The sequence below is a fragment of the Lentzea sp. NPDC020367 genome (genome assembly GCF_044387305.1).
Classification (GTDB): Bacteria; Actinomycetota; Actinomycetes; order Mycobacteriales; family Pseudonocardiaceae; genus Lentzea.
In genome coordinates this window covers 1-57671 of sequence record NZ_JBIRVV010000011.1, presented here as the reverse complement: position 1 = coordinate 57671, position 57671 = coordinate 1, and the positions used below count along the sequence as shown (strand labels likewise).

The following is a 57671-nucleotide window of genomic DNA, read 5'->3' as shown; positions in this document are numbered from 1 at the left end:
TGTTGTGGTCGAGGATGCAGAGGATCTCGGCCGGGCCGCGGTCGCTACGGATGGCGTGCGGGGTCATGGTCGAGAACGAGGCGGCCTGACCGGCCTCGACGCGGATGACGCGTTCGCCGAGGTAGAGGACGACGGTGCCGGACAGCACCGTGAACCAGTCCCGGCCGGGGTGGACGCCGAGGTCGTCCGGGGTGATGCCGCCCGCCTGGTCGGTGATCCGCATCTTGGCGACGGTCAGGCCCGGTGGGCCGTTGTCCTTGCTCAGCAGCCAGGTGGTCAGGCCGCGGCTGTCGTCGCGGTCGGGGCGGATGACCACGTCGGAGTCGTCGGGGGACTCGACGAGCTCGTCGAGGGACTTGCCCAGCGCGGAGGAGATGGCGGTGAGCTGGTCGAGGCTCAGCCGGCGGTGCCCGGTCTCGATGCGGCTGAGCTGGGACGGACTGACGCCCGCGCGTTCGGCGAGGTTGTCCAGCGACCAGCCTCGTGCCTTGCGCAGGGACCTGATTCGCATCCGAACGGTGACGTCCAACGTTGATTCTTGCTCCACCGGCAAGAGTGTATGACGTGGTGGCAATGATCGATCTACCGTCGAAGCATGAACACACGCCACGACGTCCACGGTCACATCGAGCACGAGCGCGCAGGCGGCTCCGACATCGCGCTGGCGCGGCTGCTGGAACTGGACGCCGAGGTCCTGGCCTCCTACCTGGCGGAACTGACCGGCCGGCTCGCCGCTCTCGCCCACCCCGCCCCGGCGCGGATCCTGGACCTGGGCAGCGGCCCCGGCACGGGCAGTCTCGCTCTCGCCCGTCAGTTCGGTTCGGCGGCGGTGACGGCGGTGGACATCTCCCCGCAGATGCTGCACCGCCTGCGCAAGCAGGCCGCCGCGCACGGGGTCGCCGAGCGGATCAGCACGCTGGAGGTGAATCTCGACGAGCCCTGGACCGAGATCGGTGAGGGCGCTCCGTACGACCTGATCTGGGCCGCGGCATTCCTGCACCACGTGGCCGACCCCGGCCGCACCCTCGCGCGGGCGTTCGAGAACCTGCGGCCGGGCGGGCTGCTGGCCGTCACCGAGATGGACTTCTTCCCCCGGTTCCTGCCTGAGGACACCGGCGTCGGCCAGCTGGAGGCCCGCCTGCACGCCGCCACGAACACCCAGCCGCCCCACGAGTGGACCGGCCAGCTCCAGGACGCCGGATTCACGATCGAGGAACGGCGCCCGTTCGAGATCCGCCTCGACGGCACGCAGGCCGGGTCGTTGCTGAACGACTACGCCCAGATCTGCCTGGCGAAGCTGCGTTCGCACGCCACCGGCCTCCTCGACGCGGACGACCTGGCCTCCCTGGACGCCCTGCTGGACGACATCGCCCGTCGCGACGACCTGAGCGTGCGCACCACGCGCACCACCTGGATCGCCCGCCGCCCGTGAACCGCCGCAACGAACTGGAGTTCGCCATGAGCACCGCCGCGGTCCTCGAAACCGATGGTGTGACCGCGCCCCGTCGCGGGCACGTCCTCGCCGTGCTGGGCCTGGCCCAGCTGATGGTGGTGCTGGACACCACCATCGTGAACATCGCCCTGCCGTCGGCCCAGGCCGACCTCGGGTTCTCCGACGGCTCGCGGCAGTGGGTCATCACCGCCTACGCGCTGGCCTTCGCCGCACTGCTCCTGCCGGGAGGACGGCTCGCCGACCTCTTCGGCCGCAAACCGGCCTTCCTCATCGGCGGGGCCGGATTCGCCATCGCCTCCGCGATCGGCGGCATCGCGCCCTCGTTCGCCGTCCTGGTCACCGCCCGCGCGCTGCAGGGCGTGTTCGCCGCTCTGCTCGCTCCGGCCGTCCTGTCGCTGTTGAACACCACCTTCACCGGGACGAAGGATCGCGCCAGGGCGTTCGGCGTCTTCGGCGCGATCGGGGCCTCGGGCACGGTGCTCGGCCTGCTGATCGGCGGCTCGCTGACCCAGTTCCTGGACTGGCGCTGGACCATGTTCATCAACGTCGTCTTCGCCGCTGCCGTCGTCGCCGGAGGAACGCGGCTGCTGGTCCACACCAGGGACAAGGCCGGTTCCCGGCTGGACCTGCCCGGTACCGCGATGATCTCGGCGGGCCTGTTCGCCGTGGTCTACGGCTTCGCCAACGCCGAGTCGCACTCCTGGAGCTCGCCCCTGACCTGGGGATTCCTCGCCGCCGGAGTCATGCTGATCGTGGCGTTCATGCTCTGGCAGCGTCACTCGGAGGACCCGCTGCTGCCCCTGAGCGTGCTGCGGGACCGCGACCGGGCCGCGTCGTTCGCCGCTCTGCTGGTCACCGGCGCGGGCCTGTTCGGCGTCCTGTTGTTCCTGACCTACTACCTGCAGGTCGACCGCGGCTTCACCCCTGTCACCACTGGTCTGGCCTACCTGCCGATGATCCTGGCGATGATGGCCGTCGCCCAGGTCTCCACCACGAAGCTCGTTCCCGCCCTCGGCGCGGGGAAGGTGCTGCCGGCCGGTTTCGTCCTGTCCGGCTCCGGCCTGCTCTGGCTCACCGCCCTCGACCTCACCTCCGGCTACTGGGTCAGCGTGCTGCCGCCGCTGATCGTCATCGGTGCCGGCCTGGGCGGCATCGTCCCGCCCGCGATGTCGTTGGCCACCCACGGCGTGCCCGCCCAGGACGCCGGTATCGCCTCGGCGACCGTCAACGTCATGCAGCAGGTCGGCGGCTCCATCGGCACGGCCCTGCTCAACACTCTCGCGGCCAGTGCCGCCCTCTCCTACCTGACCGGCAGGAACACGGCCGACCCGGCGGTGCGGAGCCAGGCCGCCCTGGACAGCTACGCCACCGCCTTCACCTGGGCCGCCGGGCTCTTCTTCGCCGGCGCCCTCATCACCGCCCTGCTCTACCGGCGGCCGGACAAGGGACGCTCTCATGACTGAAGTCCACGGATTCGCCGACGAGGGATTCGGCCCGGTGGCCGACGCCTTCCGCGCCAATTTCGACGAGAACCTGGAAACGGGCGCCGCCGTCGCCGTGTACCGGAACGGCCGGCTGGTGGTGGATCTGCACGCCGGAGTCGCCGACACCACCTCCGGTGAGCGCTGGGCCGCGGACACCCTCGCGGTGACCTTCTCCGTCACCAAAGGACTCATGGCGCTGTCCGCCTACCTTGCGCAGCAAGAGGGTCTGCTGGACTTCGACGCGCCCGTCACGTCGCTGTGGCCCGAATACGCGGCCCACGGCAAGGAAACCACCACCGTTCGCGACCTGTTCAGCCACCGCGCGGGCGTGGTCGCGATCGATGCCGACCTCGATCTCGACGACCTGACCCGCTGGACGCCTGTGGTCACCGCGATCGAGGCCACCAGGCCCCAGTTCACCCCGGGAACGACGTTCGCGTACCACGCCCTGACCTACGGCTGGCTCACCGGCGAAGTCCTGCGCCGCGCCACCGGCAGGCTCCCCGGCGACCTGCTGGACCACTACCTGTCGGCGCCCCTCGCCGCACAGGCGTGGATCGGGTTGCCGGAAGACCTCCACTCCCGAGTCGCCCGGATCGTGCCCGCCCCGGTCGACACCTCTCCGCAGACTGCCGAACTGGTGCGGAAGATCCTCGCCATGCCGACGTTCGTCCGGTCGGTCACCCTCGGAGGCCTTCTTCCCCTCCGGCCCATCGATCCCGAGCACGGACTCGACTTCAACTCACCCGCGCTGCACTCCGCGCAGATCCCGGCCGCGAACGGCATCACCACCGCCCGTGACCTGGCCCGCATCTACAGCACGGCGGTCACGTCCACGCAGGGAATCGGGCCCTTGCTGACCGAAGAGAGCATCGCGGACGCTCTGATCCCTCGCTCGTCCGGCACCTCGTGGCCAGGCGCGCTCACGCCGCCCGGCATCCGCTTCTCCACCGGCTTCCTCCTCGACGGTCCGGCCCGGTCGCTGCTGTCGGACACCTCGTTCGGCCACGACGGCGCCAACGGGGGACTGGCCTTCGCCGACACCGGCGCGCAGGTCGGATTCGCCTACCTCAACAACCGGATGCCGGCGATGGTGGACGAACGGGCCGGTCGAATCACCACGGCACTGCGTGAGGCGGTCGAACATTAGTATTAGTACCGGAACATCTGTGCCAGGAAGGCCTGACTCGCGTCGCGGCCGTTGACAATGGATCCGTTCTTGCAAGTAAGCGGAATTCCGTTCCTGAGCACCGGGAAGTTGTGTGAGATGACCGAACTGATCTCCGACGAACTGCCACTGGGACGCGAGCACCCGTTCGACCCGCCCGCCGAGATCACCGCGATCCGGAACAGGGCTCCGATGAGCAGACTGAGGTTCGCGGACGGTCACGTCGGCTGGCTCGTCACCGGTTACCACCAGTTGCGGGAGGTCTTCGGCAGCCCCAAGTTCAGCAGCGACAGGGACAACCACCACCTGCTCGACCCGCGGTTCCAGGGCTCCGACGACCCCGGCAACTTCGTCAGCCAGGACCCGCCGGACCACACCCGGCTGCGCAAGCTGCTGCAGGGCCAGTTCACCGTGCGCAGGATGAACCAGCTGTCCGGCTGGATCGGCGAGATCGTCGAGAACCAGATCAGGCACCTGCGCTCGCTCGGCGACCGGGCGGACCTGGTGAAGGACTTCACCCTCCCGATCCCGTCACTGGTGATCTGCGCGCTGCTCGGCATCGACTACGACGAACGGCACCGGTTCCAGGAGGACACCGAGATGCTGGCGAGTCAGGACACCTCGCCGGAGGAGCTGATGGCGGCCCTGAACCGGATCAAGAGCTTCCTCCGCGAGCTGGTCGCCAGGAAGAAGGAGAACCCCGGCGACGACATGCTCAGCGGCCTGCTGGTCTCCGGGGGACCGACCGACGAGGAAGCGTCGAACATGGCGCTGCTGCTCCTCCTGGCCGGTCACGAGACCTCGGCGAACATGCTGGCCCTCGGCACTTTCGCGCTCCTGCAGCACCCGGACCAGCTGAAGATCCTCAAGGACGAACCGGAGATCATCGACAACGCCGTCGAGGAGCTGATGCGCTACCTCTCGGTCCCTCACTTCGGACCGTTGCGCACCGCGCTCGAGGACGTGGAGATCGACGGGCACGTGATCAAGGCCGGCGACACCGTGCTGGCGCACCTGCCCACGGCTAACCGGGACCCGAAGAAGTTCCCCGGCAACCCCGACGAGCTGGACCTGCGCCGCGAGGGCCCGCACCACCACCTCGCCTTCGGCCACGGCATCCACCAGTGCCTCGGCCACCAGCTCGCCCGGATCGAGATGCGGACGACCTTCACCCGGCTGTTCCAGGAGTTCCCCGACCTCCGGCTGGACGTGGCACCGGAAGACGTGCCGCTGCGCACGGACATGCTGCTCTACGGAGTCCACTCGCTGCCAGTGACCTGGTCGGCGTGAACGGCCGAGTCGGCGGCAGGTAGCGCGCACCCGCTGCCTGCCGCCGACGTCGCGCTGAGTGCGTATCGCATTTCCTTTAGGGTTTTCCCTGATTTTGTGTTCGGCTGAAATTGTGGCAGAGGCAGAATCTGGCAATTGCCCAGTCTCTTGTGTGGCGGAGCGATGATCTGTTCGCATTGGTCGCCGATCTGTATTGTGTGTCGTAGTAGCTTCGGTGGTGGTGCAGGTCGATCGGCCTCGAATCCCGGTTCTCTGATCGAAATGCGTTTGGCTGCATGAGCCCGATCTGAGTGAGGTGACGATGTGACCGGCACGTCGAAAGGTCTCTCGTCGACCTTGCAACCGGCGGGTGAGCAGGGCCTGCGGATCAACCTGCTCGGTTCGCTCGAGTGCTGGGCGGGCAGCCGCCGGATTCATCTCGGTGGCCCCGTGCAGGAACGGGTCATGGTCGCGCTGCTGCTCGACGCCGGGCAGGTCCTGTCGGTCTCGCAGCTGGTCGACTTCGTGTGGGACGAGGAGCCTCCCGCCACCGCGACCCACCAGGTGCGCAAGGCGGTCGCCCGGCTGCGCCAGCTGATCCCTTCTGGTGGCGAGCTGATCCTGACCGAGGGACCGGGTTACCGGGTCGAGCTGCCGGTCGAGCAGCTGGATCTCAAGGTCTTCCTGGACCTGCTGGAGAAGGCGGGACGAGCGACCTCCCGGCAGAGCTGGGAGGAGGCCGCCGGTCACCTGCAGGCCGCGGTGGCCCTGCGGCGGGGCGAGGTGCTCGCGGGCAGCGGTGGCCAGGCGATCCGGACCGCGGAGGTCGCGCTCCGGGAGCGCTATCTCGACGCCGTCGAACAGCTCACCGATCTGCGCCTGGCCCGCGGTGAGTCCCGGGAACTCGTGAGCGAGCTCCGGGAACACGTGGCGGCCAACCCGTTGCGGGAGAGGCTTCGTTCCCAGCTGATGCTGGCCCTGTACCGCTGCGGCCGGCAGGCGCACGCGCTCAACGAGTACCAGCAGCTCAGCCGGTTGCTGGTGGAGGAACTGGGAATCGACCCCAGCCGGGAGCTCTCCGCGCTGTACGAGCGCATTCTGCGCAACGACCCTGCGCTCGGTGCTCCTGGGCCGATCGAGACCCCGGTGGCCGAGAGCGTGCCGCACCCCGTCGCGAAGGCGGTGCCCAGGACGGCCCTGCGCTCGTTGCCCTACGACCTCACGGACTTCATCGGCAGAGAGCCCGAACTGTCGGCGTTGCAGGAGATCCTCAGCGAACCGGCGGGCCAGGGGCCGCAGGTCGTCGCGATCGACGGAATGGGCGGCGTGGGCAAGACGTCGCTGGCCGTGCGCTTCGCGTACCTGGCGGCCGACCACTACCCGGACGGGCAGCTCGCCCTCGACCTCTGCGGCTACACCGCGGGTGGCGCGCCGGTGTCACCGGCGATCGCCGCGGAGAAGCTGCTGGGCATGCTCGGTGTGGAGACCGACGCCCTGCCCTCCGAGGCCGACGCGCGGATCGCCCTCTGGCGGACGATGACGACGGAGAGCCGGCTGCTCGTCCTGCTGGACAACGTCTGCGACGTCGCCCAGGTGCTGCCGTTGCTGCCGCAGAGCGGTCAGGCGCTGGTACTGGTCACCAGCCGGACGCGGCTCATCGATCTCGACGGGGCGCACTGGATGACCCTGGGGACGATGACGAACGAGGACGGCGCCGCGATGGCGGCCCAGGTGCTGGGCGGTCGCCGGGCGGCGGCCGAACCCGAGGCGGTGGCCGAGCTCGTCGCACTGTGCGGTCACCTGCCGCTCGCGTTGCGGATCGCGCTCAGCCGCCTCGGCAACCGGCCTCGCTGGCCGATCAGCTATCTCGTCGACCGCATGAGCGACGAGTCCCGGCTCCTGGACGAGCTCAAGTCCGGTGAGCGCGGTGTGGACCTGTCTCTGCGGATGTCCTACGAAGGTCTCGCGTCCCGGCACCGCACCGCTTTCCGGATGCTCGGGGTGTGCCCTGGTCGCGACGTCGACGTCTACTCGTCGGCGGCACTGCTCGGCATGTCCGCGCTCAACGCGGAGGCCGTTCTCGAGGTGCTGCTCGACGCACACATGCTGAAGCAGCACGAGATCGGCTGCTACACGTTCCACGACCTGGTGCGCAGCTTCGTTCGCCAGCTCACCCACGCGGAGAGCGGGGACGAGGTCCTGGCGGAGACGCGGGCCGCGTTCGCGCGCCTGCTCGAGTACTACGTGCGGGCCACCGATCACGCGTGCGACGTGTTGTTCCCCGGCAGGGCGGTGCTGCGGAGCACGCCGATCGCCGAGACGTTCGAGCTTCCCCCGATGTCCACCGGCGAGGCCGCCCGCAAGTGGACCTACCGCGAGCAGGCCACCCTGCGCGAGGCGCTCGTGCTGGCCCATGAGCGCGGGTTCGACAGCCAGGTCGCCCGGCTGGCGCGCAACGTCGTGTTCCTGCTGGACGCGGACGGGCTCTCCGAGGAGTTCGCCGAGGTGGCGCGGCTGGCCGTCATCTCCTCGCGCAAGGTCGGCGACGCCGAACTGCTGCGGTTCAGTCTCTCGAACCTGGCGGTGGCCAACTGGAAGCTCGGCCGGCTGGCGGCGGGAATCGAGGCCGTGTCGGAGGCACTGGCCGTCGCGAAGGCGATGGACGACCGCAGGGGCGTGGCGAAGGACACCGGTGTGCTCGGCCTGCTCGTGCTCACGTCCGGGAAGCACGACGAGGCCAGGACGTTGCTGGAGGAGGCCATCCGCATCAAGCGGGAGCTGGGTGCCGGACGCGCGGAGGCGGAGTCGCTGGTCAACCTCGGCACCCTGCACGAGCAGCGCGGTGACTACGCCGAGGCCATCGCCGTCGGCGAGCGCGCCCTGCTGCTGAACCGCGAGCTCGGCGTGCAGGAGAACGAGGTCGTCACGCTCGCCTATCTCGCGATGACCCGTCTCGCGATGGGTGACGTGGCCGCGGCGGACGCACTGCTGGCGACCGCGCGCGATCTCACCCTGACCGCCGGGGTCCCCGGCGACATCGCGCTCGTGTACGTCCTTTCCGCACTGGTCGTCCACCGTCAGGGCCGCACGGCCGAGGCCCGGCAGTTCGCCGCGCTCGGACTGGGGCTGGGGCACCAGAAGGTGCGGTGGACACCGCTGCGGACCATCGTCATCGACAACCTGGCGGCCCGTCTGCACAGAGCTCAGGCGGAACTGGCCGAGGCGTGGACGCTGCACGAGCGCGCGCTCGTGCTCGCCACGCGGATCGGTTGCCGCATCGAGGAAGCGCGGGCACTCATCGGCCTGGCCGAGATCTGCGACCGGCGGGGAGAGACCGACCAGGCCCGCTCGCTCGCGCGGCGGGCGAACACCCTGTTCGAAAGCCTTGGCGTTCCTCAGGACGCGCGCATCTGACGGTTCACTCCCACCCGGATTTACAACGGGAACGGATTGGTATCCGCTGAAGGCATTCTGGCTCACAAGCAGGTGTCAACAGCTGATGTGGCCAGACTTCGTCGGGCCTCACCGATCTGCTGAGGAGCGCGACGATGAAGTGGCGGCACATGAGCACTCGGCCCGGTGGGGCCGGAAACGCGAACCGGAGATGAGCGCGGACACACGGCTGCTGCTGTGTTTCCCGTCGGTACCGCTGGCGCGCAAGGCCGTGCGGAGCGGGGTCGACCTGCGGCTGGTGATCGCGGAGCACGAGCGGCAGGCCTTCGCGATGCTCGCGGTGGACCAGACCGACGTGGTCGACCCGAACGACAGGAACGCCGTGACGAGGACCGTCGCGAGGGTCGTCCAGGACCATCACATCACGCACGTCCTCGCCTCGGACGGATTCCCTGCGGCGCAAACGGTTCCGGACTCCGCCGGTGCCGCCCGCATCCTCGCCGAGGACGACCGGCTCGCGGAGGTGCTGGCCACGAGCAGGTATCCGATGATCCGCCGCGTCACCGCCGCCGCTGCGGACGTCGCCGAGGCCGTCGCCAGGATCGGCCTGCCCGTGGTGATCCGTTCTGGACGAGGCGAGGTCGTGCTGCGCCGCGATGCCGAGCTGGCGGAATGGCTGCACGGCGGTGATTCCGGGCCGGTCGAGGTCGCGCAGTTCGTCATCGGGCCCGAGGTCGTGATCACCACGCTGACCCTGGACGGCATGCACCGCGTCGTCGGGGTCACGTCGAAGTGGGCCACGGGTGGCGGGGTGCGGTACCTGCATCCGGCGGAGCCGGTCGAGGCCGTGTCGAGGGAGGCGCGGGCGACCGTCGCGGCCGTGCTCGACCTGGTGGGATATGAGTTCGGACCTGCGGAGACGACACTCGTGCTGTCCGAACGGGGTCCCCGCGTCGTCAGCGTCAAGCCGGGATTCGGAACCAGGACGATCACCAGGCTCATCGAGATCGCGGCGGGCGTCGACGTGCAGACCGAACTCTTCCGGGCGCTCGCGGGCGGCCAGGTTCGTCCGCCGAGCGCCCGCTGGTTCGCGGGTGCGGAGCACGTCCGCTCGGCCCCTGAGGGCGCTGTGCACGTGGTGGCCGAGGGGCCGACACCGGAAACCGTGGAGGCGCTGCTGGACCGCGCCCGAGGTGTCGCGCTCTTGACGGATTCGCCACCGGATTCCCGCAGATCCGGTCCTACCGCGTAGGTACTGAAGCGGTATCCCCGGAAGGAACGGATCGGGAACCACGGCTGCGACAGTGGTTTCAGTCGAGCGAACGGGAGTAACAAAATGCTGAAGAACTCAACTGTGAAGCGATTCGCCGCCGTCACGCGCTACACCGGAATGAGCTTGGGTGTCGCGGCCGTCATCGCTCTGGGTGGTCCGGACTCCGGGGTCGAGGGACCCAACGCGGTGCCGTCGGCCGCATCCGCGCAGGTCGTCGGTGTCGGCGTCGTTCAGGTCGGAATGATCGCGGCCTGAGTCGCCGTTCTGCCCCGGTTCGTGGCCGATCCTTTCTGATCGGCGAAACAATTCTCAATTCAGACCGCGGCCGACCCATGCCCGAAAACGGTCCGGCGACGTTGTTTCCGGCCGAATGAGCCGGTCTTCCTCCCCACTTTCGGGGAGAACTCTTCTGAACTCACTGATCCGAGAAGCGGAGCAGCAATGCCTGTCACGCACGGAGGCGGCGTCGCGCTCTTCCCCGGCCAGGGAACCCAGGCCAGGGGGATGGGGGCGGGACTCTTCGACCGCTATCCCGAGGCCGTCTCGCTGGCGAGCGACGTCCTCGGCTACGACATCGAGCGGCTGTGCCTCGAAGACCCCGACGGCCGCCTCGACGACACGCGCTACACGCAGCCCGCGATCTTCGTGGTGAACGCACTGTCCTATTGGGACAGCGTCGATCGCGGCGAACCGCCGGCCGGCGTGCTGCTCGGGCACAGCCTGGGGGAGTACAACGCCTTGCTGGCCGCGAAGGCGTTCGACTTCGAGACCGGCCTGAAGCTGGTGGCGCAGCGGTCCGCGTTGATGGGGGCTGAGCGAGGCGGCGCGATGCTCGCCGTGGTGGGTGCTTCGGTGCAGCGGCTCGAAGAGCTGCTCGCCGAGAACGAGCTCACGACCCTGGACATCGCGAACCGCAACACCCCCACCCAGAACGTGCTCTCCGGACCGGCCGACGACATCGACCGTGCCCGCGAAGTCCTTGCGGGACAAGGTTTGCGCGTGGCCAAGGTGCGCGTGTCCGCGGCCTTCCACTCGCGGTACATGAAGCCGGCGCGGGAGGAGTTCGCGGCGTTCCTGCGCGGGTTCCGGTTCGCGCCGCTGGCCGGAACGGTGATCGCCAACGCCACCGCCCGGCCGTACCGCGACGGCGAGGTGGCGACAACGCTGTCAGCCCAGCTCGACGGCGCCGTGCACTGGTCGGACAGCGTCCTCGCGGTGCTGCGCTCGCAGCCCGCGGCGCGATTTCGGGAAATCGGCGGAGAAGGAGTCCTGACCAGGATGGTGCGCCAGATCGAGACCGCGCCCGTTCCGCGGATGGCAACACCCCGGCGGGTGTTCGCCATCGCGTTCGCGGGCGGCGACGAGAACTCCTACCGGCCGCTGAACGAACACCTCGGCGACATCGAACTGGTGACCCTGGAACGGCCCGGCCGCGGGCGGCGCCACTCGACGCCACTCGTCACCGATCCCGACGCGCTCGTCGCGGATCTGACCGGCCAGCTCCGGGACCACCTGCGGGACAACGCCGGCGAACCGTTCGCCGTCTACGGCCACAGCCTCGGCGCCAGGCTCGCTTTCCGCGTGTGCCAGCAGCTCCGCGCCGAGGGGCTGCCCGCTCCGGTGCGGCTGGTCGTCTCCGGCGAGTGCGGGCCGTCCGTGCCCAGCCGGGAGCGGGACACCTGGCAGCTGACCGGGGACGCCTTCTGGGCGCACCTCGACGAGCTCGGCGGCGTGCCCCAGCAGTTGCGCCAGTACGAGGACCTCATGGCGCACTACGAACGCGTGCTGCGCGCGGACTTCACCGTGCTCGGTCGGTACCGCCACCCGCACGAGCCGCCGCTGGACGTGCCGATCACGGTCGTCACCGGCGACCTCGAACCGTTCACCGAAGCGGACATCGTCGCGTGGCAACGAGAAACCACCGAACCGCTGGTCCGTCACCGACTGCCGGGCGACCACTTCTTCATCCGCGCCCACTGGCCTGAACTGGCTCACCTGATCGAAGGAGCAACCCCATGACCGCCGAGCTGACCGCGGAGCTGAAGAGCTACCTCGAGAACGAGGCGCTGTTCACCTTCGGAGAAGAGATCACCGAGGACACCGACCTGTTCAAGGCAGGGGTGCTCGACTCGTTCGGCTACATCTCGCTGATGAATCACGTGCAGCAGACTTACGGCGTCGAGCTGGGTGAGCAGGTGCTCGACGAGGTGCTGGTCTCGCTCAACGCGATCGTGAAGTTCGTCGAGGCCCACGTGCTGTCCGTCGTGGACGGTCGGTGACCGGGGATGTGTGGAATCGCAGGCGCCTACGCGGGCGCCCACCGGATCTCCGGTCATCAGGACCTGATCGCGGGGATGCTGCGCCAGATCGAGCACCGGGGCCCTGACGAGGCCGGGTGCTACCTGGACGACCGCCTCGTGATGGGCACGGTCCGCCTGAGCATCATCGACCTCAGCCACGGTTCGCAGCCGGTCGGCAGCGAGGACGGCCGGTGGTGGCTCTGCTACAACGGCGAGCTCTACAACTACCGCGAGCTGCGCGCGGAACTGCGCCGGCTCGGCGTGCGCTTCCGCACCGACTCCGACACGGAGGTCGTGCTCCAGGCGTGGATCACCTGGGGACGTGACTGCCTGCGGAGGTTCAACGGCGCGTTCGGCTTCTCCGTCTACGACTCGCTGACGGGCGAACTCACCCTTGTGCGCGACCGGTTCGGCAAGCGCCCGCTGTTCGTCGCGCGCCACGAGGGGAAGTGGCTGTTCGCCTCCGAGATGAAGGCGTTCCTGGCCGTTCCCGGATTCCGGTTCTCCTTCGACTCCGAGCAGCTCGCGTCGATCTTCGCGACCTGGACGCCGTTGCCCGACCAGAGCGGGTACCGCGACATCGAGCAGATCCCGATGGGCGAGTTCCTGTGCCTGCGCGGTGACGAGGTCGAACGAGGCCGGTGGGCCCCGCTCGACCTGGAGCCGGGTCTGCCGCCGGACTCGGAAGAGGACGCGATCGAGCTGGTGCGGGCGGAGCTGACGGCGGCAGTCGACGTGCGGCTGCGCAGCGACGTCGAGGTCGGTGTCTACGTCTCCGGCGGGCTCGACTCCTCGATCATCGCCCACCTGGCGGCCGGACGGCAGCAGCACCCGCTGCGGACGTTCTCGATCGAGTTCGACGACGCCCAGTTCGACGAGTCGGCCGAGCAGGCGGCGGTCACCGCGGACCTCGGTACCCACCACCAGTCCGTGCACGTGCGGGACGACGACGTGGTGCAGGCGTTCCCGGCCGCGGTCAGGCACGCGGAGGTTCCCGCGTTCCGGACCGCGTTCGTGCCGATGTACCTGCTCGCCGAGAAGGTGCGCGAGGCCGGCATCAAGGTGGTGCTGAGCGGCGAGGGCGCGGACGAGGCGTTCCTCGGCTACGGCATCTTCAAGGACGCGTTGCTGCTCGACTCCTGGCACGACCTCGACGAGCAGGCCCGCCTCGAGCGGATCTCGCGCATCTACCCGTACCTCCCGCACTTCTCCGGGGAGAACGCGCCGCGGCGGATGCTGGGGCTCTACCAGCAGTTCACCGAGGAGCACCTGACCGGACTGTTCTCGCACCAGATGCGGTTCCAGAACGGGAGGTTCGCCGCGAGGCTGCTGCGCGGCGCCACCGATCCGTTCGCCGCGGCGCAGCGCATGGTCGCGGCCGAACCGGACTACGCGGAGCTCGACGCCGTGCGCAAGGCGCAGTGGCTGGAGTTCCGCACGCTGCTGTCCGGCTACCTGCTCTCCACCCAGGGCGACCGGATGGCGCTGGCCCACGGCGTCGAGAACCGCTGCCCGTTCCTCGACCCGGCGGTCGTGAAGCTGGCAGCTTCGCTCAACCACCGCTTCGGCGACCCGTTCGACGAGAAGTACCTCCTCAAGCGCGCTTTCGCCGACGTGCTGCCGAAAAAGGTCATCGACAAGGGCAAGTTCCCCTACCGCGCGACCGACGGCGCGGCCTTCGTGCGTGCCTGGCCGGAGTTCCGCGACGTCCTGACCGACCCCACCACGCTCGACGCGATCGGCGTGCTCGACCCGCGGTTCACCCGTGCTCTGGTCGACCGCGTCTTCACCAGTCCCGCCGAACGGATCGGGACCAAGGAGAACCAGGCCTTCACGCTGCTGGCCTCCCTGCACTGGCTGCACCACTGGTTCGTCCGCGGGCAGGCGTTCGACGCCTCGCCCCTGCGCGCCGGGCTGCACGTGGTCGATCGCCGCACGAGCGCGCTGCCGGCCGGACACGGCCAGGAATAGACGAGGAACTTCCATGACACAGCACACTTCCGGCGCGCAGGACACCGCGATCGCGGTCGTCGGACAGGCACTGAGGCTGCCCGGTGCGCGCAACGCCGACGAGTTCTGGGCGAACCTCGAACAGGGTCGCTCACTGATCAGCGAGGTGCCGGAGAAGCGGTGGCGCGCGGCGGACTTCGCGGGCGACCCGCGCCGTGACGGCGACAAGACGGCCAGCGTCTGGGGCGGTTTCGTCGACGACGTCGAGTGCTTCGACGCCGACTTCTTCAGCATCTCCCCGCGCGAGGCGCGGCTGATGGACCCGCAGCAGCGGCTGGCCCTCGAACTGAGCTGGCACGCCGTCGAGGACGCGGGCTACCGCGCCGACCGGCTGGCGGGTTCGCGCACGGGAGTGTTCATGGGGGTGTGTCACTGGGACTACGCCGAACTGGTCGAGCAGGAGCTCGCCACGATCGACGCGTACTACCCGACGGGTGCGGCGTACGCGGTCATCGCCAACCGCGTCTCGCACTTCTTCGACTTCCGCGGCCCGAGCGTGGTCAACGACACCGCGTGCGCCAGTTCGCTGGTGTCGGTGCAGCAGGCCGTGCAGGCGCTGCAGTCGGGTGACTGCGACCAGGCGCTGGCGGGCGGTGTCAACCTGGTGTGGTCGCCGCGGCACTTCGTCGCGTTCAGCAAGGCGGGCATGCTCTCCCCGGCCGGTCGCAGCAAGGTCTTCGACGCTGGGGCCAACGGGTACGTGCGCGGCGAGGGCGGCGGAGTCCTGCTGCTCAAGCGGCTCTCCGACGCGCTCAGGGACGGCGACGCGGTGCACGCGGTCGTGCGCGGCATCGGCAGCAACCACGGCGGTCGCACCAGTTCGCTGACCGTCACGAACCCCGACGCGCAGGCGGACCTGATCGTCGACACCTACCGCAGGGCCGGGATCGACCCGGCGTCGGTGAGCTACATCGAGGCGCACGGCACGGGAACGCCGGTCGGCGACCCGATCGAGGTGCGCGGCCTGAAGAAGGCGTTCGCCGAGCTCGGCGACTCGGGCGAGGCTCAGCACTGCGGCCTCGGCTCGGTCAAGACGAACATCGGACACCTGGAAGGCGCGGCCGGCGTGGCCGGTCTGCTCAAGGTCATCGCTTCGATGAAGCACGGTCGCTTGCCGGCCACCGTCGGGTTCGAGCGCCTCAACCCGTTGATCAGCCTGACAGGGTCGCCTTTCCACGTCGTCGAGGCGCTGTCCGAGTGGACCGCCCCCGAGGGAGAGCCGCTGCGGGCAGGGGTGAGCTCGTTCGGTTTCGCGGGCACCAACGCGCACGCGGTGCTGGAGTCCGTTCCGGCTGCCGAGCCGACGGCACCGTCCTCAGTGGACGAGTGGCTGCCGGTGTCGGCCTGGGACGAGGACCGGCTGCGCGAGACGTGCGCCGACCTGGCGGCGTGGGCGCGCACCCGGCTGGCGGAGGACGTGCCGCCCTCGTTGACCGACATCGCCCACACGCTGCGGCACGGACGTGTGCCGTTGCCCGTGCGAGCAGCCTTCCACGCGCGGGACCTGGCTGACTGGGCCGAGCAGCTCGAAGCGTTCGCGGAGAACGGCGAGCTGCGCGGGAACAGCGTGCGAGGACAGGCGGAGGACGAGCAGAACGCCGTGCTCGACGAGGACGACCTGACGGACCTGATCGCTGTCTGGCTTGAACAGGGCCGCACGGAGAAGTTCGTCCGTGCCTGGGCGCGGGGTCTTCCGGCCGACTGGTCGGCGTGGCCCGCGACCGGCAGGCGGATCCACCTGCCCGGCTACGCGTTCGCACGCACGCCCTACTGGTTCCGGCCCCTGGAGGCCGCCGGTCACCCGTCGCTCGGTGCCGGCGAGGAGGAGAACGGCCGCTGGACCTTCCCGCTGACCTTCGAGGCCGGTCAGGACGTCATCCGCGACCACGTGGTGAACGGCGTTCCGGTCGTTCCCGGTGTCGCGGTGCTCGGCCTGGTGCTCGCCGCCGCCGAACGGATCGGCGGGATCGAGGTGCCGAGCGTGCGCAACGTCGGCTGGCTCCGGCCGCTGACGGTCACGGGGGAGCGTCTGGTCGTGCGGCTGCGGCTGGAACCTCGTGACGGCGGTCTCGGCTTCACGGTTCTCGACGACGCCGGGAATCGTTACACCACCGGACATCTGACTTCGGGTCAGGCCGGTGGTGAAACCGCCGGGGACCTCTCCGCCCGGTTCCCGCTGACGGTCGACGTTGATCGCGGGTACGCGGCGCTGCGCGCCAGCGGGATCGAGCACGGGCCCGCGTTGCGCGGCCTGGCAGAGGTGTCGCGCGGTGAGGAGGGTGTGCTCGCGCGGATCGAGGTGCCCGCGCGGGCGGCGTCCGGCTGGCTGCTGCACCCGGTCGTGCTGGACAGCGCGCTGCAGGCCGTTCTCGCGCTGGGCGCGGACGAGTCGGGCTGGCGCAACCCCGACGCGGTGGCCGTTCCGTTCGCGCTCGACGAGTTGACGCTGCTGGCGCCGGTCGGCCGGATCACGCACGCCGTGCTGCGTGCCGCCGGTGAGTCCAAAGTGGACCTGGACGTGTTCGGTGAGGACGGGACGTTGTGCGCCCGGCTGCGCGGATACACGCATCGCCCGCTCGCGGCCAAGAAGGCCGACGTGGCCAAGACAGCTGAGCCGGTGGACGGCACCCTCGTCGAGGCGCACCAGGTGTGGCGTGCCGCTGAGCCCGTCACCGGGAGCGCGCCCGCCGGACCGCTCGTCGTGCTCGACGCGGTGCTGGGGCAGGACGTCGCCGGACTCGACGCCGAGATCCTGCCGCTGCCCAGGGAACTCGCCGGCAACCCCGCGGACTCCGCGAAGGCCGTGTTCGACGCGTGCTACCTGCACCTGCGGTCTCTGCTCGACCGTCCTGGACCGGCCGGGCGGACGGTGGTCGTCATCGCGCCGGGTCGCCAGGACGACCCCGTGTTCGCGCCGCTCGCCGCGGTGCTGAAGTCGCTGCACAAGGAGAATCCCGCGGTTCGCGGCAAGCTCGTCCTGGTCGACGGCCCGGTCAACGCCGCGCGATTCGAGAAGATCGTGCGCGCCGAGGCCGGTTCCGACGACGTGGAGGTCGCCTACGACGTCGCGGGCGGTCGCCTCACCAGGGAAACCGAGGAACTGCCAACCACCGGTGGTGCGTCACTGTTGCGCGACGGCGGTGTCTACTGGATCACCGGTGGCGCGGGTGGCATCGGCCGACTGATCGCCGCACACCTGAGCACTCGGTACGGCGCGACCGTCGTGCTGAGCGGACGGTCCAGGAATGCGGAGATCGCCGAACTGGGCGACCGCGTCGCCTACCAGCAGGCCGACGTGACCGACTCGGCCAGTGTGCGTGCCGCAGCGAGCGCGATCAGCCAGCGCTTCGGCCGCCTCGACGGCATCTTCCACGCCGCCGGTGTGCTGGACGACGGCTATCTCGTGAAGACCCCGCTGGAGACCACCGCGCCGGTGCTGGCTCCCAAGCTGGCCGGCACCGCACACCTCGACGAGGTGTGTCGCGAGCACGGCGTCGGCTTCCTGCTGGTGTTCGGGTCGGTCGCGGGTGCGTTCGGCGGCGCGGCCCAGACCGGGTACGCGGCGGCGAACGCCTTCCTCGACGCATGGGCCGCGCGGTCGTCCGGCCACGTCGTCCGCGCTGTCGACTGGCCGCTGTGGGCCGAGGGCGGCATGCGCGTCGACCTGGCGACCGAGGCCTACCTGCGCAAGACGACGGGCACCGTCCCGTTGCCGACCGCTGACGCACTTGGCGCGCTGGAACGGGCGTTGGGCGTGGAGGCTCCCTCGCAGCGCATCGTGATGTACGGCGACGCGCCGAAGCTCCGTCGCTACGCGGGTCTGATCAAGGACGCACCCGTCCGGCAGTCCGCGCCCAAGGCCGCCGTGAAGTCCGAAGTGGACGATCGAACGCTGAGCACCCGCACCGAGGAGCACCTGCGGCGGTTGTTCGCCGAGCTGACCGGTCAGGAACCGGAGCGCATCCGGGCCGACCAGAAGCTGGAGCGCTACGGCATCGACTCGCTCGTCATCGTGGACGTGACCAGCCGGCTGGAGGACGACTTCGGGTCGTTGCCGAAGACGTTGTTCTTCGAGCACGTGGACCTGCGCGGGGTGGCGGGGTATCTGCTAGCCGAGCACCGGTCGCGGCTCGTCGAGCTGTTCGCACCGGCTGAGCAGCAGGCCCCTGTGGTGGAGCCGGAAGTGCTGCCCGAACCGTTGCCGGAACCCGTGCCCGTCGCGCGTGCCGAGATCGTCGAACGACCGCGAGCCGAGCACGGCGAGCACGACATCGCGGTGATCGGCATGTCCGGCCGCTATCCCGGCGCGGACACGCTCGACGAGTTCTGGGAGCTGCTCAGCGAGGGCAGGCACAGTTTCGAGGCGCCGCCTCAGGACCGCTGGCGCCAGCAGGACATCTACTACGGCGAACGCGACGTGCCGGGCAAGTCCGTGGTCAAGTCGGGGACGTTCCTGCGCGACATCGACGCGTTCGACCCGCGCTACTTCTCCCTCTCCCAGCGGCAGGCCGAGCTGCTGTCACCCGAGGTGCGGCTGCTGCTGCAAGCGGGCGTCACTGCGCTGGAGGACGCGGGTTACTCCCGCGAGACGATCCAGCGCCGTTACCAGGGCGACGTCGGCGTGCTGGTCGGGTCGATGAACAACAGCTACTCGCTGTACGGCTTCCAGAACATGCTCCAGCGCGGCACGGCCACGAGCGGCAGTGAGATCGGCGTGTTCGCGAACATGCTGTCGTACTTCTACGGCTTCACGGGGCCGTCGATGTTCCTCGACACGATGTGCGCGTCCTCGTCGACGTGTGTGCACCAGGCCGTGCGGATGCTGCGGGCCGGCGAGTGCCGGATGGCCGTCGTCGGCGGCGTCAACCTGATGCTGCACCCCTACGACCTGATCGGTACCTCCCAGGCCCACTTCACCAGCAAGACCGCCGACCTGTTGCGCAGTTACGGCATCGGCACGGACGGCACAGTGCTCGGTGAGGGCGTCGGCATGGTCGTGCTCAAGCCGCTCGCCGAAGCGGTGGCCGACGGGGACCACGTGTACGGCGTGATCCGGGGCAGCGGCATGACGAACGCGGGCGTGCGGAACGGGTTCACCGTGCCCAGTCCGGTGCAGCAGGGCCGTGCCATCGAGAAGGCGCTGGACGACGCGGGCGTGGACGCCCGCACGATCAGCTACCTCGAAGGCCACGGGTCGGCGACGTCGCTGGGCGACCCGATCGAGATTCGCGGCGCCACCAGCGCGTTCCGCCGTGACACCGCCGACAAGGGCTTCTGCGCGCTCGGCTCGGTGAAGTCCAACGTCGCCCACCTGCTGTCGGGATCGGGCATCGTCGGCCTCACGAAGGTGCTGCTGCAGCTCAAGCACCAGACGATCGTGAAGTCGCTGCACTCCGAGACCCTCAGTCCGGCGATCGACTTCGCCGAGACGCCGTTCGTCGTGCAGCACGAGCGCACCGAGTGGGCACGTCCCGTGCTCGACGGGCAGATCGTGCCCAGGCGCGCTGGTGTCACGTCGATCGGGGCCGGCGGCGCGAACGTGCACATCGTCGTGGAGGAGCACGACGCCGTGGCTCTGCCGCTGGTGGAGTCCGGCCTGCCACGCCTGATCGTGTGCTCGGCGGCCACTCCGCAGGCACTGGGACGCGTGCTGCGCGACCTGCACGCACACGTGGTGGCGTCGCGGCCTGGTCTCGACGCGCTGGCCTTCACGTTGCAGACGGGCAAGAACGAGATGTCTTCGCGCATCGCGTTCGTCGCCGCTGATGTCGACGCCGTCGCATCGAAGCTCGCCGCTCTGTCCGAAGTGGACTGGACGAGCCCGGTCGTGCCCGGCGGCGTGTGGTTCGTGCCGAGCACGATGGGTGTGACCGATCCGCCGGACGAGGCGGACGCGGAGAAGGCGCTCAGCGGGACGGATCTCGGTGCGCTCGCGGCGGTCTGGACCGCCGGTGCGGCTGTCGACTGGGACGTGCTGTGGCCGCGGGCAACGAGGCCGGTGAAGCTGTCGCTGCCCGGTTACCCGTTCGAGCAGGTTCGGTGCTGGTACCCGGAGTTCGACGACGCGCCGAGCGTGCTGAACCCCATCGCGTTCGCGCGGCGGGCCCACCCGTGGGTCGGCGTCAACGAGTCGGATCTGGACGGCGTTCGCTACCGGCTCGCGCTGCGCGGCGACGAACTGCTCGACTACGTCTACTCGGTGCGGCGTGAGAAGCGCTATGCCACGGTCGCGCTGCTGGACGGCGCGCTCGCGTTCGCCGAGGTCGCGGGCCTTGGGGACGGCTGGGCCGTGCGTGACGCGCGCTGGGCCGCCCTTCCCGATCCGTCACAGGAGCAGGTGCTCACCTGGAAACTCGGCGCGAACCGTGCCGAACTGCACGACGCTGACGGCACCGTCGTGTTCGGCGCCGATCTCGTCGCTGGTGTGGAACCGTTGCGGCAGAACGACTCCGTGATCGACACGCCACTCTCGTTGGACGAGCAGGCGTTCTACGCGAAGCTTGGTGAGCTCGGCGTGGACACCCGGCCCTACGCCGGGGTGGTCGAAGGAGTCGCGGAGATCGGCGGACGGCTGCTCGTCCGCGTCGTGGAACCCGAGCTGTCCCAGGATCCGCACAAGCGGCGCGTCCGGATTCCGGCCTGGGTGCTCAACGGGCTGGTGCAGGGCGTGCAGTTCCTCACCTCGGACGCCGACGCGACCGTTGTGCGGGTGCGTTCGGCGGAGGGCGCGAACCTCGGCCGCACCAGGGCGATCGTGCTGGAGCGCAAGGGTTCCGAGTTCGACGTGCGGTTGCTCGACGAGACCGGGGCCGTGCTCGGCCGGTGGGAGGGCGTGGAGTTCGGCAACGCGCCGGCCGCGGTGACGGACGCGAAGGACGGCGCGGACCGGGACCGCCTGACCGCCCAGGTCCGTGAGACCGTCGCCGCGCTGCTCAAGACCGACCCGGCCGACATCGACCTCGACACGCACTTCCCGGCGTTCGGCTTCGAGTCGATCAGCCTGGCCTCGCTCGCCCAGGAACTCGGCGGCCGGCTCGGCATCGACCTGAGTCCGGCGGTGTTCTTCCAGCACCCCAACATCCGCGGGCTGGTCGGCAGGCTGGCCGAGGAGGTCGGGACGTCTGCTCCGGCGGGGCTCGTTCCCGCTGTGCCGTCGTCGCTTCCTCAGGCCCTCCCGGCGGCGCTGCCCGCGGTGGAGCAGGAGACCGGCGCTGTCGCGATCATCGGTGTCGCCGGCAGGTTCCCCGGTGCGGACGATCCAGACGCCCTGTGGGACCGGGTTCGTGAAGGCGCGAATCTCGTCTCGTCGTATCCGGCTGACCGGTTCGACGGCCGTTACGCCGATGTCGTGGCACGCGCGGACTTCCCGAAGTACGCGGGGCTGATCGACGGCGTCGACCGGTTCGACGCGAGCTTCTTCTCGTTGTCCCGCCTGGAAGCCGAGCTCATGGACCCGCAGCAGCGGCTCGCGCTGGAGACGGTGTGGACCGCGTTGGAGAACGCGGGGTACTCGCCCGCACGGCTGCCCGAGGACACCGGTGTGTTCTTCGGTGTGTCCGGTACGGACTACCACCACCTGCTCAACGCGAGTGGTGTCGAGCCGGACGGCTACACGGCGACCGGCAACTCGCATGCCGTGCTGGCGAACAGGATCTCGTTCCTGCTCGACGTCCGGGGACCGAGCGAGCCGATCGACACCGCGTGCTCCAGCTCGTTGGTGGCGATGCACCGCGCGGTCGAGAGCATCCGGTCCGGGCGTTGCGCCATGGCGTTGGCCGGCGGGGTCAACCTGCTGCTGAGCGTCGACACGTTCGTCTCGACGCAGGCCGCGGGAATGCTCAGCCCCGACGGACGGTGCAAGACCTTCTCCGCGGACGCCGACGGATATGTCCGTGCGGAAGGTGTGGCGGCGGTGCTGCTCAAGCCGCTGGCCGCGGCACTGCGCGACGGGGACACCATTCACGGTGTCGTGCTCGGCACGGCGGAGAACCACGGAGGCCGGGCGGCCACGCTCACCGCTCCCAACGCCTCGGCGCAGGCCGAGGTGATCCAGGCGGCCATGCGCGGCATCGACCCGGACAGCATCGGGTACGTCGAGGCGCACGGAACGGGCACCGCACTGGGTGACCCGGTCGAGGTCGACGCGCTCACCACCGCCTACCGCAAGCTCGGCGGCTCGGCCACGCGTCCTCTCGGCGCGGTGAAGGCGAACATCGGCCACGCCGAGGCGGCGGCCGGCCTCGCGGGCGTGGTGAAGGTGTTGCGGCAGATGGAACACCGCGAACTGCCGGCCGCACCTCACCTCGACCAGCTGAACCCGCACCTGAAGCTCGACGGCAGCGGTTTCGAGGTCCTGCGCGAGTCGCGGTCCTGGCAACCGAAGATCGATGCTTCTGGCAGTGAGGTGCCGTTGCGCGCCGGCGTCAGCAGCTTCGGGTTCGGCGGGGTCAACGCCCACGTCGTCCTGGAGGCACCGCCGTCGCGACCGGAATCGCGCACTGCGGCCGGACCGCAGGCGATCGTCCTCTCGGCCCGTGACGCGGATCGGCTCGCGGCTCGTGCCCGGGACCTGCGCGCGTTCCTCGGCGAGAACTCGCCGTCGCTCGCAGACCTGGCCTTCACCCTGCAGGTCGGCAGGGAGGAGATGGAGCACCGGCTGGGCTTCGTCGCCTCTGACGTCGCGTCGGTCGTCGCCGCGCTTGACGCGTTCCTCTCGGGTGGTGGCGGTCTGCACACCGGAAACCTGCGCCGAGCGCGTGGTGCGGCCGTGCGCCGCGACCGCGAAACGGAGCCGGAAGTCGCCGCTGCCTTGCGGAGCGGTGATCTGGGCCGGGTGCTCGCGCTGTGGTGCGAAGGACGCGCGGTCGACTGGGCGAGCCTGCATCCGTCCGGTGAACGGCGAGTGCTGCCGTTGCCCACCTATCCCTTCGCTCGCGAGCGCTACTGGGTGCCGGAGACGAGCGTTCCGCAGCCCCCGGCCGTGCCCGTGACGGTGATCGCGCCCCCTTCCTTCGATATCGGTGCCCGTGCCGCACTGCTGGAAGCGGTCCTGGCCAACCGGGAGGTTCCCGATGCGCTCGCCTGAGCCCACCTCGTTCTCGGAAGGAACCCTCGTCGTGACCCGCAGCATCCTGCGCGTGCCCGTGTGGCGTGCCGGCCAGGAGGTCCCGCCGGCACCCGCCGGCGGACGGCGGCTGGTCGTGCTGTGCGACCTGCCCGCGATCGACCTGCCCGGCGTCCAGACCGCTGAGGTGACCACCGGCGGTGACGCCCCGCACATCGCCTACGAGCGTGCGGCCGTCCGGCTGTTCGGTGAGCTCAAGCGGCTGATGTCCACTTCGGACGGACGCCCGTGCGTCGTCCAGGTCGCCTGCCGTGCGGACTCGCTCTACCGCGGGCTGCTGGGACTTCTGCGCACCGGCGCGCAGGAGGACCCCGGCCTGACCGTCCAGCTGGCCGAGTTCACCTACGAGCCCTCCGCCGCCGATCTCGTGGCGGCCCTGAACGGTCAGGGCGAGCACGTGCGGCACACCCCGGCCGGGCGGGAGACCGTGAGCTGGGAACCGGCGTCCGCTGTTGCGTCCCCGGTGTGGCGCGCCGGCGGCGTCTACCTGATCAGCGGTGGCGGGGGCGGAATCGGCCGCCTGCTCGCCGAGGACGTCGCCCGGCACGCTCCGGACGCGGTCGTCGTGCGGTGCGGACGGTCCGCTGTGGCGGACGGGCCGGGGGAGTACCACCGGGTCGACGTCACGGACGCGGCGGCGGTGCGCGAACTCGTCGCGAGTGTCGTCCGCAGGCACGGCCGGCTCGACGGCATCCTGCACGCGGCCGCGTTGCTGCGGGACGACTACCTGATTCGTGCGTCCTACCAGGACTTCCTGAGCGTGCTCGCGCCCAAGGTCGCCGGACTGGTGCACCTCGACGAGGCGAGCCGGGATCTCCCGCTCGACTTCTTCGCCGCGTTCTCCGCCGCCGCGGGGAACCTGGGCAACGCCGGCCAGGCCGCCTACACAGCGGCCAACGGCTTCCTCGACGCCTACTCGGCGCACCGGCAGGAGCTCGTCACCCGCGGCCAACGGCACGGAACGAGCGTCTCGCTGGCCTGGCCGCTGTGGCGCGACGGCGGCATGAGCGTGCCGGCCGAGGAACTTCCCGCGCTCACCGAGCGCTTCGGCCCGCCGCTGCCCACCGAGGCCGCGCTGGCCGCGCTGCACGGAGCCGTCGCGCTCGGTGCCACCCACGTCGTGATCTCCGGGGAAGGAAACGTGATGACCGGCACCGACGACCTCCACGGGCGGGTGCTCGGACGGCTCAAGAGCCTGATCGCCGAGACCGTGCGACTCGACCCCTCGACGCTCGACGCCACCGCGCCGCTCGACAGCCACGGCATCGACTCGATCACGGTCACCCGGCTGAACAAGCGGTTCGCGCGGTGGTTCGGCGCACTGCCGAAGACCGTGCTCTACCAGTACCCGACGCTCGCGGAGCTGACGGCGTACCTGGTCGAACGCCACCCGGAGGGCTGCGCGCGCTGGGTGGAGGACGCCGAGGTCGTGGCTGCCGCGAACGGTGCCGACGCCGCGAACGGCGCCGACGTCGCGAACGTGGCGGACGTGACTGGGGTGACGGCAGGCCTGGCGCCCGCTCCCGTGGCGGTGGCCCCGCGCCCCGCGCCCGTGGCGGAGGCGGCGTCACGCCCCTCGCCCGACGTGGAGGCGACTTCACGCCCCGCTTCCGCGGCGGTGGCCCCGCGCCCTGCTCCCATGGAGGCGACTTCAAGCCCCGCGCCAGTGGCGGCGGCTTCACGCCCCGCTCCCGCGGCGGTGGCCCCGCGCCCTGCTTCCGTGGCGGCGGCTTCACGCCCCGGACCCCTGGCTGAGGTCACCCCGCGCCCGGCACCCACCGGTCCGCGCCCCGACCCCGCGGGCGAGCCGATCGCGATCATCGGTCTGGGTGGCCGCTACCCCGACGCCCCGACCCTGGACGACTTCTGGGCCAACCTCCGCGCGGGCCGCGACAGCATCCGCGAGGTCCCGGCCCAGCGCTGGGCGCTCGACGGCTTCTTCGAACCCGACCAGCAGAAGGCCGTCGACACCGGCACCAGCTACAGCAAGTGGGGCGGCTTCCTCGACGGCTTCGCCCGCTTCGACGCGGCGTTCTTCGGCATCTCCCCGCGCGAGGCCGCCGACATCGACCCGCAGGAGCGGCTCTTCCTCGAGACCGTGTGGTCCGCGCTCGAGGACGCCGGCTACACGCGGGACCGGCTCGCCACCCGGCACCAGGGCAGGGTCGGCGTGTTCGCCGGGGTGACCAAGACCGGCTTCGACCGCAACGTGCCGCCGCCCGTGAGCGGTCCGCGCCGGTCGCCGCGCACCTCGTTCGCCTCGCTGGCCAACCGCGTCTCCTACCTGCTCGACCTGCGCGGCCCGAGCCTGCCGGTCGACACCATGTGCTCGGCCTCGCTCACCGCGATCCACGAGGCGTGCGAGCACCTGCGCCAAGGTGCGTGCGAGGTCGCCATCGCGGGTGGGGTGAACCTCTACCTGCACCCGTCGACCTTCGTGGAGCTGTGCCGTTCCAGGATGCTCGCCGCCGACGGCCGTTGCCGCAGCTTCGGTGACGGCGGCGAGGGCTTCGTGCCCGGCGAGGGCGTCGGCGCGGTGCTGCTCAAGCCGCTGGCGGCGGCCGAGGCGGACGGCGACCCGATCCACGCGGTGATCCTCGGCTCCGCGATCAACCACGGTGGCCGCACCAACGGCTACACCGTGCCGAACCCGCGCGCCCAGGCCGCCGTCGTCCGCGAGGCGATCCAGGCCGCGGGGCTCAAAGCGGGCGACATCGGGTACATCGAGGCGCACGGCACCGGTACGCGGCTCGGCGACCCCGTCGAGATCGACGGACTCACCCAGGCCTTCGAACCGGACGCGGCCGGCTCCTGCGCGATCGGTTCGGTCAAGTCGAACATCGGCCACCTCGAGGCGGCGGCGGGCATCGCCGGGCTGACCAAGGTCGTGCTCCAGCTGCGCAACGGTGAGCTCGTGCCGACGCTGCACGCCGAGCGCACCAACCCGAACATCGACTTCGCGGCGACGCCGTTCGAGCTGTCCCGCACCAGCGGGGCCTGGCCCCGTCCCGAAGGTGGGCGCCGGATCGCCGGCATCTCCTCGTTCGGTGCGGGCGGTGCGAACGCCCACGTCATCGTCGCCGAGCACGTTTCCGTCGCGGCACCCCAGCCCTCGCACGGGACTCCGGAACTGCTGCCGGTGTCCGCTCGCACCGAGGACGACCTGCGGGCCCGCGTGGCAGAACTGGCGCAGTGGCTCGACACGCAGGAGTCGCCGGACCTCGCCGCCATCGCGACCACCCTCCGCACCGGACGGGAGGCCATGACGGAGCGGGTGTGCTTCGTGGCGCGGGACGCCCTGGAATGGCGTCGCCAGATCCGGGCGTTCCTCGCCGCTCCCGCGACCGACGCGTCCGGCGAGTCGTGGTGGCGCGGTCGCGTCGAGGCGAACAACGAGACGCTGGCCGCGCTGGCCGCCAAACCCGAGCTGCGCGAGCTGATCGCGCACTGGCTCGCCAACGGCGGCCACGCCGAGCTCGCGTCCTTCTGGGTCAAGGGCACGCCGATCGACTGGTCCGAAGTGGACGGTGCGGGCGCGCGGCGCGTGCACCTGCCCGGCTATCCGTTCGCGGGACCCGAGTTCTGGTTCGAGCCCGTCGCACTGCAGCCCGAGGCTGCACCCGTGGCGCGCCCGGCGCCGTCGGTGGACGTGGAGGGCGTGCTGCTGGCCGAGCTCGCGGAGATCCTGCAGATGCAGGTCTCCGAGATCGAACGGCACCGCCCGTTCGCCGACTACGGCCTCGACTCGATCCTGGGCGTCAGCCTCGTGCACCGGCTCAACGACGTCCTCGGCACCGACGTCGACACCACCGACCTGTTCGACCACGGCACGGCCGAGCGCTTCATCACGTTCCTGGCCGGCTCCCGTCCGTCCGCCGCACCCGTTGCCGCCACCGCGTCCACTCAGGACGACGCGATCGCGATCGTCGGTCTCGCCGCACGATACGGCGACGCCGAGAACCCGGACGCGTTGTGGGCGCACCTGGTTGCCGGCACCGATCTGATCGAACCCGTGACGCGCTGGCCGTTGCCCGCCGGGATCGCCTGCCGCACCGGCAGCTTCCTGCGCGACATCGACCAGTTCGACCCGGCCTTCTTCGGCATCTCGGGTGTCGAGGCCACGGCGATGGACCCGCAGCAACGCATCTTCCTGGAGCAGTGCTGGAACGCGTTGGAGGACGCGGGCTACACCGGTGGGCGCCGCCGCGGCACACGGGCCGGCGTCTACGTCGGCTGCTACGCGGGCGACTACTCCGAGCACCTCGGTGAAGACGCGCCCGCCCAGGCGTTGTGGGGCACGATGGGCTCGGTCGTCGCGTCGCGGATCGCCTACCTGCTCGACTTCACCGGCCCGGCACTCACGGTCGACACGTCGTGCTCCAGTTCGCTCGTCGCGATCGACCTCGCGTGCCGCGACCTGCTCGCGGGCACCGCCGACCTCGCCATCGCCGGTGGCGTCTTCGTCCAGAACACCAATCGGCTCTACCGGTCCGCCTCCGTCGCCGGGATGCTCTCGGCGTCGGGCCGCTGCCGCAGCTTCGACACCGGCGCCGACGGGTTCGTGCCCGGTGAGGGCGCGGGCGCGATCGTGCTCAAGCGGCTCGCCGACGCCGAACGGGACGGCGACCACATCCACGCCGTCGTGCGTGCTTCTGGCGTCAACCAGGACGGCACCACCAACGGCATCACCGCGCCGAGCGCGATGTCCCAGGAACGCCTGCTGCGCGAGGTGCACAGCAACCTGGGCACCGGTGGCGTCCAGTTCGTGGAGGCCCATGGCACCGGCACGCAGCTGGGCGACCCGATCGAGTTCCGGGCGCTGTCGAAGGTCTTCGCCGGCGCACGGCCGGGCAGCGTCGCACTCGGGTCGATCAAGTCGAACCTCGGCCACACGCAGTTCGCCGCGGGTGTCGCCGGTGTCGTGAAGGCCGTCCTCGCGCTGCGGCACCGCACGATTCCGGCCACGCTGCACTTCACCGGGGCGAACGCGCGGATTCCGTTGCAGGGCAGCGCGTTCACCGTGCACACGGAGACCGTCGCCTGGCCGGAGCCCGAGCAGGGGCCGCGTCGCGCGGCCGTCAGTTCCTTCGGCGCCAGCGGGACCAACGCCCACGTCGTGCTGGAGGAGTACCAGCGCCAGCCGGTCGCGGACACCGCGGGGGAGCAGCCGTTCCTGCTGTCGGCCCGGTCGCCGGAAGCCCTGCGCGAGGTCGCCGCACGACTGGCCGCTCACCTGGAGCGCGAACCGCGCCTGTCCGCCGCGGAGGTCGCGTACAGCCTCGCGACCGGCCGCGCACCCCTGCCGCACCGCCTCGCCGTCGTCGCGTCTAGCACGACCGAAGCCTCGCAACGCCTGCGCGCCTGGCTTTCCGGCTCGACTGGTGCACTCCACGGCGAGGTCGCCGTCGACGCCGCACCGCGCGACGGCGTCCTTCCCAGCACGGCCAGTGAGCTGGCGTCCGCGTTCGTGCGCGAGAACCTCGCCGGCCTCGACACGGCCTTCCCGGCCGCAGTGCGGAGGATCGTTCCCTTGCCCACCTACCCGTACCAGCGGCAGCGCTACTGGCCCACGCCCGGTGGTTCCGCCTACCGCACCCGGCTCACCGGTCAGGAGTTCTTCCTCGCCGATCACCACGTCAACGGCCGCGCCGTGCTTCCCGCGGTGCTGTCACTGGAGTTCGCCCGCCGCGCGGCAACCAGCGGCACGTTCGAGGCTGTGGGCATCCGCGACCTCGTGTGGGCCAAGCCGTTCGCGGTCGGTGCCGAGGGCGCGGACCTGACGGTGCAGCGCGACGGCGACGGATTCCGCGTCTGCCAGGGCGAAACGGAGGTGCACGCCCAAGGCCGTTACGTCCAGCCAGGATCGGCTGAAACGGTGGCACTGGACGCCATCAGGGCGCGGTGCGGCAGCCGGACGTTGAGCGCGGAGCAGTGCCGTGCTGCGCTCGACGCCGTCGGCATCGCTCACGGGCCTCGCCTGCGCGCACTCGAAAACCTGGCCATCGGCGACCGCGAGGTGCTCGCGAAGCTCGTCGTCCCGGCCGGTGCCCATGACGACGACCTGGCCGTCCACCCGGCGGTGCTCGACAGCGCCGTGCAGGCGGTCGTCGGCCTCTTCGGCGGCGAGAACGGCGAGCTCGCGGAGAGCGGCGGACGTCCCGCCCTGCCGTTCGCCATCGACAGGATCGACCTCCTCAGGCCGGTCTCCGGCACGATGTGGGCGCACCTGCGACACACCGGTGGCGGTACCGAGACGTCCACTGTGGACATCGACGTCTGCGACGAGTCCGGTCGCGTCGCCGTCCGCCTGCGCGGACTCGCTTTCCGCCGGGTCACCGAAGGACCCGCCCTGCGCACGGCCCTGCTCGCCCCGGTCTGGGACGCGGTTCCGGACGGCGTCGAGCTGGAGGCCGCCCTCGGCAGCCGCCTGGTGCTCGCCGGTGGCGGGGCAGCAGACCGCAGCGCGTTCCTGGCCCGGTTCCCCGGAGCCACCGTGCTCGGAACCGAGGAGCACCAGAGCCTTCCCGCCGACGCCGGCCACGTCGTGTGGCTCGCACCCGAGAGCGGCGGCACCGACGGCACGTTCACCGTCTTCCGCTGGATCAAGGCCCTGCTCGCTCAGGGTGCCGACGGCCGCGAGATCGGCTTCACCGCCGTCACCCGGCCGGCCGGCCGGGTGACCGACGACGAGACCGTGGACGCGACGCATGCGGGAGTGCACGGCCTGCTGGGTTCGGTGGCGAAGGAGTACCCGCACTGGCAGGTCAGGGTCGTCGACATCGCGGCAGGACAGGCGGTGCCCTTCGAGGCCGTGCTGAACCCGCCCGCGGCGGCACGAGGGGGCGTCGCGGCCCTGCGTCACGGCGAGTGGCTGCTGCCGCGGCTGGTCGAGGTGGCCGCCGACGGACCTGTCGTCGCGCCGCGCGCGCCCGGTGGAGTCGTCGTCGCCATCGGTGGCGCGGGTGGCATCGGCGAGGCGTGGACCGAGCACCTGTTGCGCCGCCACGGCACGCAGGTCGTCTGGATCGGCCGCCGTCCGCTCGACGCGGAGATCACCGCGAAGCAGGACCGGCTCGCCGCGTTCGGCCCGCGTCCCGGTTACATGTCGTGCGACGCGTCCGATGTGGACGATCTGCGGCGCGCTCGTGACGAGATCGTCCGGAAGTACGGGCCGGTGCACGGTGTCCTGCACACCGCCATCGTCCTGGGCGACCGGAGCGTGGCGCGGATGGACGAGGAACTGCTGCTGACGACCTACGCGGCCAAGGCCGGCGTGACCGTCGCACTGGCGGAGGTCTTCGCGGGCCAGCCACTGGAGTTCGTCGTCTTCTTCTCGTCCATGCAGGCGTTCTTCACCGCCCCCGGCCAGGCCAACTACGCGGCCGGCTGCACGTTCTCCGATGCCTACGCAGGCGGGCTCTCCGCCCGGCTCGGCTGCCCGGTCAAGGTGATGAACTGGGGTTACTGGGGCAACGTCGGCATCGTGGCCGAGGACGGCTACCGGCGCAGGATGGCACGGCTGGGGCTCGGCTCGATCGAACCGGACGAGGGCATGGCCGCCGTCGACCACCTGCTCGGCTCGTCCCACGACCGCCTGGCACTGCTGAAGGCCGCGGACTCCCGCAGCATCGCGACGTTCTACGAGCGCAGCACGCTCACGGCGTTGCCGCACAAGAACTCCTCGCCGGCCGCCGCGCTGCTCGCGGCACGGCCGGACCGGCAGGCCGCCATCGAACGCGTGCGGATCGCCGCGGACGGGCACGGCCGGTCCATGGAACCAGCCCTCGTCCGGATCACCTGGGCGTTGCTGCGCGACCTCGGCCTGTTCGGTCCCGGCCAGTCGGGCACGCTCGACGACTGGATGGCCAAGGGCGGGATCACCGCTCTCTACCGCCGCTGGCTTCAGCACACGCTGGACGTGTTCGCACGGGAAGGCCTGCTGAGCTCCGTCGACGGCCGCTACACCGCGGTCGACGCGCGTCCGGCAGACCTGGCCGCCGCCTGGCGCCGCTGGGACGCCGACCGCACGCCGTGGCTGGACAACGACGGCAAGAGGCCGCAGGCGGTGCTCGTCGACACGACGTTGCGGGCGTTGAACGACATCCTGACCGGACGCCGTCCCGCCACCGATGTCATGTTCCCCAAGTCCTCCCTCGAACTCGTGGAGGCGGTTTACCGCAACAACCCGGTCGCCGACTACTTCAACGACGTCCTCGCGGACACGCTCGTCGACCACGTGCGGGCACGGGTGGCCGAGAACCCGGACGTGCGGCTGCGGATGCTGGAGATCGGCGCGGGCACCGGCGGCACGAGCCGGGTGGTGTTCGGCCGGCTCGCACCGTGGCGCGACAACATCGAAACCTATTGCTACACCGACCTTTCGAAGGCGTTCCTGCTGCACGCGCGCCGCTCGTTCAGCGACATCGCGCCCTACCTGGACACCCGCATCCTCAACGTCGAGAAGTCGCTGGCGGAGCAGTCGCTCGACGTCGGCGGGTTCGACGTCGTGGTCGCCACCAACGTGCTGCACGCGACCCGCAACATCCGCACGACCCTGACCAACACCAAGGCGGCGATGCGCGCGAACGGCGTGCTGCTGCTCAACGAGCTGAGCGACAACGTCTACTTCAGCCACCTCACGTTCGGCCTGCTCGAAGGCTGGTGGCGCTACGACGACCCGGCCCTGCGCATCCCGGGTTCTCCCGGACTGACGCCCACGGACTGGTTGCGGGCGTTGAGCGAGACCGGTTTCCGGTCGGCGTTCGTCGCGGCGGAGGGCGCTGACGACCTCGGCCAGCAGGTGTTCGTGGCCTGTGCGGACGACGTCGTCCGGCAGCCGGTTCCCGAAGGTGGGGCGGCTTTCCCGGACGGCCCGCAGAACGAGCCGGTGTCCGTGCCTGCCGTGCAGGCCGTTCCGGAGACCGTCGAGCCCGTTGCGCCGGCAGCTTCGTCGGCCGCTTCTTCTGCGGGCCGTGAGGACGAGTTGCTGGAGCGAGCACGCGACCACTTCCGCGCACTGGTGGCGGACGTGTTGCAGCTGCCGGTCTCCTCGGTGCGCGCCGACGTGACCTTCGACAAGTACGGCATCGACTCGATCCTCGTCGTCCAGCTCACCGAAGCGGTGCGCCGCGGGCTCGACGACGTCGGCAGCACGTTGTTCTTCGAGGTGCGCACGATCGACGGCCTGGCCGCCCACTTCGTGAAGACCCAGCCGGACGCGCTCGCCGCGCTCGTCGGTCTGCCGACCGCTCAGCCGGAGGTCGTGGCCGCTCCTGCTCCCGTGGTCACTCCGGTCGCGGAACCGGTCGTTCCGGCTCCCGCGCGGACGGACGAGGAGACGCCGATCGCGGTGATCGGCATCTCTGGGCGCTTCCCCGGTGCGCGGAACCTGAACGAGTTCTGGGCCAACCTGCTCGACGGGGTGGACAGCGTCACCGAGATCCCGTCCGACCGCTGGAACCACGACCGCTACTTCGACCCGCGTCGTGGCAAGCCGGGACGCACCTACGCCAAGTGGGGCGGCTTCCTCGACGGCGTGGACGAGTTCGACCCGCTGTTCTTCGGCATCTCGCCGGGCGCCGCGTCCACAATGGACCCGCAGGAGCGGCTGTTCCTGCAGGCGGCCTACGAGACGCTGCAGGACGCGGGCCACACCAGGGACTCGTTGCGGGCCGCGGCGAGGGCCGTGGTGAGCGAGGACGCCGGAGACATCGGCGTGTTCGCCGGAGCGATGTACACCGAGTACCAGCTCTACGGCGCCGAGCAGGGCGTGCGCGGCGAGCCGCTGGTCGTGCCGGGAAGCCTGGCCTCGATCGCGAACCGCGTCTCGTACTTCTTCGACGCGAACGGCCCGAGCATCGCGGTCGACACGATGTGCGCCGCCGCGCTGACCGCGATCCACCTGGCGGTCGCCGCGTTGCGCCGCGGCGAGTGCGGCGTCGCGCTGGCCGGCGGCGTGAACCTCTCGCTGCACCCGAGCAAGTACCTGATGATCGGCCAGACCCAGTTCGCCTCGAGCGACGGCCGGTGCCGCAGCTTCGGAGCGGGCGGCGACGGCTACGTCCCCGGTGAGGGCGTCGGCGCGGTGCTGCTGCGCCCGCTGGCCGACGCGGAGGCCGACGGCGACCGCATCCTCGGTGTCATCCGGGGTACCGCGGTCAACCACGGCGGCCACACCCACGGCTTCACCGTGCCGAACCCGGTCGCGCAGGCGTCGGTGATCAAGCAGGTGTACCGCCGCAGCGGGGTCGACCCGCGGCGGATCGGGTACGTCGAGGCGCACGGCACCGGCACCCCACTGGGCGACCCGATCGAGATCGCCGGACTCACCTCGGCGTTCTCCGAGTTCACCGACGACCGCGGCTTCTGCGCGATCGGCTCGGTCAAGTCGAACATCGGCCACCTGGAGGCGGCGGCGGGCATCGCCGGCCTCGGCAAGCTCCTGCTGCAGATGCGGCACGGCACCTACGCGCCGTCCCTGCACTCCGCCGAGGTCAACCCGGAGATCGACTTCAGCCGCACGCCGTTCGTGCTGCAGCGCGACGCGGCGCCCTGGCCCCGCACCGGCGCCCAGCCCAGGGCCGGGGTGGTCTCGGCCTTCGGCGCCGGTGGATCGAACGCCCATCTGCTCGTGGAGGAGTACATCGTGCCCGAACGTCCTGAGCGTGCAGCCGAGGCCCAGGCGGTGGTGCTCTCGGCAACGGACCACGAGCGGCTGCGCGAGTCGGCGGAGCGGCTGCGCGACGAACTGCGCGACGGCGCGTGGAGCGACGCCGACCTGCCCGACATCGCCCACACCCTGCAGGCCGGCCGCGAGCCGATGACCGCGCGGTTCGCCACGGTGGTCCGTGATCTGCCCGCCCTGGTGGCGGCGCTGGACGCCTACGCCACCGGTGCGGAACTGCCCGCGGACACGTTCGTCGGCGACGGCACCGGCACGGCGGGCTCGCTCGCGGCGCTGAAGGACGACGAGGACTTCCAGGAGACGCTGGCCCGCTGGGTCGCGCGGCGCAGGCTCGCGCCGCTGGCGGAGGCCTGGGTGAGCCACGTGCGGGTGGACTGGTCGGGTCTGCACGCCGACGGGCCGCGCCCGCGCAAGGTGGGCCTGCCGACGTATCCGTTCGCACGGGAGCGTTACTGGTACACCGACCTGCTGCCGAACGGGGGGAGCCCGGCGGAGTTCTCCACCGAGCAGATTGCTGCCACAGCGACACTTCCCACCCCGTTGCAGGCTGTTCCGGCAGCGCGTTCGACCGTTCCGGCGCCTCCGGCGAGCTCGGTTCCCGCGGCAGCGCCTTCGGCCGTGCCAACGCCTCCGGCCAGCCCGGTTCCAGCGTCAGCGCCGACTCCCGCGCCCCAACCCCGTGCCACGGCAGATGACGTGCTGCCGGAGGGCGACCTCACCCTCTGCCCGGTCTGGGAGGTCGAACGACCGGCGGAGGTCCAGTTCTCCGGCCGGATGCTGGCCATCGGACTGGGCGTCGACGACCTCGCGGTCCTGCAGCAGGCGGTGCCGGACGCGATCACCTGGGACGGCTTCGGCCCCATCCCCGGCGACGCGGACCACGTCGTGCTCTCGGTGCCGACCCGCACGGGTGGCACTCCGGCCGAACGCATCCGCGACCACCGCGCCGCCGTGCAGCGCCTGCTGCACATGGTCAACGCCGTGCAGGCGCGGTATGCGGGCAGTCAGCTCGAACTCACCCTGCTCACCCGCGGCGCGTTCTGCGGCAGCGGCGGGGACCCGGCTCAGGCGAGCCTGCACGGGTTCATCGGCGCACTGGCCAAGGAACAGCCGCACTGGCGGGTCAGGGCCGTCGACCTCGCGAAGGACGCGCCCTGGCAGCCAGCCGAGGTGTTCGGCCTGCCGGGCGACCGGCGCGCGCACCCCGTCGTGCAGGCCGGCGGTCAGTGGCTGCGCCGCAAGCTCGTCCGGGCGGATCTGCCCGTGCCCGCGACCTCCGCGATTCGCCGCGGTGGCGTGTACGTGCTCATCGGCGGTGCCGGTGACCTCGGGGTCGTGCTGACCGAGTACCTCGCCCGCACGCACGGGGCCAAGGTCGTGTGGGTCGGCCGGCGTGCCGAGAACGACGAGCTGCGTACCCGCAAGGCAGGCATCACCGGTCCGGAACCGCTCTACCTGCAGGCCGACGCGGGTGATCCGCGGGCTCTGCGCGGAGTCAGGGACGAGGTGGTCGCCCGGTACGGCCGGGTCGACGGGATCGTGCACCTCGCGATGACCTTCACGCACACCCCGATCAACGCGCTGACCGACGACGAGCTCGCCGCGACGCTCGCGTCCAAAGTGGACCCGGCCGTGCACCTCGCGGAGGCGTTCGCCGGGGTCGAACCCGACTTCGTCCTGCTGGTGTCCTCGCTGGTCAGCTTCATCCGCAACGCGAACCAGGCGCACTACGCCGCGGCCTGCGCCTACGTCGACGCGGTGGCGGACGGACTGCGCGCCTCGCTCGGATGCGCGGTCAAGACGATCAACTGGGGCTACTGGGGCAACGTCACCGAGGACCTGATCGAGGGCATGGCGTCGATCGGTCTCGCCCCGATCGACCCGGTCACCGCGATGGCCGCGGTGGAGGCCCTGCTCGCCGGTCCGCTCGACGTCGCCGGTTTCCTGCGACTGGGCCGTCCGCTCCCGGTGGAGGGCGTGCTCACCGGTGAGGTCGCGGCGGTGTGCCCGCGGGCCGCCGTCGTGCCGGTCCAGACCGTGGAACCACGGCTGCCGGTCGCGCTCGCGGCCTACCAGGACGGACCGGTGCCGGCCGAGATCGACGCCGCGCTGTGCCGCTGGGTCGCCGCCGAACTGCGGGACGCGGGTTTCGCCGGCCCGTCGTACCTCCGCGCCGACGCCCGGTTCGCCGCCTGGGTTCCCCCGATGCTGCGCGCGCTGGCCGAGCACGGCCTCGTCGACGCCACCGGCCGCTGGGCGCTGACCGCGGACTCCGCGACGTGCCGGGAGGAGTGGGCGCGCTGCACGAACCGGTGGGTGGAGGCCAACTCCGACCTGCGGACGCCGCTCGCGTTGCTCGCCCGCACCGTTCCCGTGCTGCCCTCGGTGTTGCGCGGCGAGGTGCTCGCCACGGACGTGCTCTTCCCGAACGGGTCGTTCGACCTGGTCGAGGGCGTGTACCGGGACAACCGGGTCGCCGACCACTTCAACGCCGTGCTGGCCGAGCACGTCGTCTCGTTCCTGCGGGCCCGGCTCGCGGCGGAACCGGGCGCGTCGCTGCGCCTGCTCGAGGTCGGCGCGGGCACCGGCGGTACCACCCGCGTGGTCCTGGAGCGGCTCAAGCGTGAAGGCCTGCCGGTGGCCGAGTACTGCTTCACCGACATCTCGCGGGCGTTCCTGCACCGTGCCGAGGACTCGTTCGGTGCGGCGCACAACTACCTGACGTACCGGTTGTTCGACGCCTCCATCCCGCCGCACGGGCAGGGACTGGACCTCGGCACGTTCGACGTCGTGATCGCGGCCAACGTGCTGCACGCCACCGAGGACGTCCGCGCCACCCTGCGCGGGGCCAAGGCGCTGCTGCGGGGCGGCGGCCAGCTCGCGCTCAACGAGATCAGCGGCTTCTACCTGGTCAACCACCTCACGTTCGGCCTGCTGGACGGCTGGTGGGAGCACACCGACCCGGAACTGAGGGTGCCCGGCGGTCCCGCGTTGTCCCCGGACTCGTGGCGCGCGGTCCTGGAACAGGAGGGCTTCACCGGGTTCGTGCACGCGGCGGCGGACGGGGAACCGCTCGGCCAGCAGGTCGTTCTCGCCCACAGCGACGGTGTGTCGCGAGGTCCCGGCGAGATCAAGGAGGTGCTCGCCCCGGTGCCGGCCCCGGCACCCGCCGAGGTCGTGCAGGAGACGTCGATCCGCGCGGTGGTGCTGGAGAAGCTGGCCGGTGCGCTGCGGATGACCGAGGCGCAGATCGATCCGGAGCGGGCCTTCGCCGACTACGGCCTCGACTCGATCGTGGGCGCCGGGTTCGTGCAGCAGCTCAACGACGGCCTCGGTCTCGACCTGCTCACCACGGTGATCTTCGACTACCGCAGCGTCGAACTGCTGGCCGCCCACATCGCCTCCGAACACCAGCCGGTCGCGCCCGTCGCGGTGCAGGAACCCGTTGCGCCGCAGGTGATCCCGGTGCCGCAGGCGATCCCGGAGCCGCCGGTCGTCCAGGTTCTGCCTGCGCCCGTTGAACCCGTGGTGCCCGAACAGCACTCGGAAGATCCCGTCGCGATCATCGGTGTCAGCGGCCGGTTCGCCGGATCGCCCGACCTCGACGCGTTGTGGCAGCACCTCGCCGATGGCGACGACCTGGTCGGCCCGATCGAGCGCTGGGACGTCTCCGGTCCGGAGTGGACGGACGTGGCCTGCCGGGAGGGCGGTTTCCTCGACGGCATCGAGGAGTTCGACGCGCAGTTCTTCCGCATGTCCGGTCGCGAGGCGGCCTACACCGACCCGCAGCAGCGCCTGTTCGTGGAGGAGGCGTGGACGGCGCTGGAGAACGCCGGCTACGTCGGCGCGGCGCTCGACGGCAAGCGTGCGGGCGTCTACGTCGGCTGCACCAGCGGTGACTACACGTCGTGGTTCACCGAGCGTCCGCCGGCCCAGGCGGCGTGGGGCAACGCCCCGTCGATCGTGCCCGCCAGGGTGGCGTACCACCTGAACCTGCACGGTCCGGCGATCGCCGTCGACACCGCCTGCTCGAGCTCGCTCGTCGCGATCCACCTGGCGTGCCAGAGCCTGCGCGACGGGGAGACCGACCTGGCCGTCGCCGGTGGCGTGGCCGTGCAGACGACCCCGAACACCTACCTGACCGCGGGCCACGCCGGAATGCTGTCCTCGACCGGCCGCTGCCACACCTTCGACGCGTCCGCCGACGGGTTCGTGCCCGGCGAGGGCGTCGGCGTCATCGTGCTCAAGCGACTGTCCGACGCGCTCGCCGACGGTGACCACGTGCACGCGGTGATCCGCGGCTCTGGGATCAACCAGGACGGTGCGACCAACGGCATCACGGCGCCGAGCGCGGCGTCGCAGGAACGGCTGATCCGCGAGGTGTACGAGCGCTTCGGCGTCGACCCCGCCGAGATCGGCATGCTGGAGGCGCACGGCACCGGGACCAAGCTCGGTGACCCCATCGAGACCGAGGCGCTCGTCCGCGCGTTCGGTGCCGCCGAGGGATCCACCGGGTGTGCCCTGGGCTCGCTGAAGAGCAACGTCGGCCACACCATGTCGGCCGCCGGTGTGGCGGGCGTGCTCAAGATCGTGCTCGCGTTGCGGCACGGCATGTTGCCGCCGTCGCTGCACCACGACGAGACGAACCCCGCGATCCGGCTCGACGGCAGCCCGTTCCGCGTCCACACCGAGCTGACGCCGTGGGAGCCGAACCGCTGGGGCAAGCGCGTCGCCGCGACCAGTTCGTTCGGGTTCAGCGGCACCAACGGCCACCTCGTGGTGGAGGAGCCGCCGGCCCTCGCGGCACGGCAGCACGACGGCCGTGAACTGCTGTTCCCGCTGTCCGCGCCACGGCCGGAAGCGTTGCGGCAGCTCGTCGCGAACCTCGCCGAGCACCTGCGCGGGACGCCGGAGATCCAGCTCGCCGACGTGAGCCACACCCTGGTGCGCGGCCGCGCCCACTTCGTGAACCGGGTGGCCTTCGCCGCGGCGGACCGCCGAACCCTGTTGTCCCGCCTGGAGAACTGGCTGGCCGACGGGACCTCGCACCCGGCGCGTGACGCCGCACTGGACCGCGTCCGTGCACAGTGGACGGACGGCGGACGGCTGGAGAGCGAGGAGCTCTTCACCGGACTGGACGTGGGGCGCGTTCCGCTGCCGACCTACCCGTTCCAGCGCCGCAGTGCCTGGGTGAACGGGAGCGGCCCGGCCGACCTGCGGCCGTCCGTCGCCAAGCCGCTCAACGAACCCATCGCGGTCGTCGGGCTCGCCGCCCGGTTCGCGGACACCCCGGACGCGGAACGGTTGTGGGAACACCTGGCCGCGGGCGACGACCTCGTCGGCGATGTCACCCGCTGGGACCTCGACGGCAAGCTGGGCAAGAGGTCGGGCCGCCAGTACGGCAGCTTCCTCGACGACCCGGCCCGGTTCGACGCGCTGTTCTTCAGCGTGTCCGGCGTCGAGGCGACCTACACCGATCCGCAGCAGCGCGTCTTCCTCGAAGAGTGCTGGCACGCCCTGGAAGACGCGGGCTACGCCGGTGAACGGCTGACCGACCGCGGCTGTGGCGTCTACGTCGGCGCCTACCCCGGCGACTACCACGAGCTGATCGGCGACGAACGGCCCCCGCAGACCATGTGGGGCAACATGGCCTCGGTCATCGCGTCGCGCATCTCCTACCTGCTCAACCTGTCCGGCCCCGCCCTCTCGGTGGACTCGGCCTGCTCCAGCTCGCTCGTCGCCATCCACCTGGCCTGTGACGCGCTGCGGCTCGGCACGGTGTCGATGGCACTGGCCGGCGGCGTGTTCGTCCAGGCGACGCCGCGCCTCTACGAGTTCTCGGCCACGGCGAAGATGCTGTCGCCGACCGGTCGCTGCAGCACCTTCGACGCGTCCGCGGACGGGATGGTGCCCGGTGAGGGCGCCGGAGTCCTGGTGCTCAAGCGCCTGTCCGACGCCCTGCGCGACGGCGACCACGTCTACGGCGTGATCAGCGCATCCGGTGTCAACCAGGACGGCGCCACCAACGGCATCACCGCGCCGAGCGCCCAGGCCCAGGAGGACCTGGTGCGCCAGGTCCACCGCGACGCGGGCGTGCGCCCCGGCGGCGTCCAGATGATCGAGGCGCACGGCACGGGCACCCCGCTCGGCGACCCGATCGAGTTCGGTGCGCTGGCGGCGGCCTTCACCGGTGCGCCGGAGGGCGGCTGCGCGCTCGGGTCCATCAAGACCAACGTCGGGCACACCCAGTTCACCGCCGGCGTGGCGGGCACGATCAAGGCCCTGCTCTCGCTGCACCACCAGCAGGTGCCGCCGTCGCTGCACTTCACCCGCGCCAACCCGGCGATTCCGTTGCAGGGCAGCCCGTTCCACGTGCCGACCGAGCTGCGGGAGTGGTCTGCTCCCGCTTCGGGGCCGCGCCGAGCCGGCGTGAGTTCCTTCGGTGCCAGCGGTACCAACGCGCACCTCGTCGTCGAGGAGACGCCTGGGCACAGCCTGCCCGAGCGTCCCGCTCAGGACGAGTGGCTGGTGGTGCTGTCCGCGCAGGACGAAGCCACGCTGCGCACCCACGTCGAGCGGATGATCGCCCACGTCGACGCCCGGCCCGATCTCGACCTCGGGAACCTCGCGTACAGCCTCGCGACCGGTCGTCGTCACGAGAGCCTGCGTCTGGCGGCGGTTGTCGGTGATCGGGACGAGTGGCTCGGTGCGTTGCGCACCTGGCTGCGTGACGGTCACGCGAAGTCCGTGGTGGCCGGCTCGGTGCCCGATGACGTTCCCGCGCCCGTGGGAACGGAAGGTCTGCCGCTGGCCGAGGTCGCGGAACGGTTCGTGCGTGGCGAGATCACGGTGCTCGGGGGCCTGTTCGGACAGGGCTTCCGCGTGGTGCCGCTGCCCGGCTACCCGTTCGGCGGTGAGCGTTACTGGATCTCTGACGCGCCAAACCAGCCGGTCGTGTCTGCTCGGCCTGCCGTCTCTGCTCAACCCGTCAAGCTGACCTCGTCCGGGCTGTCCGTCCACAAGCGAGGGAAGTCCTACGCGGCTGACCTCACCGGCCGGGAGTTCTTCCTGGACCAGCACCGTCTTTCCGGCACCCCGGTATTGCCCGGCGTCGCGTACCTGGAACTGGCCAGGGCGGCGGCGGAAGCCGACGGCTACGGCCGGACCGGCGTGACGCTGCGCAACGTCGTCTGGATCCGCCCGGCGCGGATCCCCGGCCCGACCGCGGCCGAGGTCACGCTCGAACCGCGTGACGGCGGCCTTTCGTACCAGATCACGACGACCGTCGGCGGCGAAACGCTGGTGCACGGCCAAGGTCGCGTCGAGCCCTCCGTGCAGGAGGCGCGACCGACGCTGAACATCGCCGCGCTGCGAGCGAGGTGCACGCGGAACAAGCTCGACCGCGACGCCTGCTACGCCCGCTACGGCGGCACGGAGGTGGATCTCGGCGAGGCCATGCGCGGCGTCGAGAAGCTGGAGATCGGCGTCAACCTGATCGTCGCCAGGCTGCGCAGGCCGGCCGGGACCGGTGACGGCTACACCGTGCACCCGTCCATGCTCGACTCGGCCCTGCAGGCGACCCACGGCCTTGCGCTCGCCGAGGGCAGGGACGACGTGACCGCGGCCCTGCCGTTCGCCCTCACCGAGGCGCAGATCCACGCGCCCACGCCGGAGGAGGGCTGGGCGGTCATCAGGCCGTCGTCCAACGACCTGCCCGGCACCGTCCGGCGGCTGGACATCGACCTGTGCGACGACGCGGGCAGGGTGTGCGTGCGTCTGCTCGGCTTCACCTTCCGCGAGTTCGGCACGAGCGAGCAGAAAGCGCAGGAGCCGCGCGAAGCGGACCAGCGCCCCGGTGCGCTCGTGCTCGGCCGCCCCGGCTGGCACCAGTCCGTCACCGCCTCCGAGACCAAGCAGTTCGTCCGTCACGAGGTTCTCTTCGCGGACGTCGACCCCGGTGACGTCGCCGACCGCTTGGGCGTGCACGGCGAGGTGCTGCCCAGCGGCGACGACCTCGCCACGACCTACACCCGCCGGGCCGAGTTCCTGCTGACCCGTCTCCAGGACGCCGCCAAGGCGAGCCGCGACGGCTGGGTCCTCGTGCAGGTCGTCGTCCCGGACGGCCAGGAGCACCAGCCCCTCGCCGGACTGGCCGGGCTGCTGCGCACCGCGCGCAACGAGTGCACCCGCCTGCTCACCCAGCTCGTGCTGGTCGCACCCGGCACGAACGCGACGGAACTGGCCGCACGGCTGAGCCAGGAAGCGTCCACTGTGGACGACGTCGTGACCAGGGTTGCCGGAGGGCGCCGGGAGGTCGCGCGGTGGACCTCACTGGGAGAGGCAAGGGCGGAGCGACCGTGGCGTGACGGCGGTGTCTACCTGATCACCGGCGGTGCCGGCGGTCTGGGCGCCGTGTTCGCCAGGGAGATCGCCTCCACCGTGCAGAACGCCGTGCTCGTGCTGTGCGGCCGGTCCGCCGCCAGTGCAAGCCAGCGCGAGCTCCTGGACGAGCTGCGAGCGTCCGGTGCGCGAGCCGAGTACCGGCAGCTGGACGTCGCCGACCGCGGCGCTGTCGACCGGTGCGTCCAGGACGTCGTCGCCTCGCACGGGGAACTGAGCGGTGTGCTGCACTCCGCCGGCGTGCTGCGCGACAGCTACTTCGTGCGCAAGACCGTCGAGCAGTTGCGCGAGGTGTTCGCCGCCAAGGTCACCGGCTTCGTCAACCTCGACGAGGCGACGGCAGGGCAGGACCTGGACTTCTTCATCGGGTTCTCGTCGCTGTCCGCGTCCGGGAACCCCGGCCAGGCCGACTACGCGGCGGCCAACGCGTTCCTCGACGGGTACGCCGCACGGCGTGAAGCGCGAGGGCGCGGTCGTTCGCTCAGCATCGGCTGGCCACTGTGGACGGACGGCGGCATGCGCGTCGACGCCGCCACCGAACAGGCGATGTGGGACACCGTCGGCGTGCTACCGATGCCCGCGGACGTGGGCGTGGAAGCCCTCTACCGCTCCTGGGGCAGCGGTGAGCCGCACGTCCTGGTCATCTACGGCGACCGGGAACGGATCGAGCGCACCATCCTGACCGCCCCCGCGACCCCGGAACAGGAGGTCCTTTCCGTGCCGGAGAACGATGTCCTGGTCAGGTTGCTCGCCGAACGGGTGGCGACCCTGCTGGACGTGCCCGTCGACGACATCGAGGGCGAGGTGGAGCTGACCGAGTACGGGTTCGACTCGATCTCGCTGGTGGAGTACGTCGGCCTGCTCAACGACGAGTTCGGCCTGGGCCTGGTGCCCACGCTGCTGATCGAGTACCCGACCCTCGACGGGTTCGCGTCCTACCTCAGGGACACCCACGGCGAGGCCTTCGGCAGCGCCGCCCCGGCGCCGACCCCGGAGCCTGTTGTGGAGGCAAGGCCGGAACCGGCCCCGATCACGGCGGCCACTCCGTCCCACCAGGTGCTGCTCGACGAGCTGATCGGCATGGCCGCCGCGGTGCTGCGCCTGCCGGCCAACCGGATCGAGGGCAGTCGCGAACTGTCGAGGTACGGCGTCGACTCGCTGTCCCTGACGGAACTGGTGGCGGCGGTCAACCGGCGGTTCGACCTCGACCTGGACCCGACGATCCTGTTCGAGCACCCGGCGCTGAGCGGCTTCGCGGGCTTCCTGCTGGAGCACCACGCCGACCGCGTCACGGTGGCGGAGGTACAGGAAGAGGCCCCCGCCCCGGCTCCCACACCCGAACCGGCCCCGGAGCACGCTCCGGTGACCACCGCCGCCGTTCACGAGCCGGCAGGCCAGGACCCGATCGCCGTCATCGGCATGAGCGGCCGGTTCCCGCAGGCCCGCGACATCGAGGAGTTCTGGCAGAACCTGCTGGACGGCCGTGACTGCATCAGCGAGATCCCGGCGGACCGCTGGGACTGGCGGGAGTGCTTCGGCGACCCCGTCACCGAACCCAACACCAGCAACGTCAAGTGGGGCGGCTTCATCGAGGGCGTGGGCGACTTCGACCCGCTGTTCTTCGACATCTCGCCGCGTGAGGCCGAGCTGATGGACCCGCAGCAGCGGCTCCTGCTGCTCTACGCGTGGAAGGCGCTGGAGGACGCCGGCTACTCGGCCGAGTCCGTCGACGGCACCGACACGGCGATCGTCATCGGCACCGCCAGCACCGGCTACCCGAGCATGGTCGCGAAGTACTCGCCGGCGGTGGACGCCTACGACACCAGCGGGGCCGCGCCCTGCATGGGGCCCAACCGGATGAGCTACTTCCTCGGCGTGCACGGCCCGAGCGAACCGATCGACACGGCGTGCTCCAGTGCGCTCATCGCGGTGCACCGCGCGGTGTGCGCCATCCAGGACGGCACCTCGGACATGGCGATCGTCGGCGGGGTCAACACCATCGTCAACAAGGACCTGCACATCAGCATGAACATGGCGGGCATGCTCGCCGAGGACGGCAGGAGCAAGACCTTCTCGATCGACGCCGACGGGTACGGCCGCGGCGAGGGCGTCGGCATGCTGGTGCTGAAGCGGCTGTCGGCGGCCGAACGCGACGGCGACCACGTCTACGGCCTGATCAGGGGCACCGCCGAGAACCACGGCGGCCGCGCCAACTCCCTGACCGCGCCGAACCCGAAGGCCCAGGCCGCGGTCATCCGCTCCGCGCACCGCAGGGCGGGGATCGATCCGCGCACCATCGGCTACGTCGAGGCGCACGGCACCGGCACGAGGCTCGGCGACCCGGTCGAGATCAACGGGCTCAAGGAGGCCTTCCGGGACCTCTACGCCGACACCGGTGCGACGGAGGTCGCCGAACCGCACGTCGGCATCGGGTCCGTGAAGACCAACATCGGGCACCTGGAGGTCGCGGCCGGAATCGCCGGCCTGATCAAGGTCCTGCTGCAGATGAAGCACCGCACGCTGGTGCGCAACCTGAACAACGACAAGACGAACCCGTACGTGAAGCTGGACGGCACGCCGTTCTACCTGGTGCAGGACCAGCAGCCGTGGCGTGCGCCGGTGGACAGCACCGGTGCGGAACTGCCCCTGCGAGCGGGCATCAGCTCGTTCGGCTTCGGCGGAGCCAACGCCCACGTCGTGCTGGAGGAGTACCGGGCGAAGCCGTCGGCGGAAACCCCGCCCTCACAACCGGTTCCGGTCGTGTTGTCCGCGAGCCACCCCGAGGTGCTGCGGTCCCTGGCCGAGGAATGGGTCGAGGCGCTGCACGCCCACGGCGACGCGGAGCTGTCCTCGATCGCGTACACCACGCACGTCGGACGGACGCCGATGGCCGAGCGGCTGGGGTGCGTTGCGCGCACGGTCGCGGAGCTCCAGGCCGGCCTGAGGTCGTGGCTGCGCGGAGAACCGGACGGCACGATCATCACCGGCCGCGTGTCCCGGGACGAGATTCCCGAGGCACCGGCGGGAACGAGCCCGGCGGAGGTGCTGCGGGCATGGGTCCGCGGCGCCGAGGTCGACTGGACCCGCTGGCACTCCGAGTCGCCGCGGCGGATCTCGCTGCCGACGTACCCGTTCCGGCTCAAGCGGTACTGGATCGACACGAGCGCGCCGGTGGGGGAGAAGGCGTCGAAGCTGCACCCGCTGGTGCACGTCAACACCTCGGACCTGGCCGGGCCCCGCTACACCACGCAGCTCACCGGCCGCGAGTTCTTCCTCGCGGACCACAAGGTGCGCGGCGCGGCGGTGCTGCCGGGAGCGGCCTACCTCGAAATGGCGAGGGCGGCGGCGGAACTGGCGGGCGGTGACCGTTCCTGGTCACTGACCGACGTCACCTGGGAACTGCCCCTCACCGTCCGGACCGCCACCGAAGTCCACATCGGACTCTCGGTCGAGGCCTCCGGTGGGGTGTCGTACCGGGTATTCGGCTCGTCCGGTCAGGGCTCGTCGCTGGTGTACGGGCGGGGAGCGCTGCGGGAGGCGAGCACGGAACCGTTGTCCTCGCACGACATCGACACCTTGATCGGCCGGTGCGACGGACCGGTTCTCGAAGCAGCTGAATGCTACGAGCGGTTCGCCGAGCTCGACCTCGCCTACGGCCCGGCGATGAGGGCGATCGAACGGGTGCACAGCGGTGAACGCCTCGCCGTCGCCCGGCTGCGGCTGCCCGACGCCGCCGCGGGAGGGACGTTCGCGCTGCACCCGAGCATGCTCGACGCGGCTTTCCAGAGCACTCTCGGCCTGTTCGCCTCGGACGACACGACCACGGCCGTGCCCTACGCCGTCGGAGAGGTGCGGATGATCGCGCCCCTGCCCGCGACGGCCTGGGCCGTGACCCGGTTCGCGGCGGAGGGCCAGACGCCGGGCGAGCAGTCGTTCGACATCGACGTGTGCGACGACGACGGCCGGATCTGCGTGCGGCTGACCGGTTTCCGCGTTCGATCCCTCGTGGGAGCCGCGGTGACCGCCGAACCGGAGGACGACTTCCTGGCCCGGTTGATCGAGGCCGCCGGAGACGGCTCCCTCAGCCTGGCCGATTTCGAACGGAGCCTGGCATGAGCCTGTCAGCGGTGATCTTCCCGGGCCAGGGGGCCCAGACGAAGGGCATGGGACGTGATCTGTTCGACGCCTATCCCGAGCTGGTCGACCGAGCCTCGGAACTGCTCGGCTACTCGGTGCGGGAGCTGTGCCTGGACGATCCGCGGCGCGAGCTGAAGCGCACGGAGTTCACGCAGCCGGCGCTGTTCGTGGTCGGTGCGCTGGCCCACCGGCGCTGGAAGGAGGATGGCGGGACCGCAGCGTTCTACGCCGGGCACAGCCTGGGCGAGTACTGCGCGCTGCACGCGGCCGGCGCGTTCGACTTCGAGACGGGCGTGCGGCTCGTCCAGCGCCGGGGCGAGCTGATGGCCGGCGCGGCTGGGGGCGGCATGATCGCCGTGACCGGCCTGGACCGCGAACAGGTCACCGATCTGCTGCGGCAGGGCGGATTCGGCTCGCTCGTCGTCGCGAACGACAACTCGCCCGACCAGTGCGTCGTGTCCGGTGACGTCGAGTCGATCGAGGCGCTCGGAGAGTTCCTGCAGGCCCGTGAGGTCCGCTGGGTCCGGCTGCGGGTGTCCGGGGCGTTCCACTCCGAGCTCATGCGCCCGGCGCAGCAGGAGTTCAGCCGGTTCCTCGGCGGTGTCGATCTCGGCGCGCCCGCCACACCGGTGATCGCGAACGCCACCGCCGCTCCCTACCCGGCCGGCGCCGCCGCGGAGCTCCTCGCGAGCCATCTGGTGAGTCCGGTGCGCTGGACCGAGACCGTGCGGTACCTGCTCGACGCGGGTGTCACGGAGTTCGTGGAGCTGGGCGGCCGCGTGCTGACCAAGCTCGTCGAACGGACCCGCGCGACCCACCGCCCACCGGCCGGCAGCGCACAGGAACTCGGCAGCGCGACCTTCCGCGAACGCCACGGCCTCCGGTTCGCCTACGTCGCGGGCGGCATGTACCGCGGGGTCAGCTCGCCCAAGATGATCATCCGGCTCAGCCGGGCGGGAATGCTCGGGTTCTACGGCACCGGCGGCCTCGACCCGGTGGAGATCGAACGCGGCGTCAAGGAGATCCAGGCCGCCGTGGGACAGGACGGCCCGTACGGCGTCAACTTCATCGCGAACCACGACAACCCGGCCTCGGAAGAGGAACTGGTCGACCTCCTGCTGCGCCACCACGTCCGGACGATCGAGGCGTCGGCGTTCATCCAGATGACACCGGCACTCGTGCGCTACCGGGCGACCGGGCTGCGGCGAGGCCCTGGCGGCGCCCCGATCTGCGAGCACCGGGTCGTGGCCAAGGTGTCGCGGCCCGAGGTCGCGGCGTCGTTCCTCGCGCCGCCCCCGGACCCGGTGCTGGACCGGCTGCTCGGGTCCGGTGCGATCAGCGCGGAGCAGGCCGACCTCGCCCGGCGCGTGCCGATGAGCCACGACGTCATCGTCGAGGCCGACTCCGGCGGGCACACCGACGGCGGAATCCCGACCGTGCTGCTGCCGTCGATGCTCGAACTGCGGCGTCGCGCGGAGGCCGAACGCGGTTACGACGAACCGATCTGCATGGGACTGGCCGGCGGGATCGGCACACCGACGGCGGTCGCGGCGGCGTTCGTGCTCGGCGCCGACTTCGTCGTGACCGGCTCGATCAACCAGTGCACGGTCGAGGCCGCGACCAGTGACGTCGTCAAGGACATGCTGCAGGACATCGACGTGCAGGACACCGAGTACGCACCGGCCGGCGACATGTTCGAGCTCGGCAGCAGGGTCCAGGTGCTGCGCAAGGGCGTGTTCTTCCCGGCCCGCGGCAACAAGCTGCACGCGCTCTACAGCCACTACGGCAGCCTCGACGACCTGCCGGAGAAGACCCGCTCGCTGCTCGAACGCACCTACTTCCGCAAGCCGCTGGACGAGGTCTGGGACGACGTGGCGGTGCGCCTGCGGGCGACCGGCAGGGCCGAGCTGGCCGAGCACGCGGACCGGCAGCCGAAGCAGAAGATGGCCCTGGTCTTCCGGCGATACTTCGGTTACAGCGCGCGGATCGCGCTGGAGGGCAGGACGGACGACAAGGTCAACTACCAGGTCCACACAGGACCGGCGCTGGGTTCCTTCAACCAGTGGGTGCGCGACACGCCCCAGGCGTCGTGGCGGCACCGGCACGTCGACGAGGTCGGGCTGATGCTGCTCGACGCCGCGGCGGCGCACCTCAATGAGTTCTCCAGCGAGTTCTCCGGCCATCGAACGGCCTGATGTCCGATTTGTCTGCATTACCGCCGGGCAGGTACCGGAGCGGGAAGCCGCTCCGCGACCGTGAGCGAGGCAGGTGCGCGCCACCTCCCGCGTGCCCCTGCGGCGCCTCGGCACTTCCCCGAACGCGAACGGAGCCCGACATGAGCCACCGCGTCACCTCGGTGACCCAGCTGTACGAACTGGTCAGTCAGGGCCGGATCGACAAGGCGGAAGCGGTACGCCTGGCCAGGCAGCTGCAGGAGGCCGGGCCCGCCCAGCCGGCGGTGACCCCCGGCATCGATCCGGACGTCCTGCGGGACCGGGTCTGCGACGTGCTGGCGGACAAGGTCCGGCAGCTGCTCAAGGTGAGCGCCGACGACCTGGACGTGGACGTCGACCTCAGCGAGTACGGCCTCGACTCGGTGATCATCACCCAGCTCGCGACCATGGTGAACGACGCGCTGGACGTCGACATCAAGCCCACCACGATGTTCGACCACCCCAACCTGCGCGAGCTGGCCGCGCACATCGCCGGTGAGCACGGCGCCCGGCTCGCGGACCGCCTCGGCCTGCGTCCCGCAGCCGCCCCGGTGGTGAAGGAACCGGTCCGTGCCGCCGTCGCAGTGGTGGAGGAACCGGTCCGCGCCGCCGTTCGTGTCCCCGCATCACCTCCGCGCCAGGTGCCCGTCCCCGCCGACCGGGGAACGGACCCGATCGCGATCATCGGCATGAGCGGCCGCTTCCCGCAGGCGGACGACCTCGATGCCTTCTGGCGCAACCTGTCCGAGGGCCGCGACTGCATCAGCGAGGTGCCCGCCGACCGCTGGGACTGGAAGGAGCTGTACGGCGACCCGTTCGCGGAGGAGGGCCGCACCACCGTCAAGTGGGGCGGGTTCATGGACGGCGTCGCCGACTTCGACCCGGAGTTCTTCGGCATCGCGCCGCGCGAGGCCCGGCTGATGGACCCGCAGCACCGGTTGCTCATGCTGCACGTGTGGAAGGCGTTGGAGGATGCCGGATACGCGGCTTCCGCACTGGCCGGCGGCGATCTGGGCATCATCGTGGGCACCGCGGGCACGGGCTACCAGCGGCTGATCGAGGACCACGCGCGCGGCGGGGAAGGCGTGGCCGCGACGGCCACCGTGCCGTCCATCGGTCCCAACCGGATGAGCTTCTTCCTCGACGTGCACGGCCCGAGCGAACCGGTCGAGACGGCCTGCTCCAGCTCCCTGGTCGCGCTGCACCGGGCGGTCTCCGCGCTGGAACGGGGCGAGTGCTCGCTCGCGGTCGCGGGCGGGGTCAACACCGTGCTCGTGCCGGACGGCCACATCAGCTTCGGCCGGGCGGGGATGCTCAGCGACGACGGCCGCTGCAAGTCGTTCTCCGACCGCGCCGACGGCTACTCCCGCGGCGAGGGCATCGGGATGCTCGTGCTGAAGAGGCTGTCCGCCGCCGAACGCGACGGCGACCACGTCCACGGCGTGATCCGGGCGACCGCCGTCAACCACGGCGGCCGCGCCAACTCGCTGACCGCACCGAATCCGAGGGCCCAGGCCAAGGTCATCCTCGACGCCCACCGCCGGGCCGGCATCGACCCGCGCACGGTCGGCTACATCGAGGCGCACGGCACCGGGACGAAGCTCGGCGATCCCGTCGAGATCAACGGTCTGCGGGAGGCGTTCCGCGAGCTCTACGCCGACCACGGGGCCGAGGTCACCGGCAGCCACGTCGGCATCGGCACGGTCAAGACAAACATCGGGCACCTGGAACTGTCCGCCGGGGTGGCCGGCGTGCTCAAGGTGTTGCTGCAGATGCGTCACCGCACGCTCGTCGAGAGCCTGCACAGCGAGACCGTCAACCCTTACGTCGAGCTGGACGGCAGCCCGTTCTTCCTGGTGCGCGAACGACAGCCCTGGGCGGCGCCGCTCGACGCCGACGGCAATGAGCTTCCGCGCCGGGCCGGCATCAGCTCGTTCGGCTTCGGCGGTGCCAACGCGCACGTCGTGATCGAGGAGTACCGCGCACCCGCCGAGACGAGCGCCGAGCAGGGGCCGTTCGCCTTCGTGGTGTCCGCCAAGGAGTCCACCACCCTGGTGGCCCGCGCCCAGCAGCTGCTCACCTGGATCGACGAGCACGCGCCGTCCGACAGCGACCTGGCGAGCATCGCGTACACCCTCCAGGTCGGCAGGGTGGCGATGGCGGAACGACTCGCCTTCACCGCCGGGACCGTGGAGGAACTGCGGGAAGTGCTGCGGGCGTTCGTTTCCGGCGAGACGCCTGGGCACGTGCACACGGGCAGCCCGCAGCCGAACGCGCTGTGGAAGGCGCTCGCCGCGGACGAGGACATCGCCGCCGCGATGGACACCTGGGTCGCCAAGGGCAAGCTGTCGCGCCTGCTCGAACTGTGGGCCGGTGGCTTCGACTTCGACTGGCGCCGGTTGCACGGCGGGACTCCGCCGCGCCGGATTCCGTTGCCGTCCTACCCGTTCAACCTGCGCCGCTTCTGGATCGCCGACAACGCTCCCCGTGCTGTCGCCCAGCCGAGCGGCCCGAAGCCGCACGCGTTGAGCGGCAACGAGTTCTACGTGCGCGATCACCTCGTGCGCGGAGTTCCGGTCCTGCCTGCGGCCGCCTACCTCGAACTGGCGCGGGAGGCGCTGACCGGTGGCGATGCGGGCGTGCGGCTGCGTGACCTGTGCTGGCTGCGGCCCATCGAGGTCACCGGGCAGTGCGGCGTCGAGGTGCGCCTCTCGGCCGGCGACGGCGCGTTCGAGGTGAGGGTGGAAGGTGCGGAGACGGTCCACGCCCAGGGCGTCGGGCAGGTCGACGCGGCGCTCGCCACGACCGCCGAGAAGATCGACGTGCAGGGGTTGCTCGGTTCGTGCCCGCGCGTCATGGACTCCGCCGAGTTCTACGAGACCTACGAACGCCTCGGCATGAATTACGGCCCGTCGTTGCGCGCCGTGCGTTCGCTGCACCAGGGCGACGGTGTGGCGGTGGCGAGGCTGACCGTGCCCAGCGAGGCCGTGTCGCCGCTGGTGCTCAACCCCAGCGTGCTCGACGGCGCTTTCCAGGCCGTTCTCGGGGCGTGGGGCGGAGAGAACGACGGGGCCGGCCGGCTCGCGCTGCCCTTCGCGGTGCGCGAGGTCGAGGTCCGCGGCGCGACTCCGGCGGACGGCTGGGCCGTGATCCGCCGCGCCACCGAGGACCGCGGTGGTGACGTGCACCGGTTCGACATCGACGTCTGCGACAACGACGGCCTCGTCCGGGTGCGGCTGCTCGGCTTCAGCATCAAGACCCTGAGGGCGCCCGCGGAGGGCCGGACGTGCCTCATGACGCAGGCGTGGGACGCCGCCAGCGTGGAGCCGGTCGCCCCGTGGCCAGCCGAGAACGACAAGGTCGTGCTGTTCGGTGGCAGCGCGGAACACCACGCCTCCTTCCGGGCGATCCGGCCGAACGCTGCCGTACTGGACGACCCGACCTCGGCGTTCCCCGCCGACGCCACGCACGTGGTGGTGCTGGAGGCGGACGCACGCGCGGCGTTCCTGCTGGTGAAGGCGGTCCAGGCGGCAGGCGGTGACAGCAGGGAGATCGGCTGGACCGTGATCACCGAGCAGGCGCGGCTCCTGCCTGGCGACAGCGATACCGACCCGGCTGGGGCCGGCCTGCACGGCCTGTTCGGCTCACTTGCCCAGGAGTGTCCACAGTGGCCGGTTCGGGTCGTGGACGTGCCCGCGGGGCAGCCGGTTCCGTGGCACGAGGTGCTGGAACTGGCCCCGCAGCCGGGAGGCGCGGTGCTGGCACGCCGTGACGGCGAGTGGTACCGCCAGTCGTTGGTGGAGCTGGCCGAGCCGGTTCCGTCCGGACCCGTGCACGAGGACCTGCGACCGGACGACGTGGTCGTGGCCATCGGCGGCGCGGGCGGCATCGGTGTCGTGTGGACGGAGCACTTGATCCGCCGGCACAAGGCGCGGGTGGTGTGGATCGGCCGTCGTCCTCTCGACGACCGCATCGAGGGCCTGCGCACCCGGCTGGCGGCCCACGGACCCGCCCCCGACTACATCCAGGCCGACGCGACCGACCCGGTGGCGCTGAGCCGGGCCCGTGACGAGATCGTGCGTCGCTACGGCCCGGTGCGGGGAGTGCTGCACTCCACCATCGTGCTCGGGGACCAGAGCCTGGCGCGGATGGACGAGGAGCGGTTCGGCGCGACCTACGCCGCCAAGGCCGATGTCGCGACCACCATCGCGGAGGTGTTCGCGGGCGAGCCACTGGACTTCGTCGTGTTCTTCTCCTCGCTCCAGTCGTTCCTCACCTCACCCGGACAGGCCAACTACGCGGCCGGCTGCACGTTCGCCGACGCCTACGCCGAGCACCTGGGCACCCGGCTGTCCTGCCCCGTCAAGGTGATGCACTGGGGTTACTGGGGCGGCGTCGGCGTCGCCGCCGACGAGGCCCACCGCGAGCGGATGGCCAAGGGCGGTGTCGCGTCGATCGAACCCGCCGAGGGAATGGCCGCCTACGACACGCTCCTGGGCTCCCAGCGCTCCCAGCTGGCGATGATGAAGGTGACGAGCACCCGCGCGTTCGACGGACTTCTCGGCGAGGACGTGATCGAGCACGTCGCGCCCGTGCCGGCCGGTCATCACCCCGCGAGCAGCGTGGCGGTCGAACCGATCGCCGGCGACGTGAGCAAGGCTCTGGCGGAATCGCTCGTCGACTACGTGCGGCACCGCGTGGCGGACGACCCCATGACCACGCTGCGGGTGCTGGAGATCGGAGAGGCCGGCAACACGGTGTTGCGCCACCTCGGTGCGTGGAGGGACCACCTCGAAACCTACTGCTACACCGGCGACTCCGAGGAGTTCCTGGCGACCGCCCGGCAGGAGTTCGGCGAGACGGCGCACTACTTCGAGACCCAGGTGTTCGACGTCGAGAAACCTCTTGCCGCACAAGGTCTCCAGGCCGGCTCGTTCGACGTCGTCGTCGCGACCGGGTTGCGGCACGGCCCCCGCATCGCCCTGCGCAACGTCAAGGCCGCCCTGCGGGCCAACGGGATCCTGCTGCTCACCGACCAGGGGAGCGGGTGGCGACGGCCGCTGGCGGAAGAGGGCTTCCGCGGTGTCTTCGCCGCCGCCGAGGACGCGTCCGGGTGGCAGGTCCTCGTCGCCGAGAGCGACGGTGCCGTTCGTCAGCCGAGGGCCGTGACTGTTCCCGTCGAGGTGCCCGAAACCGTTCCTGTCCAGCACGACGAGGCTCCCGGCACAGTCGCCGAGCAGGTCACGGCGCTGTTGGCGGACGTCCTCGAACTGGAGCCCGCGCAGCTGGAGCTGGACGCGCCCCTGCGGCGCTACGGCTTCGACTCGATCTTCATGGCCCAGTTCCTGTCCCAGCTGAGGAAGCACGTCGACGACACCCTGTCGTTGGACGTCATCGCGGAATGTGAGTCGCTGCGCGATGTTCTCGCCGCTGTCGGCGCGACGTCCGCGCCCGTGGTGGCGTTGGAGGACCATCCCGAGCTCGTCCAGATGAACCGGGGCCGTGCGGGCAGGCCCGTCTTCTGGATCCACCACGGCAACGGGGGAGTCGAGTCCTACCGCCCGCTGGCCGAGCGTTCCGGCCGCCCGTTCTACGGTATCCAGCCGAAGGGATGGGCCGGGGCCGGCGAGATCCTCGGCGGCCAGGTGCCGATGGCCAGGCACTACGCGTCCCTCATCCGCGCGGTGCAACCGGAGGGGCCCTACGACATCGGCGGGTTCTCGCTGGGAGGCCTGCTGGCCTACGAGGTCGTGCGGCAGCTCCAGCTGCAGGGTGCGGAGGTGAACACCCTGGTCATGCTCGACTCCCTGGACGCCCCGGCGACCAACCAGGTCAACGCCATCATGCAGGGCGGCAGGACCGAGCCGGACGCGGTCGCCAAGGTCTCCGCGTTCCGCGCCGTCAACCTCGTGCTCGGCAACAACAGCCTGAACACGGAGGGCGCGACCCCGATCCTGCACAGGGACGAGGTCGACCCGAGTCTGTCCTATTCGGACTTCCTCGACTCGCTGATCAAGGCCGCCCTGGCCGCCGGGATCACCAAGACCGAGGCGCAGCTGCGCAAGCAGGTCGTCCCGCTCGCCCAGTACTTCGAGGCGATGCAGGGCGAGAACTACGTGACGTCGCGGCTGCCCCGGCCGGACTCGGTGTCCTGCCACTACTTCCGCAACCGCAGCGGCGAGTTCTTCGGCGAGTTCAAGGACTACATGGTGCTCTTCGCCAACCCGGAGCTGCCCGGGATGGACGGCGTCGAGTACTGGCACGACTGGAAGTCCCAGATCGACGACTTCCGCGAGACCGTGGTCGACACCAGCAGCCACGCGGACGTGATGACCGCACCCCAGTCGCTGGAGAAGGTGCTTCGCCTGTGCGACGAGATCTACGCGCACAGCTCGGACGTCGTTTCGCCGGCCGCTTAGTCCCGACAGCTTTCCCCCACCCATCTGCAAGGAGTGCTTTGCGATGACCAACAGCAGGTTGTTCACCAGTGAGTCGGTGACCGAAGGCCACCCGGACAAGATCTGTGACGCGATCAGTGACTCGATCCTGGACGCGTTGCTGGCCGAGGACCCGCGTTCCCGCGTCGCCGTGGAGACGCTGGTGACCACGGGTCAGGTGCACGTGGCGGGTGAGGTGACCACCGAGGCGTACGCGGACATCCCCACGATCGTCCGCGAGAAGATCCTGGAGATCGGTTACGACTCGTCCGCGAAGGGCTTCGACGGCCACTCGTGCGGCGTGAACGTCGCGATCGGCGCGCAGTCCCCGGACATCGCGCAGGGCGTCGACACGGCGTTCGAGAACCGCGTCGAGGGCGCCGACGACGAGATCGACAGGCAGGGTGCCGGCGACCAGGGCCTGATGTTCGGCTACGCGTGCAGCGACACGCCGGAGATGATGCCACTGCCGATCGCCTTGGCGCACAGGCTTTCCCGCCGTCTGACCGCGGTCCGCAAGGACGGCACTGTGCCGTACCTGCGCCCGGACGGCAAGACGCAGGTCACCATCGAGTACGCGGGTGACCAGCCCGTGCGCCTCGACACCGTCGTCATCAGCACCCAGCACGCCGACGGCATCGACCTGGAGAACCTGCTCGGCGTCGACCTGCGCGAGCACGTCGTCGCTCCGGAGCTCGCTGAGTTGAACATCGACACGACGAACGTGCGGTTGCTGACCAACCCGACCGGCCGGTTCGTCATCGGCGGTCCGATGGGTGACGCGGGCCTGACCGGTCGCAAGATCATCGTCGACACCTACGGCGGCATGGCCCGTCACGGTGGCGGCGCGTTCTCCGGCAAGGACCCGTCCAAGGTGGACCGCTCGGCGGCGTACGCGATGCGCTGGGTCGCGAAGAACACCGTTGCCGCCGGTCTGGCTTCGCGGGTCGAGGTCCAGGTCGCGTACGCGATCGGCAAGGCGGCCCCCGTGGGCCTGTTCGTCGAGACGTTCGGCACCGAGACCGTCGACCCGATCAAGATCCAGCAGGCCATCGCCGAGGTGTTCGACCTCCGTCCGGCCGCGATCATCCGCGACCTCGGCCTGCTCCGTCCGATCTACGCCCCGACCGCCGCGTACGGCCACTTCGGCCGCACCGACGTCGACCTCCCCTGGGAGTCGACCGACCGTGCCGACGCGCTGCGCGACCTCGTGAACGGAGGCTGACGATGCGCCTGGCCGTCACCGGTTCGATCGCCACCGATCACCTCATGGTGTTCCCCGGCCGTTTCGCCGACCAGCTCCTCGCCGACAGGCTCGACTCCGTGTCGCTGTCGTTCCTGGTGGACGCGCTGGAGGTGCGGCGGGGAGGCGTCGCGGCCAACATCTGCTTCGGTCTCGGCCTGCTCGGTTCCCAGCCGGCCCTCGTCGGCGCGGTCGGCCGGGACTTCGCCGAGTACCGGGCCTGGCTGGAGGACCACGGCGTCGACACCGCGTCGGTGCTGGTGTCGCAGACCCGCCACACCGCAAGGTTCCTGTGCACCACCGACGACGCCCAGAACCAGATCGCGTCCTTCTACACCGGCGCGATGGCGGAGGCCCGGCACATCGACCTCGCGCCGGTCGCCGACAGGCTCGGGGGACTGGACCTGGTGCTGGTCTCGCCCAACGACCCCGAGGCGATGCTGCGCCACACCGCCGAGTGCGTGCGCGACGGCCATCCGTTCGCGGCGGACCCCTCGCAGCAACTGACCAGAATGGACGGTGACCAGATCCGTTCGCTGCTGACCGGCGCGACCTGGTTGTTCACCAACGACTACGAGCACGACCTGTTGCTGTCGAAGACCGGCTGGTCCGAGGCCGAGGTGCTCGACCGGGTCGGGGCGTGGATCACCACGCTGGGGGAGAAGGGCGTCCGGCTGGAGATGGCGGGCATGCCGACCGTGCACGTGCCCGCCGTCGCGGCTCAGCAGGTCGTCGACCCGACCGGGGTCGGCGACGGGTTCCGCGCCGGCTTCCTCTCCGGTCTCGACCAGGGACTGCCGGCCGAGCGGTCGATGCAGCTCGGCTGCACGCTCGCGACCTTCGTCCTGGAGTCCCAGGGCTCGCAGGAGTACTCGGTCGATCCCGCGCGGTTCGCCGACCGGTTCACCGAAGCCTACGGCCCGGTGGCCGCGGCCGAGGCCAATCTGTTCCGAACTGTCCACACCGGACAGTTCGCTCTCTGAAGCTTCTTGGAGGACTTCGCGATGACCGCGGAACGGTTGCAGACCCGCAACGGCATTGACTTCGCAGTGGCCGATCTGTCACTCCACGAGTTCGGCCGCA

The 57671-nt window shown here is 70.8% G+C and carries 17 protein-coding genes (1 of these 17 running past the window's edge); 16 read left to right on the top strand and 1 reads right to left on the bottom strand.

The window, feature by feature from the left end:
- Positions 1 to 547, bottom strand: partial view of a helix-turn-helix domain-containing protein gene (locus ACH413_RS35000; RefSeq protein ID WP_360038260.1) — the 5' portion only. 26 nt of this gene lie to the left of the window's left edge; 547 of the gene's 573 nt are visible here — the first part of the coding sequence; it begins with the start codon at positions 545 to 547; the stop codon falls past the left edge of the window.
- A 48-nt stretch (positions 548 to 595) separates the two neighbouring features.
- Between ACH413_RS35000 and ACH413_RS34995 the strand changes: the two genes are divergently transcribed.
- The 16 genes from ACH413_RS34995 (at position 596) to ACH413_RS34920 (ending at position 57571) form a co-directional block, all read left to right on the top strand.
- A complete protein-coding gene (locus ACH413_RS34995; protein ID WP_360038257.1) occupies positions 596 to 1432 on the top strand; it encodes a methyltransferase domain-containing protein in 837 nt (278 codons plus the stop codon).
- A 26-nt stretch (positions 1433 to 1458) separates the two neighbouring features.
- The gene (locus tag ACH413_RS34990; RefSeq protein WP_360038254.1) at positions 1459 to 2916 is read left to right on the top strand and encodes an MFS transporter; all 1458 of its coding nucleotides are present in this window, start codon (positions 1459 to 1461) and stop codon (positions 2914 to 2916) included.
- A complete protein-coding gene (locus tag ACH413_RS34985) occupies positions 2909 to 4087 on the top strand; it encodes a serine hydrolase domain-containing protein (protein ID WP_360038251.1) in 1179 nt (392 codons plus the stop codon). Before ACH413_RS34990 ends, ACH413_RS34985 begins: the two co-directional genes overlap by 8 nt.
- Before the next feature lie 117 nt (positions 4088 to 4204).
- Positions 4205 to 5395, top strand: a complete 1191-nt coding sequence (locus ACH413_RS34980; RefSeq protein ID WP_360038248.1) for a cytochrome P450 — start codon at positions 4205 to 4207, stop codon at positions 5393 to 5395.
- 303 nt (positions 5396 to 5698) lie between these two features.
- Positions 5699 to 8788 (top strand): BTAD domain-containing putative transcriptional regulator, encoded by a 3090-nt coding sequence (locus ACH413_RS34975; protein ID WP_360038246.1) that lies wholly within the window; start codon positions 5699 to 5701, stop codon positions 8786 to 8788.
- Between the two features lie 139 nt (positions 8789 to 8927).
- Positions 8928 to 10019, top strand: coding sequence for a hypothetical protein (locus tag ACH413_RS34970; protein WP_360038243.1), 1092 nt, complete (start codon positions 8928 to 8930; stop codon positions 10017 to 10019).
- Between the two features lie 102 nt (positions 10020 to 10121).
- Positions 10122 to 10295, top strand: coding sequence for a hypothetical protein (locus ACH413_RS34965; protein ID WP_360038240.1), 174 nt, complete (start codon positions 10122 to 10124; stop codon positions 10293 to 10295).
- Between the two features lie 186 nt (positions 10296 to 10481).
- Positions 10482 to 12059, top strand: a complete 1578-nt coding sequence (locus tag ACH413_RS34960) for a thioesterase domain-containing protein (RefSeq protein ID WP_360038237.1) — start codon at positions 10482 to 10484, stop codon at positions 12057 to 12059.
- Entirely contained in the window at positions 12056 to 12319 is a 264-nt protein-coding gene (locus tag ACH413_RS34955; RefSeq protein WP_360038234.1) for an acyl carrier protein, read from the top strand. The genes ACH413_RS34960 and ACH413_RS34955 overlap by 4 nt, the downstream gene beginning before the upstream one ends.
- Positions 12320 to 12325: 6 nt before the next feature.
- Positions 12326 to 14311, top strand: a complete 1986-nt coding sequence (gene asnB / locus ACH413_RS34950; RefSeq protein WP_360038232.1) for an asparagine synthase (glutamine-hydrolyzing) — start codon at positions 12326 to 12328, stop codon at positions 14309 to 14311.
- 13 nt (positions 14312 to 14324) lie between these two features.
- Positions 14325 to 23435, top strand: a complete 9111-nt coding sequence (locus ACH413_RS34945; protein ID WP_360038229.1) for an SDR family NAD(P)-dependent oxidoreductase — start codon at positions 14325 to 14327, stop codon at positions 23433 to 23435.
- Positions 23436 to 23466: 31 nt separating this feature from the next.
- A complete protein-coding gene (locus ACH413_RS34940; protein WP_396425425.1) occupies positions 23467 to 46674 on the top strand; it encodes an SDR family NAD(P)-dependent oxidoreductase in 23208 nt (7735 codons plus the stop codon).
- Positions 46671 to 48890: an ACP S-malonyltransferase gene (fabD, locus tag ACH413_RS34935; protein WP_360038222.1), complete on the top strand. Its 2220-nt coding sequence runs from the start codon at positions 46671 to 46673 to the stop codon at positions 48888 to 48890. Before ACH413_RS34940 ends, fabD begins: the two co-directional genes overlap by 4 nt.
- Before the next feature lie 140 nt (positions 48891 to 49030).
- Positions 49031 to 55327, top strand: coding sequence for an SDR family NAD(P)-dependent oxidoreductase (locus ACH413_RS34930; RefSeq protein WP_360038219.1), 6297 nt, complete (start codon positions 49031 to 49033; stop codon positions 55325 to 55327).
- Between the two features lie 43 nt (positions 55328 to 55370).
- Positions 55371 to 56570, top strand: coding sequence for a methionine adenosyltransferase (metK, locus tag ACH413_RS34925; RefSeq protein WP_360038216.1), 1200 nt, complete (start codon positions 55371 to 55373; stop codon positions 56568 to 56570).
- A gap of 2 nt (positions 56571 to 56572) precedes the next feature.
- Positions 56573 to 57571 carry a carbohydrate kinase family protein gene (locus ACH413_RS34920; protein WP_360038213.1) on the top strand — a complete coding sequence of 333 codons (999 nt, stop codon included), beginning with the start codon at positions 56573 to 56575 and terminating at the stop codon, positions 57569 to 57571.
- Positions 57572 to 57671: the final 100 nt, after the last annotated feature.

Excerpts from the sequence above, each read along its gene's own strand:
- ACH413_RS34985 (WP_360038251.1), top strand. The coding sequence starts at position 2,909 with ATGACTGAAGTCCACGGATTCGCCGACGAGGGATTCGGCCCGGTGGCC.
- ACH413_RS34920 (WP_360038213.1), top strand. The coding sequence starts at position 56,573 with ATGCGCCTGGCCGTCACCGGTTCGATCGCCACCGATCACCTCATGGTG.
- ACH413_RS34980 (WP_360038248.1), top strand. The coding sequence starts at position 4,205 with ATGACCGAACTGATCTCCGACGAACTGCCACTGGGACGCGAGCACCCG.
- ACH413_RS34960 (WP_360038237.1), top strand. The coding sequence starts at position 10,482 with ATGCCTGTCACGCACGGAGGCGGCGTCGCGCTCTTCCCCGGCCAGGGA.
- ACH413_RS34930 (WP_360038219.1), top strand. The coding sequence starts at position 49,031 with ATGAGCCACCGCGTCACCTCGGTGACCCAGCTGTACGAACTGGTCAGT.
- asnB (WP_360038232.1), top strand. The coding sequence starts at position 12,326 with ATGTGTGGAATCGCAGGCGCCTACGCGGGCGCCCACCGGATCTCCGGT.
- ACH413_RS34945 (WP_360038229.1), top strand. The coding sequence starts at position 14,325 with ATGACACAGCACACTTCCGGCGCGCAGGACACCGCGATCGCGGTCGTC.
- ACH413_RS34990 (WP_360038254.1), top strand. The coding sequence starts at position 1,459 with ATGAGCACCGCCGCGGTCCTCGAAACCGATGGTGTGACCGCGCCCCGT.
- ACH413_RS34955 (WP_360038234.1), top strand. The coding sequence starts at position 12,056 with ATGACCGCCGAGCTGACCGCGGAGCTGAAGAGCTACCTCGAGAACGAG.
- metK (WP_360038216.1), top strand. The coding sequence starts at position 55,371 with ATGACCAACAGCAGGTTGTTCACCAGTGAGTCGGTGACCGAAGGCCAC.
- ACH413_RS34995 (WP_360038257.1), top strand. The coding sequence starts at position 596 with ATGAACACACGCCACGACGTCCACGGTCACATCGAGCACGAGCGCGCA.
- fabD (WP_360038222.1), top strand. The coding sequence starts at position 46,671 with ATGAGCCTGTCAGCGGTGATCTTCCCGGGCCAGGGGGCCCAGACGAAG.